Annotated in this window: 56 protein-coding genes and 1 other annotated feature (1 of these 57 running past the window's edge); of the genes, 39 read left to right on the top strand and 17 right to left on the bottom strand. The window is 37.6% G+C overall.

What is annotated here, in order from left to right; genetic code table 11:
* From EM808_RS25510 to EM808_RS25495, 4 genes are all read left to right on the top strand, one after another.
* Positions 1-372, top strand: partial view of a Cof-type HAD-IIB family hydrolase gene (locus EM808_RS25510; RefSeq protein WP_127742184.1) — the end only. It extends 402 nt beyond the left edge of the window; 372 of the gene's 774 nt are visible here — the last part of the coding sequence; the start codon falls outside the window, past its left edge; the stop codon is at positions 370-372.
* Between the two features lie 45 nt (positions 373-417).
* Positions 418-637 (top strand) — a binding site (T-box leader).
* Between the two features lie 87 nt (positions 638-724).
* Positions 725-1,816 carry a glutamate 5-kinase gene (gene proB / locus EM808_RS25505; RefSeq protein ID WP_127742182.1) on the top strand — a complete coding sequence of 364 codons (1,092 nt, stop codon included), beginning with the start codon at positions 725-727 and terminating at the stop codon, positions 1,814-1,816.
* 14 nt (positions 1,817-1,830) lie between these two features.
* Complete coding sequence (locus EM808_RS25500; protein WP_127742180.1) at positions 1,831-3,078, top strand: glutamate-5-semialdehyde dehydrogenase; 1,248 nt, start codon at positions 1,831-1,833, stop codon at positions 3,076-3,078.
* Positions 3,079-3,129: 51 nt separating this feature from the next.
* Positions 3,130-4,029 (top strand): AEC family transporter, encoded by a 900-nt coding sequence (locus EM808_RS25495; protein ID WP_127742178.1) that lies wholly within the window; start codon positions 3,130-3,132, stop codon positions 4,027-4,029.
* A 139-nt stretch (positions 4,030-4,168) separates the two neighbouring features.
* Here the strand turns inward: EM808_RS25495 and EM808_RS25490 are convergent, their stop codons facing one another.
* Positions 4,169-5,032, bottom strand: a complete 864-nt coding sequence (locus tag EM808_RS25490) for a YitT family protein (RefSeq protein ID WP_127742176.1) — start codon at positions 5,030-5,032, stop codon at positions 4,169-4,171.
* A gap of 205 nt (positions 5,033-5,237) precedes the next feature.
* On the opposite strand from EM808_RS25490, the gene EM808_RS25485 reads away from it, so the two are divergent.
* Both EM808_RS25485 and EM808_RS25480 read left to right on the top strand, forming a co-directional pair.
* A complete protein-coding gene (locus EM808_RS25485; protein WP_127742174.1) occupies positions 5,238-5,570 on the top strand; it encodes a PadR family transcriptional regulator in 333 nt (110 codons plus the stop codon).
* On the top strand, positions 5,567-6,211 hold the full coding sequence (locus EM808_RS25480) for an HAAS signaling domain-containing protein (protein WP_127742172.1): 645 nt from the start codon (positions 5,567-5,569) through the stop codon (positions 6,209-6,211). Before EM808_RS25485 ends, EM808_RS25480 begins: the two co-directional genes overlap by 4 nt.
* A gap of 97 nt (positions 6,212-6,308) precedes the next feature.
* On the opposite strand, the gene EM808_RS25475 is transcribed toward EM808_RS25480, so the two are convergent.
* Complete coding sequence (locus tag EM808_RS25475; RefSeq protein ID WP_127742170.1) at positions 6,309-6,944, bottom strand: DUF3885 domain-containing protein; 636 nt, start codon at positions 6,942-6,944, stop codon at positions 6,309-6,311.
* Positions 6,945-7,150: 206 nt separating this feature from the next.
* On the opposite strand from EM808_RS25475, the gene EM808_RS25470 reads away from it, so the two are divergent.
* From EM808_RS25470 to EM808_RS25455, 4 genes are all read left to right on the top strand, one after another.
* Positions 7,151-7,789, top strand: a complete 639-nt coding sequence (locus tag EM808_RS25470) for a sigma factor-like helix-turn-helix DNA-binding protein (RefSeq protein WP_127742168.1) — start codon at positions 7,151-7,153, stop codon at positions 7,787-7,789.
* A 19-nt stretch (positions 7,790-7,808) separates the two neighbouring features.
* Positions 7,809-8,390 (top strand): ATP-dependent Clp endopeptidase proteolytic subunit ClpP, encoded by a 582-nt coding sequence (gene clpP / locus EM808_RS25465; protein ID WP_127742166.1) that lies wholly within the window; start codon positions 7,809-7,811, stop codon positions 8,388-8,390.
* Positions 8,391-8,508: 118 nt separating this feature from the next.
* Complete coding sequence (locus tag EM808_RS25460; RefSeq protein WP_127742164.1) at positions 8,509-9,702, top strand: class I SAM-dependent rRNA methyltransferase; 1,194 nt, start codon at positions 8,509-8,511, stop codon at positions 9,700-9,702.
* A 124-nt stretch (positions 9,703-9,826) separates the two neighbouring features.
* Positions 9,827-10,612 (top strand): HAD family hydrolase, encoded by a 786-nt coding sequence (locus EM808_RS25455; protein ID WP_127742162.1) that lies wholly within the window; start codon positions 9,827-9,829, stop codon positions 10,610-10,612.
* A gap of 43 nt (positions 10,613-10,655) precedes the next feature.
* Here the strand turns inward: EM808_RS25455 and EM808_RS25450 are convergent, their stop codons facing one another.
* Positions 10,656-11,099, bottom strand: coding sequence for an Lrp/AsnC family transcriptional regulator (locus EM808_RS25450; protein WP_127742160.1), 444 nt, complete (start codon positions 11,097-11,099; stop codon positions 10,656-10,658).
* A 217-nt stretch (positions 11,100-11,316) separates the two neighbouring features.
* Here EM808_RS25450 and EM808_RS25445 point away from each other — a divergent pair, with 217 nt between their 5' ends.
* Positions 11,317-11,943, top strand: a complete 627-nt coding sequence (locus EM808_RS25445; protein WP_127742158.1) for a YitT family protein — start codon at positions 11,317-11,319, stop codon at positions 11,941-11,943.
* Between the two features lie 140 nt (positions 11,944-12,083).
* Here the strand turns inward: EM808_RS25445 and EM808_RS25440 are convergent, their stop codons facing one another.
* Complete coding sequence (locus EM808_RS25440; RefSeq protein WP_127742156.1) at positions 12,084-13,019, bottom strand: ArsR/SmtB family transcription factor; 936 nt, start codon at positions 13,017-13,019, stop codon at positions 12,084-12,086.
* A gap of 216 nt (positions 13,020-13,235) precedes the next feature.
* On the opposite strand from EM808_RS25440, the gene EM808_RS25435 reads away from it, so the two are divergent.
* From EM808_RS25435 to EM808_RS25400, 8 genes are all read left to right on the top strand, one after another.
* Complete coding sequence (locus tag EM808_RS25435; RefSeq protein WP_127742154.1) at positions 13,236-14,504, top strand: extracellular solute-binding protein; 1,269 nt, start codon at positions 13,236-13,238, stop codon at positions 14,502-14,504.
* Positions 14,505-14,616: 112 nt separating this feature from the next.
* Entirely contained in the window at positions 14,617-15,540 is a 924-nt protein-coding gene (locus EM808_RS25430; protein WP_127742152.1) for a carbohydrate ABC transporter permease, read from the top strand.
* Between the two features lie 15 nt (positions 15,541-15,555).
* Positions 15,556-16,401, top strand: coding sequence for a carbohydrate ABC transporter permease (locus EM808_RS25425; protein WP_127742150.1), 846 nt, complete (start codon positions 15,556-15,558; stop codon positions 16,399-16,401).
* Positions 16,401-16,838: a hypothetical protein gene (locus EM808_RS25420; RefSeq protein ID WP_127742148.1), complete on the top strand. Its 438-nt coding sequence runs from the start codon at positions 16,401-16,403 to the stop codon at positions 16,836-16,838. Before EM808_RS25425 ends, EM808_RS25420 begins: the two co-directional genes overlap by 1 nt.
* On the top strand, positions 16,838-18,586 hold the full coding sequence (locus EM808_RS25415) for a glycoside hydrolase family 2 protein (RefSeq protein ID WP_127742146.1): 1,749 nt from the start codon (positions 16,838-16,840) through the stop codon (positions 18,584-18,586). The genes EM808_RS25420 and EM808_RS25415 overlap by 1 nt, the downstream gene beginning before the upstream one ends.
* Positions 18,587-18,594: 8 nt before the next feature.
* The gene (locus EM808_RS25410; protein ID WP_127742144.1) at positions 18,595-20,409 is read left to right on the top strand and encodes a glycoside hydrolase family 2 protein; all 1,815 of its coding nucleotides are present in this window, start codon (positions 18,595-18,597) and stop codon (positions 20,407-20,409) included.
* Between the two features lie 244 nt (positions 20,410-20,653).
* Positions 20,654-21,034, top strand: a complete 381-nt coding sequence (locus EM808_RS25405) for a hypothetical protein (RefSeq protein ID WP_127742142.1) — start codon at positions 20,654-20,656, stop codon at positions 21,032-21,034.
* A 138-nt stretch (positions 21,035-21,172) separates the two neighbouring features.
* Positions 21,173-21,472 (top strand): iron-sulfur cluster assembly accessory protein, encoded by a 300-nt coding sequence (locus EM808_RS25400; RefSeq protein ID WP_127742140.1) that lies wholly within the window; start codon positions 21,173-21,175, stop codon positions 21,470-21,472.
* A 27-nt stretch (positions 21,473-21,499) separates the two neighbouring features.
* On the opposite strand, the gene EM808_RS25395 is transcribed toward EM808_RS25400, so the two are convergent.
* Entirely contained in the window at positions 21,500-22,069 is a 570-nt protein-coding gene (locus EM808_RS25395; protein ID WP_127742138.1) for a thioredoxin family protein, read from the bottom strand.
* A 426-nt stretch (positions 22,070-22,495) separates the two neighbouring features.
* Here EM808_RS25395 and ppc point away from each other — a divergent pair, with 426 nt between their 5' ends.
* Positions 22,496-25,255 (top strand): phosphoenolpyruvate carboxylase, encoded by a 2,760-nt coding sequence (gene ppc / locus EM808_RS25390; protein ID WP_127742136.1) that lies wholly within the window; start codon positions 22,496-22,498, stop codon positions 25,253-25,255.
* 48 nt (positions 25,256-25,303) lie between these two features.
* Here the strand turns inward: ppc and EM808_RS25385 are convergent, their stop codons facing one another.
* The gene (locus tag EM808_RS25385) at positions 25,304-25,624 is read right to left on the bottom strand and encodes a thioredoxin family protein (RefSeq protein WP_127742134.1); all 321 of its coding nucleotides are present in this window, start codon (positions 25,622-25,624) and stop codon (positions 25,304-25,306) included.
* 187 nt (positions 25,625-25,811) lie between these two features.
* Between EM808_RS25385 and EM808_RS25380 the strand changes: the two genes are divergently transcribed.
* Positions 25,812-26,594, top strand: coding sequence for a CAP domain-containing protein (locus EM808_RS25380; protein ID WP_127742132.1), 783 nt, complete (start codon positions 25,812-25,814; stop codon positions 26,592-26,594).
* 218 nt (positions 26,595-26,812) lie between these two features.
* Positions 26,813-27,244, top strand: a complete 432-nt coding sequence (locus EM808_RS25375) for a hypothetical protein (RefSeq protein ID WP_127742130.1) — start codon at positions 26,813-26,815, stop codon at positions 27,242-27,244.
* A gap of 44 nt (positions 27,245-27,288) precedes the next feature.
* Here EM808_RS25375 and EM808_RS25370 read toward each other — a convergent pair whose 3' ends face one another.
* Together EM808_RS25370 and EM808_RS25365 are read right to left on the bottom strand one after the other, a co-directional pair.
* On the bottom strand, positions 27,289-28,080 hold the full coding sequence (locus EM808_RS25370) for an HAD family hydrolase (protein ID WP_127742128.1): 792 nt from the start codon (positions 28,078-28,080) through the stop codon (positions 27,289-27,291).
* Positions 28,081-28,193: 113 nt separating this feature from the next.
* Positions 28,194-29,147, bottom strand: coding sequence for a MerR family transcriptional regulator (locus EM808_RS25365; protein WP_127742126.1), 954 nt, complete (start codon positions 29,145-29,147; stop codon positions 28,194-28,196).
* A gap of 233 nt (positions 29,148-29,380) precedes the next feature.
* Here EM808_RS25365 and EM808_RS25360 point away from each other — a divergent pair, with 233 nt between their 5' ends.
* The 3 genes from EM808_RS25360 to EM808_RS25350 all read left to right on the top strand — a co-directional run bounded on the left by EM808_RS25360 (position 29,381) and on the right by EM808_RS25350 (position 32,083).
* The gene (locus EM808_RS25360) at positions 29,381-30,511 is read left to right on the top strand and encodes a metallophosphoesterase (RefSeq protein ID WP_127742124.1); all 1,131 of its coding nucleotides are present in this window, start codon (positions 29,381-29,383) and stop codon (positions 30,509-30,511) included.
* Between the two features lie 75 nt (positions 30,512-30,586).
* Positions 30,587-31,591, top strand: a complete 1,005-nt coding sequence (locus EM808_RS25355; RefSeq protein WP_127742122.1) for an LLM class flavin-dependent oxidoreductase — start codon at positions 30,587-30,589, stop codon at positions 31,589-31,591.
* Positions 31,592-31,675: 84 nt separating this feature from the next.
* Positions 31,676-32,083 (top strand): hypothetical protein, encoded by a 408-nt coding sequence (locus tag EM808_RS25350; RefSeq protein ID WP_127742120.1) that lies wholly within the window; start codon positions 31,676-31,678, stop codon positions 32,081-32,083.
* Positions 32,084-32,120: 37 nt separating this feature from the next.
* Here EM808_RS25350 and EM808_RS25345 read toward each other — a convergent pair whose 3' ends face one another.
* Positions 32,121-33,098, bottom strand: a complete 978-nt coding sequence (locus EM808_RS25345; RefSeq protein ID WP_127742118.1) for a cation diffusion facilitator family transporter — start codon at positions 33,096-33,098, stop codon at positions 32,121-32,123.
* A gap of 238 nt (positions 33,099-33,336) precedes the next feature.
* Positions 33,337-33,504 carry a hypothetical protein gene (locus EM808_RS28835; RefSeq protein ID WP_164849796.1) on the bottom strand — a complete coding sequence of 56 codons (168 nt, stop codon included), beginning with the start codon at positions 33,502-33,504 and terminating at the stop codon, positions 33,337-33,339.
* Positions 33,505-33,765: 261 nt separating this feature from the next.
* Between EM808_RS28835 and EM808_RS25340 the strand changes: the two genes are divergently transcribed.
* Positions 33,766-35,409: a copper resistance protein CopC gene (locus EM808_RS25340; RefSeq protein ID WP_127742116.1), complete on the top strand. Its 1,644-nt coding sequence runs from the start codon at positions 33,766-33,768 to the stop codon at positions 35,407-35,409.
* A 128-nt stretch (positions 35,410-35,537) separates the two neighbouring features.
* Here EM808_RS25340 and EM808_RS25335 read toward each other — a convergent pair whose 3' ends face one another.
* Positions 35,538-36,107 (bottom strand): biotin transporter BioY, encoded by a 570-nt coding sequence (locus tag EM808_RS25335; protein WP_127742114.1) that lies wholly within the window; start codon positions 36,105-36,107, stop codon positions 35,538-35,540.
* A gap of 175 nt (positions 36,108-36,282) precedes the next feature.
* Between EM808_RS25335 and EM808_RS25330 the strand changes: the two genes are divergently transcribed.
* Positions 36,283-36,615, top strand: coding sequence for a DUF3889 domain-containing protein (locus tag EM808_RS25330; RefSeq protein WP_235856714.1), 333 nt, complete (start codon positions 36,283-36,285; stop codon positions 36,613-36,615).
* Positions 36,616-36,667: 52 nt separating this feature from the next.
* Here the strand turns inward: EM808_RS25330 and EM808_RS25325 are convergent, their stop codons facing one another.
* From EM808_RS25325 to EM808_RS25315, 3 genes are all read right to left on the bottom strand, one after another.
* Positions 36,668-38,023 carry a 6-phospho-alpha-glucosidase gene (locus tag EM808_RS25325; protein WP_127742112.1) on the bottom strand — a complete coding sequence of 452 codons (1,356 nt, stop codon included), beginning with the start codon at positions 38,021-38,023 and terminating at the stop codon, positions 36,668-36,670.
* 1 nt (position 38,024) lies between these two features.
* Positions 38,025-39,590 carry a PTS transporter subunit EIIC gene (locus EM808_RS25320; RefSeq protein ID WP_127742110.1) on the bottom strand — a complete coding sequence of 522 codons (1,566 nt, stop codon included), beginning with the start codon at positions 39,588-39,590 and terminating at the stop codon, positions 38,025-38,027.
* 135 nt (positions 39,591-39,725) lie between these two features.
* A complete protein-coding gene (locus EM808_RS25315; protein ID WP_268926536.1) occupies positions 39,726-40,544 on the bottom strand; it encodes a MurR/RpiR family transcriptional regulator in 819 nt (272 codons plus the stop codon).
* 255 nt (positions 40,545-40,799) lie between these two features.
* Between EM808_RS25315 and EM808_RS25310 the strand changes: the two genes are divergently transcribed.
* From EM808_RS25310 to EM808_RS25290, 5 genes are all read left to right on the top strand, one after another.
* Positions 40,800-41,849, top strand: a complete 1,050-nt coding sequence (locus EM808_RS25310) for an LLM class flavin-dependent oxidoreductase (RefSeq protein ID WP_127742106.1) — start codon at positions 40,800-40,802, stop codon at positions 41,847-41,849.
* A gap of 219 nt (positions 41,850-42,068) precedes the next feature.
* A complete protein-coding gene (locus EM808_RS25305; protein ID WP_127742104.1) occupies positions 42,069-42,812 on the top strand; it encodes a (Fe-S)-binding protein in 744 nt (247 codons plus the stop codon).
* Positions 42,793-44,220, top strand: a complete 1,428-nt coding sequence (locus tag EM808_RS25300) for a LutB/LldF family L-lactate oxidation iron-sulfur protein (RefSeq protein WP_127742102.1) — start codon at positions 42,793-42,795, stop codon at positions 44,218-44,220. The genes EM808_RS25305 and EM808_RS25300 overlap by 20 nt, the downstream gene beginning before the upstream one ends.
* Position 44,221: 1 nt before the next feature.
* Positions 44,222-44,938, top strand: coding sequence for a LutC/YkgG family protein (locus tag EM808_RS25295; RefSeq protein WP_127742101.1), 717 nt, complete (start codon positions 44,222-44,224; stop codon positions 44,936-44,938).
* 82 nt (positions 44,939-45,020) lie between these two features.
* The gene (locus tag EM808_RS25290) at positions 45,021-47,117 is read left to right on the top strand and encodes a bifunctional aldolase/short-chain dehydrogenase (protein ID WP_268926537.1); all 2,097 of its coding nucleotides are present in this window, start codon (positions 45,021-45,023) and stop codon (positions 47,115-47,117) included.
* Between the two features lie 117 nt (positions 47,118-47,234).
* On the opposite strand, the gene EM808_RS25285 is transcribed toward EM808_RS25290, so the two are convergent.
* Positions 47,235-47,444 carry a cyclase gene (locus tag EM808_RS25285; RefSeq protein WP_127742096.1) on the bottom strand — a complete coding sequence of 70 codons (210 nt, stop codon included), beginning with the start codon at positions 47,442-47,444 and terminating at the stop codon, positions 47,235-47,237.
* 266 nt (positions 47,445-47,710) lie between these two features.
* Here EM808_RS25285 and EM808_RS25280 point away from each other — a divergent pair, with 266 nt between their 5' ends.
* From EM808_RS25280 to EM808_RS28830, 4 genes are all read left to right on the top strand, one after another.
* The gene (locus EM808_RS25280) at positions 47,711-47,989 is read left to right on the top strand and encodes a hypothetical protein (protein ID WP_127742094.1); all 279 of its coding nucleotides are present in this window, start codon (positions 47,711-47,713) and stop codon (positions 47,987-47,989) included.
* 425 nt (positions 47,990-48,414) lie between these two features.
* Complete coding sequence (locus tag EM808_RS25275) at positions 48,415-48,855, top strand: CoxG family protein (RefSeq protein WP_127742092.1); 441 nt, start codon at positions 48,415-48,417, stop codon at positions 48,853-48,855.
* Positions 48,856-49,295: 440 nt separating this feature from the next.
* Positions 49,296-50,231, top strand: coding sequence for a DNA/RNA non-specific endonuclease (locus EM808_RS25270; RefSeq protein ID WP_127742090.1), 936 nt, complete (start codon positions 49,296-49,298; stop codon positions 50,229-50,231).
* A 392-nt stretch (positions 50,232-50,623) separates the two neighbouring features.
* Entirely contained in the window at positions 50,624-50,797 is a 174-nt protein-coding gene (locus tag EM808_RS28830) for a hypothetical protein (protein ID WP_164849795.1), read from the top strand.
* A 267-nt stretch (positions 50,798-51,064) separates the two neighbouring features.
* On the opposite strand, the gene EM808_RS25265 is transcribed toward EM808_RS28830, so the two are convergent.
* A complete protein-coding gene (locus tag EM808_RS25265; RefSeq protein ID WP_127742088.1) occupies positions 51,065-51,688 on the bottom strand; it encodes a DUF1796 family putative cysteine peptidase in 624 nt (207 codons plus the stop codon).
* Positions 51,689-52,371: 683 nt separating this feature from the next.
* Between EM808_RS25265 and EM808_RS25260 the strand changes: the two genes are divergently transcribed.
* Entirely contained in the window at positions 52,372-53,373 is a 1,002-nt protein-coding gene (locus tag EM808_RS25260; protein ID WP_127742086.1) for a quinone oxidoreductase family protein, read from the top strand.
* A gap of 280 nt (positions 53,374-53,653) precedes the next feature.
* Here EM808_RS25260 and EM808_RS25255 read toward each other — a convergent pair whose 3' ends face one another.
* Positions 53,654-54,094: a GNAT family N-acetyltransferase gene (locus EM808_RS25255; RefSeq protein WP_127742084.1), complete on the bottom strand. Its 441-nt coding sequence runs from the start codon at positions 54,092-54,094 to the stop codon at positions 53,654-53,656.
* Positions 54,095-54,202: 108 nt separating this feature from the next.
* Between EM808_RS25255 and pdxR the strand changes: the two genes are divergently transcribed.
* Both pdxR and EM808_RS25245 read left to right on the top strand, forming a co-directional pair.
* Positions 54,203-55,606, top strand: a complete 1,404-nt coding sequence (pdxR, locus tag EM808_RS25250) for a MocR-like pyridoxine biosynthesis transcription factor PdxR (RefSeq protein ID WP_127742082.1) — start codon at positions 54,203-54,205, stop codon at positions 55,604-55,606.
* Between the two features lie 501 nt (positions 55,607-56,107).
* Positions 56,108-56,530, top strand: a complete 423-nt coding sequence (locus tag EM808_RS25245; RefSeq protein ID WP_127742080.1) for a cytidine deaminase — start codon at positions 56,108-56,110, stop codon at positions 56,528-56,530.
* Positions 56,531-57,671 lie beyond the last annotated feature (1,141 nt).

The following is a 57,671-nucleotide window of genomic DNA, read 5'->3' as shown; positions in this document are numbered from 1 at the left end:
TATCAAATTGAAGATGACACAATCCGCAATAATGTTTTAAAGGAGCTTCAGGAAAGAGGCGTTTTTGAAATAAGCAATTCCTCTCTTGTTAATATTGAAGTAAATGCATTTGGTATCAATAAAGCGCGTGGCTTAAAAACCGTTTGCGAGCGACTTGGCGTAACGATGGATGAAGTGATGGCTTGCGGAGACAGCTTGAATGATATCAGCATGATTAAAGAAGCCGGTATAGGTGTTGCAATGGGCAATGCACAGGATATCGTCAAGGAAACAGCTGATGTGACGACAAAAACGAATGACGAAAATGGTGTGGCATACGCAATCCGTACTTGGGCTTTGAAAAAGGCGAAAGAGCCAGCCTTGAAAAAATAGTATTGAAACAAAAAAAATAACTGCTATAATAAATAAAAAAAGAAGAACCGAACGAAGAGAAAGAACTAGTATGCGATAACCATCCGTAAAAGAGAGTGGAGCTTATAAGCTGAAAGGCTCCATGACGACATGCCGCAGAACCTGCCTTTCGAGTCCTATAAAAATAGGCGTTTTATCTGGCGTTATCAGACAAAGTGGGATAATTGAGTCTAATAGCTCTTATCCAATTAAGGTGGTACCACGGAAAGCTCTTTTCGTCCTTTTTACAGGATGAAAGGAGCTTTTTTTTATTTGTCTTAGGTATAAGGTGATAAAGATTAGTTGGAATTGTGATAGGTTGGAGGGAATCGATGTGGACAGAAAAAGAATCGTAATAAAAATCGGCAGTAGCTCCCTGACAAATTCAAAAGGGGAAATCGATCAGGATAAATTAAAGGATCATATAGCAAGCATTGCAGCCTTAAAGGAAAAGGGGAAAGAAGTTGTGCTCGTTTCTTCTGGTGCTGTTGCAGCTGGCTTCAAGCAGCTTGGCTACCCGTCCCGTCCTGTCACATTAAAAGGCAAACAGGCAGCAGCAGCAGTTGGGCAGGGGCTCCTTATTCAAAGCTATACAGAGCGTTTTCGAGAATACGGCATAGTACCAGCTCAAATATTGCTAACAAGAAATGACTTCAGTAAAAAGGAACGCTATCGGAACGCTTATTCCACATTATCTGAGCTTTTGGAACGAGGAATTCTCCCAATTATCAATGAAAATGACACAGTGTCAGTCGAAGAGCTGACATTTGGTGACAATGATATGCTGTCTGCATTAGTTAGCGGTCTTATTCACGCAGAACAATTAATTATCCTTACAGACATTAATGGGTTATATGACAGCAATCCAAAGGAAAATCCAGATGCGAAGCGCTATGATTTTATTGAAAAAGTAACAGCTGAATTTCTTGAAGGTGCGAAAGGGAGCGGCTCGAAGGTAGGAACAGGCGGTATGAAGTCGAAGCTGATTGCTGCAGAAACCGCGTTAAGCCTTGGTGTACCAGTATTTATCGGCAACGGCAGCGGCGCAGATAAGCTCCTTTCCATTTTAGAAGGAAAAGGGGACGGTACTTATATCGGTTCAGAAGGGTTAAGTGCGATAACAAACAATAGACAGTGGATTGCGCTGCATTCAACGGTTGAAGGAAAAGTGTTTGTCGATGAAGGGGCAGAAAATGCCTTGCTGCAAAAAGGCAGCAGCCTGCTTCCAGCTGGTATTTATAAAATTGAAGGAATTTTCGAAAAAGGAAATGTTGTCGAGGTTTTTGGGACATCAGGCCTTATAGGGAAAGGCGAGGTTCAATATGGGTCCAATGACCTTAATGAACTTCTCGGAGTGAAAGGAAGAAAGCAAGCAGGTGAACAGCTGCAGGAAGTGATTCATCGCAATAGCTGGGTGAAAATATAAAGGGGGTTCTACAGGTGGGAGAGGTTCAAGCAAAAGGTAAATTGGCACAAGACGCAAGCAGACAATTATGGAAATTGACGACAAAGGATAAAAATAACGCATTAGCACTCATCGCAGACCAGCTACTTTCAGATCAAGCCGCTATTATTGAACAAAATAAACTAGACTTAGTTAATGGAGAAAAGGCGGGCTTATCAGCTTCTGTATTAGACAGAATCATGCTTAATGAAAAAAGAATCGCAGACATGGCAATGGCAATAAGACAGCTGATTGAACTTCAAGACCCAATTGGTGCCACATTAGAAGAAATCAAAAAAGACAATGGCCTGCTTATCTTAAAAAAGACCGTGCCAATCGGCGTGATGGGCATGATTTATGAGGCACGGCCAAATGTGACAATCGATGCGGCGACATTATCCATTAAGACAGGCAATGCTATTATTCTTAGAGGAAGCTCATCTGCAGCAAGCTCCAATATGGCTCTTGTGCGTTCCATTCATGAAGCATTAAAAAAATCAGCTCTCCCTGTTGATGCCGTTCAGCTGATTGAGGATACAAGCAGAGAAACGGCAAAAGAGCTGTTTCACTTAACAGAGTATTTGGATGTTCTTATTCCAAGAGGCGGCAAAAACTTGATTGATACCGTTGTGAAAGAAGCTTCTGTACCAGTAATTGAGACAGGTGCTGGCAACTGCCACCTATTTATAGATGAAAGTGCTGATAAAGAAATGGCACTTAATATAAGTCTTAATGGTAAAACACAGCGCCCATCTGTCTGCAATGCACTGGAAACAATCTTAATTCATAAAAATTGGTATGAGAAATTTGGGCAGGAGCTACTGCAGGCATTAACGGCGCAAGGAGTAGAAATATACGGAGACGAAACAGTCACAACTGATTTTGCTTCCTCTCATGCTGCAACAGAAGAGGATTGGTACACAGAATACTCCGCCTTAAAGATTAGTGTTAAAGTCGTAGAAGATATAAACGAAGCAATTACACATATAAATAAGTATGGCACAAGGCACTCAGAAGCAATTCTGACAGAGGTAACAGAAAATGCAGAAGCATTTTTATTGAGTGTCGATGCTGCCGCTGTTTACCATAATGCGAGCACCCGTTTTACTGACGGCTTTGAGTTCGGCTATGGTGCTGAAATCGGCATAAGCACCCAAAAGCTGCATGCACGAGGACCAATGGGGTTAAATGCTCTGACATCGTCCAAATACTATATTTATGGAAATGGACAAATCAGAAAGTAAGCTGCAGCGTTTTGATAAGATTGTAATTTAATAGATAGGAAGCGAAAACAAATGCAGTTTGTTACGGTACTATTACCGATATTCTTTATATTTGCTGTCGGATTTGTAGGCGAGAAAGTTCTTCATATTAATACGAAGGCGATAACGACGATGACCGTTTACTTGATGACACCATTATTGTCCTTTAGTGTTTTCTATGAAACTACTTTTGACATGGACTATTTAATGATGGCAATATATGCATTAGCCCTTGTATTCGGCATTATTGGAATTATTTATATTGTGGCTATCATTAGAGGGTATGATGTCAAGAAAACATGCGGAATGATTCTGTCATCTGCCTTTATGAATAATGGCAACTACGGCACACCACTTGTCTTGTTTGCATTCGGACAGCCCGCCCTTCATTATGCGGTCATCCTGATGGTCATCCAACAGCTGATAATGGCAACAATAGGTGTCTATTATGCAGCAAAAGGATCTGCAGACGGTGAAGCAGCAAACGAAACATGGAAGAAGGTTTTGAAGGTTCCGATCATGTATGGTGCGATGCTAGGGACGCTCTTTCACTTTTTGCATATCCCATTGTCCAACACGATGCTTGATGCTATCAAGATGGTAGGAGACGCTGCCATACCAACAGTCATGCTCGTATTAGGAATGACTTTAGCCAAAATAACCGTCAAAAAAATTCAAGTAAAACCATTATCCATTGCGTTAACCTTAAGACTTATCATCTCCCCGCTCATCGCATGGGGGATGACCTTCATACTGCCTGTCGATGATATGCTGAAACAAGTAATGATCGTACTTGCAGCAATGCCATCTGCCGCCAACACGACAATGTATGCCCTGCAATACGGAACAGAGCCAGACTTTGTTTCCACCGCCACGCTATTTAGTACATTAGCGAGTATCATTACATTGCCGATTGTGTTGTTTATTGTGTGAGATGTTGTAATGTTTAATTAGAAGCCCTAATCGCCATTAGATTCGATTAGGGTTTTTATTAGGCTAAATGTAAGGTTTTTAAGTCAGAAAAAACAGCCTAAGCCATCCACTTAAACTGTTGAATCACAAAAATCTTCTCTCAATGAATCGCATGCTTAAATTTCCCGCCATGCGCCTCTTGTGTATCCATAATCGTAATAAAAGCATTTGGATCAATTTCCAGCACAATGCTTTTGAACTTGGCAATTTCGAGCCGGGTGAACACGACATAAAGCACTTCTTTTTCCTGATCAAGATAGCCGCCTTTGCCTTTTAATTTTGTGACACCTCTGCCAAGACGGTCTGACAGTGCTTCTGCGATCTCTTCGTATTCGTTTGTGATTACCATGGCTGCTTTTGTATCATCAAAGCCTTGCATAACAGCATCAATGGCTTTGCTTGCGATATAGTAGGTGAGAATCGAGAACATGGCCTGTTCCCATTCCAGTACGAATCCTGCCCATGTGAACACAAAGACATTTAGAAACATAACGAATTCCCCGACGGAAAAGGGGATTTTTTTTGACAACAGAATGCCAAGTATTTCTGTTCCATCCAAGGCACCTGAATTGCGGATAACAAGTCCAACTCCTGCACCAAGCAGCAAACCTCCAAAAACAGTCGCAAGAAGAGGCTGCCTTGTAAATGGTTCAACATGGTGTAAGGAGGATTCAACAACAGCAAGCATGATAATCGCAAACAAGGAGGAGATGCAAAAATTCTTGCCGATGTATTTATAGCCTGCAAACAAAAAAGGGATGTTGATAATCAGCACCAAAATTCCAAAACTGAAATCAGTCATATAGTTAATAATCAAGGAAATGCCAATAATGCCTCCATCTATGATTGTATTTGGCACAAGGAATAATTCAATGGCAACAGCAGCGAGACTTGCGCCAATCATCAGCATAATATAACGGATAATAAAATGGATTTTGGCTTCCTTTTTATGCTTTTTTCCCATCTTACACACCCTTTCTAAAACGATGGAATACTTCGCTTTAAATGAACATGGTTTATGATGCCAATAAAACAGAAAAATATTCCAGCAGGATATAACTCTTTCTTAACACCACTGCTTTTTACATCTTTTTAACATGAAATGCGTTGCAACTTACCAAGGAAAGAGATAGAATATCAGTACTATATAATTCTAGGTAGGTGAAAACATGTTTAATCGGGAGCTTGTTAAGGGAAGTACTTCCTTAATTCTTTTGCAGCTATTAGCCGAAAAAGAAATGTATGGCTATGAATTGGTGAAGGAGATGGAAAGCCGCAGTGACTATTCTCTGCAGGTAAAGGAAGGCACATTATATCCAGCACTACATAAATTAGAAAAGCAAGTATATGTGGAATCATTTTGGAAGGATTCTGAAAAAGGCCCTGCACGTAAATATTATCGTATAACTTCAACAGGTCTTGAGATACTTGAGCAAAAAACAAAGGAATGGAAAAGCTTTGTCCAAACGATAGATAAGGTGATCGGGAGAAAAGGAATATGATTTCTAGTAAACAAGAGTATCTGGATATCCTCCGCACTTGTTTAAAAAATCACGATCAAGTGGAGGATATCTTGCTTGAATATGAACAGCATCTGATAGATTTGTTAGATGAGGTATGCAATTGTCCGTGCAAGACTGAAAAAGAAGCAATGCATGTAGTTATAGAAAGGCTTGGCACACCAGCGGAAATGGCGGCACTGTACGAGGAAGAGCGGACAGTGACACCTGCCAGGACAAAGTGGATTTTCTTTTTCGTTAACTTTTTCTTTTTTGCTGCAGGAATAATCTTAACCGTTTTTTATCATTCCTTATCAAGCCCTACAGTAAAGCAACTATGGTTTTTTCTAACGAGTATTCCGTTTTTTCTGATTTTTCTGTACCTGTTTTATTGGCTGTTGCTTGGGTATGAAGTTGGCAAGGAGTTTGGACTTGGCGGCAAAAAACTGCTGAAAAGAACCTTTTACATCGCACTTGCGCCAAATCTGTTCTTAATGGTAATGGTCGTTTTTCGCATCATTCCTGCGTCCGTGTTTGCGCCACTATTAACAGGCGAGTTTACAGTAATTTGCATCATAAGCACGATTCTTTTATATCCGATTTCGATATTGGGTTTCCGGTATGGCGCAACTAAATCGATTTAATTAACATGAATGACAGCTCTGCACTCCAATACGGAGAAGCAGAGTTTTTTTAGCGAAAAAACAGATAGTTAATTCGGTATGTCTCCTATTCATTTTCTCATTTTGTGTCTTCTATCCACTCATAATATTTTTCAGAAAGCGGGCGAATACGTTCAGCATCCAATGCGATTACTTCACAACCGCGGTCATCATATACAAAGAATATAATGTCCTTCGTGATGTTCACAAAAAATACATCTGGATATCCAGCGGCATACCCTCCCAATTTTGGATATAACGGAAAATCTTCATTGCTGACTGCTTTCAGTAATTCCTTCACACGTATATCTCCTCGCTTACACAATAAGGAAAACTGTTGCATTTCGTATTCATTTGCTTCCTCTATTTCAAATGGATAAGCAGAGGTCTTAACTTGAATTTTATGTAAAAGAGATTTCCTTTTTAGAAATCGCTTATATACCCTTAATTTTTTTGTTCTTTTCTCATATGCTTTATGTTTATAAACATTTGTGACAAGGAATAAGTCATCGTTTTCGTCTAATAGTTCATCAAAAATAAGAGAAATTTGTTTATACACTAGCTCAAATCTCTTGGGGTTAAGTTTATCATCATCTGTAAATTGATAAATATTATTCCCGAGACTAAAGTGGACTCCAATATCCCATTGATAATAAATACTTGGAATCAATTCGACAGCAGGAAAGCTTGCCTGTAAATAATTGATTAACTTCATAAAAATTTTTCACTTCCTGTTACAGTTTTTAGCAAAGCAGCACTATGCTTATGGTTTTTCCTTCTGTTTTAAATACTGCTGCCATTTTAGCATGAAGAGAAGTGCAGTTGTATAATAAATAGTAAGAGAAATTGTTTTGCCCCGTATCTTTTTTGCTAGCTGAAACGTTCTAAGTATGAAAACCAAAAGGAAGGGGAGGGATAAAGTTGAGCAATCAGCCGTTGGGAAATGCCAACAGTCTTCATAAGCATTACGAAAGCTTGAGTAAATACTGTCAATATCTCTCAATGACTAAATGGGAAAAGGAAGATATCATTCATGACACCTTTTTAAAGGCAATGGAATCCTATCGAGACAGTGAAATAACGGCAGCACTATTAAAGAAAATGGTTCATAACCGCTGGGTTGATACACTTCGTAAAAGCAAGCAGGAAAAAGCGCACCTGTATGCAGCAGAAGATGTGCAGGCAGATCGTTCTTGTGATTGGATGATTGTAGCAGAGCATTTGGCGGAATCGCTGACAAAAAAGCAAGCAGCTGTTTTCTTGTTGGTTGAAGGCTTTGGTTATCGTATTAAAGAAGCGGCTGACGCATTGAAAATGACGGAAACAGGAATAAAGGCAATGCTGTTTAGAGCAAGAAACCAACTGCATAAACAGCAGAACGATACAAAAGACACTTCAGGCATAAGTGATGCAAGCAGACTATACTATCAAACGCTAAAGCAGCAAAATCCAGCACTGCTGATAAACGAAATTCTGTCTGCGCAAGTCCTTTATCCAACTAATGTAAGAACAAACCATAAACGGCAAAGCACGGGACCAATTATGCAGCTAGCAGCATAATTAAAAGGGGGCAAAAAAAATGAGTGCTATTCCATATGTAATTGAACAATCGAGCGGGGGAGAACGTTCCTACGATATTTATTCAAGGCTATTAAAGGATCGGATAATTATGCTTGGTGAAGAAATTAATGATCATGTTGCCAACAATATTGTTGCACAGCTATTATTTTTAGCGGCAGATGACCCTGATAAAGATATTTCCATCTATATCAATTGTCCAGGTGGCTCTACAACTGCTGGATTTGCCATATTTGATACGATGCAGTATATAAAGCCTGATGTGCGCACGATATGCACGGGCATGGCTGCATCCTTTGGGGCATTGCTGCTGCTTGCAGGCACAAAAGGCAAAAGGTATGCATTGCCAAATAGTGAAATTATGATTCATCAACCACTTGGCGGTGCAAGAGGGCAAGCGACGGAAATTGAGATAACAGCGAAACGAATTCTCAAGCTGCGTGAACAAATCAACCATATTATGGCGGAAAGGACAGGGCAAACTGTCGAAAAAATTGCTGTTGATACAGATAGGGATTATTTTATGACTGCAGAAGAAGCAAAAGACTACGGAATTATTGATGAGATTGTTCTTCCGAAATAAAGCCTGAGCAGCTGCACTAAATTTTGTGCAGCTGTTTTTTCATGTGATTCGTTTTTTCTGAACTGATACGCTATAATAGGACAAGAAAATGATTATTTGCAGGAAGAAAAAAGGTGAAATGATGACAGGAAAGCAAGTTACTATAGATGAAGCATTTGAGAAAGGTATTCGAAATGGCAGTCCACTGCTATATAAAGATTCCCTTTCAGGAATGAAGGAATTAAATGAAGGTCAAATCATTGATGTGAAAAATAAAGCTGGAAAATTTATCGGCAGAGGATATTATGCCATTCAAAATAAAGGGATTGGCTGGCTGTTGACGACAAATGAGCAGGAAGCGATTGATTTTGCCTTTTTTGCTAAAAAAATAAAAGCAGCAAACGACAAAAGAGCAGCATTATATCATGATAATGAAACGACTGCATTTCGCCTCTTTAATGGGGAAGGAGATGGAATCGGTGGTTTTACTGTTGATAGATATGATCAATTTTTGTTAATTCAATGGTACAGTAAAGGAATTTACGAATACAAAGAGTGGATTATCAAGGCTTTTGAAAGTCATGTAGACTTCAAAGGAATTTATGAAAAGAAGCGGTTTGATACGAATGGTACATATGTCGAGGGTGACGATTTTGCGTATGGAGAAGAAGGTCAATTTCCAATAATGGTCAAGGAAAACGGCATGAAATTTGCGGTAGACCTTAATGAAGGGGCAATGACTGGAATATTTCTTGACCAGCGTGAGGTGCGAAAAACGATTCGCGACAAGTATGCAAAGGGGCTGGACGTGCTTAATACCTTCTCCTATACGGGTGCATTCTCTGTAGCAGCGGCAGCTGGTGGCAGTAAAACCACGACGAGTGTAGATTTGGCAAACAGAAGCAGGGCGAAAACTACGATGAACTTTGAATATAATGACATTGAGCTGGCAGATCAGAAAATAGTTGTCGAGGATGTTTTCCATTACTTTAAATATGCGGTGAAAAAGCAGCTACAGTTTGATATGGTCATTCTTGATCCACCAAGCTTTGCTCGCAGTAAAAAGCATACCTTCAGTGCGGCTAAGGACTATTCAAAGCTGTTAAAAGAGGCCATCAGTATCACGAAGCAATCAGGGATTATTGTTGCATCAACAAACTGCAGCACATTTGATATGAAGAAGTTCAAACAATTTATTCATGAGGCATTTAACAAACAAAAGGACAACTATGAAATTCTAGAGGAATTTGGCCTTCCGGAGGACTTCGCTAACATCCGTCATTTAAAGGAAAGCAATTATTTAAAAGTCGTTTTTATAAAAAAACGTAAATAGTTTTTTACGATAATATTCTCAACGGCAAGTTCGTGTGGAGAATAAAAACGCTGTTTACTTAAAGGCTTTTACCTAGTAATCTAATATTTAGCAATGTTACTAGTACATATGGAATGGGGATTGAATAGTGAAAGCGATATTGTTTGATTTAGATGATACACTCCTTTGGGATAAACGAAGTGTCAAAGAAGCATTTGAAAAAACATGCAAGCTTGCTGAAGACAAATACGGAATTTCTGCAGCAAGCTTTGAAGAAGCTGTCAGAAAGGAAGCACAAACCTTATATCAAGCATATGAAACATATGCTTTTACACAAATGATCGGGATTAATCCATTTGAAGGTCTGTGGGGAGAGTTCGCTGATCAGCATGAGTCGTTCCAAAAAATGAAAGCAATTGTTCCGATATACCGTAAAGATGCTTGGACAAACGGCCTTTTGGCATTGGGAATTGATGATAAGCCGTTCGGCGAATATTTAGCAGAGAAATTTCCTGCTTTCCGTAAAGAATCTCCTTTTGTGTATGAGGAGACATTCGCGCTTTTGGATGAATTAAAAGGAAAGTACAAGCTTCTTCTCCTTACAAATGGTTCACCAGGCTTGCAAAATACGAAATTGACAATAACGCCTGAAATTGCTCCATATTTTGACGAAATTGTTATCTCAGGAGATTTTGGTAAAGGTAAACCAGATCCTTCTATTTTTGAACATGCCGTTTCCTTGCTTGGTTTAAGTGTGGAAGACTGTATAATGGTCGGGGATAATCTAATGACAGATATTCTTGGAGCATCAAGAGTTGGGATGAAGTCAGTCTGGATTAACAGAGAAGGTAAAACACCTGAAAATGTGCATCCAACATATGAAATCAACGATTTGCTTGAACTGATTCCGCTATTGAAGGAAATCAGCTAATGAAAAAGAAGCTCAGAGGCTAACTTCCTCTGAGCTTCTTTTGTTATTCCTCATCCTTTGGCATTAGGTGCCTAAATGGTACAGGCGATCCAAGCACAACAGAAGTATTGATTGTTCCAAAGGGAATTAACCTGTCGACTAATTGCCGCATTCCGTCAATACCGGAAACAGCAGCCTTTATCGTATAGCTGATAGGTCCTGTTACACGGTGGCATTCCAAAATATCCTGCTCATGTTTAATGAATTCCTCAAATGCATGCGGTTCTTCCTTCAACTCACTTATTTGAATAAACAGAAGTGTTTCTCTGCCTAGCTTTGCAGGGGAAACCCGTGCGCTGAATTCAAGAATAATTCCTCTTTCTTGCAGCCGCAGCAGTCGTTCTGATACACTTGGCCGACTTAAGGAAAGCTGCTTGGAAAGGTCACTCACCGTTATTCTTCCATCCTCCTGCAGTAATTTTAACAATTGCACATCTACCTTATCCATTTTCTGCTCCTTTACAAAATGAAATAAAAATCTATAAAATACATTCAGTTTTTAGGTTATATATGTTCATTCTATTCTTTTTGATATGTAAAAATGCTTAATTTTATTCTATCATTAAATATATACCAAAACCACCAAAATTACCTGAGAAACTCGGCGATATGCCATCCTCGCTTATAACCCAACTTTAAATTTTATCATATTAGGAGTGTTTTGTTTGAAAAAAATATTAATCATGATTGTCGGCTGTTTTTTCACCTCTTTAGGCCTGTATGTGCTAAAAAGTGCATCTCTTGTTACTGGCGGGACGGCCGGTTTAAGCTTAAGCGCCTCCTATTTATTTCCGATTTCGTTCGGTGTGTTGTTTACGATAATTAATATCCCATTTTATATTTTGTCTTATAAAAAAATGGGGAAAGAGTTCACGATTTCTACAATACTGGCAGTAACAACTGTTACCGTTCTTTCATCCATTATAACGACGTATTTTCCACCACTTGCTTTTCATCCCCTCGTTGGATCCATTGTTGGTGGAATCATTATCGGAGCAGGTGTAGTGGTACTGTTTATGAATGGTTCGTCACTAGGAGGTGCCCAAATCCTGTCGATTACCCTTCAAAAACAGTTCAATTGGAATATGGGAAAAACGAATTTTATTTTTGATACGATTGTAATTCTTATCGGTATGTATAGTATTGGAGTGCTAAGAGGCTTCTATAGTATTTTGTCTGTGTTGATTGTTTCTACCATGCTTAGCCGTTTTAAAGAACAAATTGCGAAACGAAACACGAAACCAGTTAAAGTAACAAGCACTGAACCGATTTTGGAAACCAGCTCCATGTGATAATTAAATTCCGTTAGATAATAAAAATAAAAAGTACCCTATAGAGTAGACATTTATAAAATAGTCTGCTCTATAGGGTACTTTTTTTGTTATCGAGGTGTTGATTTAACATGGAGCATATGGAGAAAACTAGCCATTTACTACAGGGTTTTTAAAGTTTGCGTTTCTTTTTCTAAATAATAGATGCCAACACGAATATTTTGCTTATGGTTCCCAAAATGCTCACCGAAAAGAGTAAGTCCGCCTACTTTCTCCGAATCTTCCTCCACCGCAATCTTTAATGTTAAGAATGGGGATTGATCTAATTGGATGTCATCGATGGTTACACTTGAGAGCGGCTCCCCGTCAATTCCTGTATCTATCTTATTAATTCGAATTGTTTTCAGAAGGCCATATTGACTAAATTTATCATTCCACCAGCTTGGGGTATATCGCCCGCGCACGTCTGAAAAGTTTCCTGGGACTGTATATGTGCCAAGTTTTACACCATTTAAATAAAAGGTAATATCACTTGGCCACACGTTGTTAGATAAGGGGAACTCAGAAGCTAATTCCATGCTGATTTCTATCATTTCGGGTATTTGGTTTGGTCCTAAGAGATTAGGGATTTTATATTCTACAAAGCCTTCTGACAACCATAGGAGCTGTGTATCCACTCTTTTAGAATCCATAAAATACTTTGGATCATCCGGCTTGCCGATTAACTCAGTTTCTGAGGCGATTCCGCAGGTTGGTTTTGCTTGGAAATCTGTATAATGCCCAATTTTTAAATCGGTTAAATGAAGTAAATATTCTTTAAATATTTTTTTAGGAAAGTGAATTTCAATATTATCAATGGCGAGCTCCACTATTTTTTGCAGACCTGACTTACCAGGAGTTCTAACGGATTTAACAATGCCGGCTTCTTCTAGCTTCTGCACATGGCGAGTAACGATAGCAGGACTTATTTTTAATTGTTGGGCTAAATCAGAAATGTTTGCGGAGGCTTTAGCTAACAGTTCAATAATCTCAATGCGAGTTTCACTAGCAAGTGCTTGATAAACATAGAAGTAATCCTTAGAAACCTGAATTTGCATAATGGTTCATCTCCTTAACCAAAAGATTAAATAGTAGCTTGTACTTTGATTGTAACATTCCGCTTGTTTAACTTCAACAGAAAACACTATAATAGTTGATAAAATAACGTTGACAACGCTTTCTTTTGTTGTTAAATTAAAATTGTAAAACAAACATATCAATACATTTAACCAATTAGTTAAATGTATGAGTTAATTAAATGGGGAGGAAATTCGATGGGTACTTCAAAGAAACGGTGGAAGCTTTTGGGTGTGTTAGGGTTGGCTATTGGAATTATGGCAGGATGTAGTAGTTCAGGTGCAAGTAGTAGCGCTAAAAACGAAATCACCTTTTGGAATCCATTTACAGGACCTGATGGGAAAAACATGCAAGCAATGGTAGATCAATACAACAAGACAAATCCAGATTATAAAATTAAGAATATCTCTCTTAAAGAAACAGATATGTATACGAAAATCCCAACGATTGTAAACTCCAAAAAAAATATACCTGATTTAACGATTGTTCATGCAGAGCGTATTAAGCAGTTTAAAGATAATGATATGTTAACCTCTTATAATGATTTATTAACAGATTACCCAGATATTAAGGCAGAAAATTATGTACCAGAAGCCTGGAATATTGGGGAGATTGAATCTGAACGCTATAGTATACCGCTAGATATACATACGTTTGGACTTTATTACAATAAAGATCTAGTAAATAAGTATTTGCCTACAGCGTTAGACGATAATATCGTGACATTTGATGAAGTGAAGCAAGTAGGTGAAGTTTCGAAAAAAGATAAGATTGCATCGATTGGTGTTACTTGGTTGAAACCGAACTTTTTATCCCTTTATGCACAAAATGGCGGGGCTCTAACAGAGGATGGAATTCAGCCAACACTTGATAATCAAGCCGCTAAGGATACCTTTAACCTGTGGAAGGATTTAGTGAAAACCGGATACACAACTAAAGACGGGGAAGATCCAACGCAAATGTTCTTAACAGGAAAAGTAGTGTTTTTGCCTGAAGGAATTTGGATGCAAAACCAAGTGAAGCAAAGCAAGATAAATTGGGGATTAACGAATGCACCGCAAGTTTCTGATGACCTGTCTAAAACAGTTAACTGGTCTTCCTCCCATCAATTTGTCATGTTTAAAGATGAAAAACGGACCGATGAAAAAGCAAAAGGTGTTATGGATTTCTTGAACTGGGTGCGAGACAACTCGATGGAATGGGCTAAGTCTGGACAAAATCCAGCCACATTGTCGCTATTAGAAAACGAAGAATACAAGCAAATGCCACAAGCATTTTTCTTATCTACACCAGAGCAACAAGCAACGTTAAAAATCTTTGATTATAAGTACAATGGCTATGTTTCAGAAGCGCTTGATGCACAAGCGGGCGATGTAGTATTTGGAAAGCTGGAAGTAGATAAAGCGCTTACGCAAATGCAAAAAGAAGTTTCAGCGAAGGTGGAAAAAGATAACTCGAATAAATGATGTGGAGTAATTAGCAGGTAAAAAGCTTACCTCTTGTTAATTCAAAAGGTAAGCTTTTGAAATTTGTGATTTAAAAAGTTAATAAATAGAAAAAAGAAATGGGAGTGGAGTGATGGAAACTGTTCCTGCTACAAAACAAGTAAAGCAAGTAAAGCATAAGAGGGTAATTAAAAATTCTGTTACACCATGGATTTTCTTGGCTCCGCATTTATTGATATTTGGTGTGTTTTTTCTAATTCCTGTATTCTTTGGTATTTATATTTCTTTTACAGAATGGGATTTAATCAGCTCTCCTACATTTATTGGCCTTGATAATTATAAAGAAATATTACTGCAATCTGACTCGATTTTTTATGAACAGCTACATACAGGTTTGAAGAATACATTTTTATTCGTCCTGTTTGTTGTACCGTTTTGTATCATCGTGCCATTATGTCTTGCCGCAGCATTAAATACAAAACCTGCTTTATGGAAGTTCTTTCAATCTCTGTTCTATTTACCATCATTATTTGCGATTTCAGCGGTCGTAATTATTTGGACATTAATGTTCAACGTCACATATGGCCCAATCAATAATATTTTGAATTTAGAAACGGTTTGGACTGGAACGCAGCCTTATGCATGGATCGCATTAATTATAGTAACGGTTTGGTGGTCAATCGGCGGGAATATGATTATTTATCAAGCAGCCTTAAATGGGATTCCAAAAGACCTTTATGAAGCAGCAGATATTGACGGGGCCTCACCATTTCAGAAATTCATCAAAATTACGCTGCCAAGTATTAGAGGACAAATTCTTTATACGGTCGTTATTACCACCATTGCACACTTCAATGTATATGGACAGCCGCTTATGCTCACAGGTGGGGGACCAACGGATTCGACAAGAGTTCTTTTAATGGATATCCAACAGAATGCATTTGGCTCTGGTCAATCGATCGCAGGGATTTCATCAGCCATGGCAGTTATTCTTGGCGTGTGCATCATGATCGTTGCATCCTTACAGTTCTTTTTCTTAAGAGAAAGAAAAAATTAAATAGGAGGGATTGGAATGAGTGGAAAAAGAGTTAATCCATTTCCAAAAATCATTGCGTTTGTCTTTTTACTCGCAATGTCCGTTATTTGGGTTATTCCGTTAGTGTGGGGAATTGTAACCTCTTTTAAATCAGAAATAGAACTTCAATCTGTTGGTTTTAAATTCCTGCCAATTGAATGGGTGCTTTCCAATTACACCTCTCTTTTAGTGGATAATGCAAGTACACCGTTAGTGCGCTGGTTTACGAATTCCTTGTTTATTTCTGTCACGCATACTTTATTAGTATTACTTGTTGTAACACTTTCTGCCTTCGCTTTTAGTAGATTAAGCTTTAGAGGGAAGAATGGGTTGTTTGCCTTTTTAATGGCGACGATGATGTTTCCTGCAGTCGTCAATTTAATTCCCCTTTATAAGATTATTGATATATTAGGGTGGGTTAATTCACCTATCGCGATGATTGTTCCTGGTGCTGCAGGTGTTTTTAATATTTTCCTAGTGAGACAATTTATGAATAATATCCCAACAGAGTTTGATGAAGCAGCAAGAATGGATGGTGCCAATGATTTTCAAATATTGCGCAGGGTGATACTACCTTTAATTAAACCAGTGCTTTTAGTAGTTTCCTTGTTCTCCTTTACTGGTTCTTGGAATGATTTCTTATGGCCGTCGATCGTGTTTAATGATGTGGAAAAAATGCCGATAACACCAGGGCTGCAATTGCTGCAAGGGATGTATCAGGCTCAGCCTACATTATTAATGGCAGGAGCGCTTGTGGCAATTGTTCCGACATTCGTTCTGTATTTATTTGCACAAAAGTATTTCTTGGATTCTATGTCATTATCAGCTGGAGTGAAGGGTTGATGAATAGAAGATTGGAAAGGAACTTAGTGATCATAGCTGGGATTTGGCAAATAATTGATGGCTTATTAACGATTTTGGTGTATGGAACTTTGAAAAAAATAGAAGGTGCAAATCTGATTGAAAACACGAGCTTCGCATATATGAAAGCGATGGAGTCTGTCGTTGGAAGTATCTATATCTTTATCGGCATATTTGGATCGATACTAATCGGACTCGGCCTGTTTAATCTTGTTTGTGCTAAAAAATATATTAAGGATGATCAAGTGCATGTGAAAGTAGCGATTTGGTTATTAGTATGTGGCGTTATGAGTTACTTCATTATGGATATTATCAGTGTAGTTTTGTACATGTCAGCAGGTATGATTATGCTGGCTAAAAATAAGAGCATAAAAAAGCTAGTGATGAGAGGTAATCAACAAATTGGAGGTATAAGCTAATGAATGAATTGCATCCTAATCCGCAATTGAGACGAGAAAAATGGTATTCCTTGGATGGCAAATGGGATTTTGTGATTGATGATGAAAAAAAAGGTGAAAAAAATAAATGGTACGAAAAATTTCCAAAGGGAACGGTGATAGAAGTTCCTTTCACTTATGAAACGAAGGCAAGTGGCGTTCATCAACAAGAGCATCATGAAATCGTATGGTACGAACGAACCTTGAATATAGATGATGTAGAAAAACATCCAATTCTTCATTTTGAAGGAGTCGACTATGAGGCGTTTATATATGTTAATGGGAAGCTTGCGGCACAGCATCAAGGCGGCTATCATGCCTTTTCAGTAGATTTAAAGGATAAGGTTCATATTGGCGAAAATAAATTGACGGTGAAGGTGCATGATTCAAAAGACTGCTCCCAGCCAAGAGGAAAGCAGAGATGGCATGACGAAAACTTTGGATGCTGGTATGTACAAACAACAGGTATTTGGAAATCTGTTTGGCTAGAGTATGTTTCTCCTGTTTATGTAGAACATGCAAAAATTACGCCTTTATTTGATGAACAAGAAATTCTAATTGAATTAAATGCAAACAACATTCCAATTGGAGCAGATGGATATAGGGCAGAAGCAAAGATTCTTTTTGATGGCAAGCTCATTAATTCCTTAACAGCAACCATTATAGATGGTGCTGCTGCACTGCAAGGAAGTGTGCTTGAAAGAAAGGACCCATGGACAATGAAAACATGGAGTCCGGAGAATCCACATTTGTATGATCTTCAGCTTAATTTATATAAAGAGAACGAATTACTTGATACCGTACATTCTTATTTTGGGATGAGAAAGATTTCAATCGAAGGAAATAAGATACTGCTTAATAATAGAGAATTATATCAACGCCTAATATTAGACCAAGGCTATTGGCAGGATTCCGATTTGACGCCGCCAAGTATAGAAGCTTTAGAGGTTGATATTCAAAAAGTGCTAGAGCTTGGATATAACGGGGTTAGGAAGCATCAAAAAGTAGAGGATTCGCGCTTTTTGTATTTAGCAGATAAATACGGGCTACTTGTATGGTTAGAGGTTGGCTCAACATATGCATTTAATGATCGGGCAGTGCAGAATTTTTCACAGGAATGGATGGAAATTGTGAAGCAAAGCTACAATCATCCAAGTGTTATTACTTGGGTACCTTTCAATGAGTCCTGGGGAGTTCACGACATTCATGTAAATAGAAAGCAACAAGCATTTACGGAAAGTATTTATTATAGAACGAAAACATATGACCAAATGCGCCCTGTCATAACGAATGACGGCTGGGAGCATACCATTTCCGATATCATTACACTGCATGATTATGAAGAATTCGGCAAAGTATTTACTAAACGCTATGAAAATAAGGAATATGTTCTTTCTAATAAGATGCAATTTAATAAAGATTTCTACCCATTTGCTGAAAATTATGGCTATAAGGGACAGCCGATTATTATTTCCGAATTTGGCGGAATTGCTTTCCAAACGGAAGAAGGATGGGGCTATGGTAATCAAGTGCAGGATGAGGAAGCGTTCTTCAAAAGGTTTAAAGAAATTCATTATGCAATTCAAGATTTAGAATATGTGGTTGGCTATTGTTATACACAGCTTACAGATGTCCAGCAGGAACTTAACGGATTGCTTACGATTGATCGCAAGCCAAAGGTTTCAGTAAATAGAGTAAGAGAAGTAAATACAAGAAGAATGAAACCATAGGAGGTATTATGAGCAGAGTAGAGTATCCAAGACCTCAATTTGTACGATCTGAATGGCTGAATTTAAACGGTCCATGGCAATTTGAATTTGATGATAGAAATGAAGGCTGGAAGGAGAAATATGCCAACCAGGAGAAATTATCTTGTGAAATAAACGTTCCCTTTGTTTACCAATCAGAGTTAAGCGGCATAAATGACCGCAGTATTCATGAGTATATATGGTATAAAAAAGAAATAGAGCTAGATAATCCTGCTGATAAGTTAACATTATTACACTTTGGGGCAGTAGATTATTATTGTAAAGTGTATGTGAATGGTCACTTTGTCGGGGAGCACGAAGGGGGACATACTTCCTTTCACTTTAATATAACAGATAAGCTAGTGAAGGGAAAACAAACCATCACCGTCTTTGTACATGATCCTTTTGATGATGAAACCATTCCGCGTGGCAAGCAATTTTGGGAAAAAGAATCACGGGGGATATGGTACACCAATTCAACGGGGATATGGCAAACGGTTTGGATAGAACAGATTGAAAAGGAACATATAGAAAGTGTGAAATTCACGTCTGATTTAGATAATGGAAACGTTTGGATAGATTTGCATATTAGTGACTTTATCCATTTTAAAGAACATAGATTCCTAGACTACTCAATCAGCTTTAAAGACCTCGTAATTGCAGAGGATCGAATAAAGTTAACGGGTCGGAATGTGAAAAGAGCAATAGATCTTATGCAAAATAAAATTTTCCGATCAAATTTTCATGATGCTGGTTTTGCGTGGACGCCTGAGAATCCAAACTTATTTGATGTCAAACTAGAGCTTGTTAAGGATGATGGACACGTACTAGATACGGTAACATCTTATTTTGGATATAGGAAAGTACATACGGAAAGCGGGATGGTATTTTTAAATAATCGACCATATTATCAAAAGCTTGTATTAGACCAAGGATACTGGCCAGAGGGGTTATTGACAGCACCTTCAGCAAGTGATTTAAAAAAAGACATAGAATTAGCGAAGGAGATGGGCTTTAACGGTTGTCGTAAACATCAAAAAACAGAAGATCCCTTGTTTTTGTATTATGCAGATACGTTAGGTTTTTTAGTATGGGGGGAATGCGCATCTGCTCCTGTTTATACTGAAAAAGCAGCCGCAAGATTAATGAAGGAATGGATGGAAATTGTAGAACGAGACTATAATCACCCGTCCATTGTAACTTGGGTGCCGTTAAATGAAAGCTGGGGAGTTCCGGATATTCACGCAGACAAAAAGCAGCAGCAATTCTCCAAAACGATGTATCATATGCTGCATGCAATTGACGGCACTAGGCCTGTCATCTCGAATGACGGCTGGGAAGCGACAACAACCGATATATGTGCTATTCACAATTATAATCATGGAAATCATGAGGAAAAGGTTAAGTACGAATACTTTAAAGAAACGCTAGCTTCTGTCGAAAATCTCCTTTCACATGCACACGGTAAATGGCAGGTGTATGCAAATGGCTATTCACATCAAGGAGAACCGATTATGCTGACAGAATTTGGAGGGATAGGCTTTAAAGTGGATGATCAAAAAGGCTGGGGTTATACTTCTGTCGAGACGGAGGAGGAATATGTCCGAGATTTCCGCCGTATTATGGATGCCATCTACCAATCGAAAGGGTTATGGGGTTACTGCTATACACAGTTAACAGATGTAGAACAAGAAATTAACGGGATACTTACCTATAACCGTAAGCCTAAATGCGATCTTTCTCTTTTAAAAGAAATTAATAATCAATTTTATCCAGCTAGACTTCCTGTCGTAAAAACTGATTAATTGTTATCTATAAATTATTTAGAGCTCAAGGTTAAAACAAAGGCTTGGACATAAGTATTTAAGTCAAATAAAAAACCGAACTATTTATTGATTAATAGTTTGGTTTTTTATATTTGTAATATAGGAGCCGGCTTATCAAGGACAGGATTTTTTTTTGCAAATAAATTGACATTGATAATCATTTTCATTTACAATATGAATAACCAATAAACAGACAATAAAGAAACTAGGAAGGTGTAATTATATGCAAAATCAATTCTTGGTAGTGAAGCCGTTTCAATATATGGTGGAATGTACATGTCCTAGACCCGATCATACATTTTTTCTTGATTTACATAAAGGGGATATTATTACTGTTACAGAAGAGAAGAAATATGTTGACTCTTTAGGTTGGCTAATGCTAGTAATGATCAATGATTATAGTGTATATATGTTTGTCCAGGAGCTTGAGGATTTCATTGATGAGGAGAAAATAGTTTCTGTGCTTGATATGGAACTTAAACGCAATTATCTGCAATTTAAAGTAAATGAATCCCTGGATATTTTAGATAAAGAAGGCTTTGAGCAATATGCAAAAGAATTGGCTAAAGTGAAAGAAATGGTTGAAATCGGCGCATTATCTTAAATAGAAGAAACAGGACTGGCAGATGCCAGTCCTGTTTTTGTATGTAAAAAGCACTGCCGGTATCGATTATTTGCAAACAATCTAGTAGAGGAATACAATAGAGACGTACAAAAATCAACAAAATTTGGAGGAAGTACAATGAATGTTAAAGTAAATCGACATGCAGCTAAAGTAATGAAACAAATGCTTAGCAAAGCAAATGAAGGAGAAATGCTGCGTGTATACATAACAGAGCATCACGGAAACCATGCTCATTATGATCTAAAGCTGGATAAGCAAACGGAAAATGATGAAGTGGTTGAGTCAGATAAAGAGGTTGCTGTTCTTTTAGATAAGAATGACAGTGAATTTTTAGACGGAATTTGGATTCAATATTTCCATGTGCCAGAACCAGGCTTTGTTATTTACAACCCAAATAAAGAAAGTCATAGTCATTAAAAAAAACGGGGAGCAATCCCCGTTTTTTTATTTCTTATCAAGAGCTGTCAAACTTTCAATCAAATCATTTTTAATAATTGTCCACCAGTCTTCATTGTTGATAAATTGCTCTACCATTGATTTAATAAAGGATTTAAATGCAGCATCATATTCTGGAGAGTCTTTAGCTGGCACATCCTTTTTAAGAACGTCTACTTCCTTTTGAATAATTTCTGCTCTCGGTCCCCATTTGCCAACTACCTCATCGTTTTCGTCAAGGAAAATAATGATCGGAATGGAGCGTGCTGTTCCATTCGTCAAAAATTGGTCCATTAATTCAAGGTTTTCATCTCTGATCAGAAATCTAGTTTCGATTAATGCTTCATTAGCTAAGCGTAAAAAGATAGGGACATTGACCATTGCATCCCCACACCAATCAGCACTAAGTATCAGCGCTTTAAACCCTTTTGTTTGCAGCATCTTTAAGCTGTCGATGTCTTTTGCGGGAACAGAAAACTCATTATAAACCTTTAAAAGATTATCTTTGTTTACTTGCATGCTCGATATGTACGTATGTGATGACATTCCTTTGTCAAACCAGTTTTTTAGATTGCTCATCGATAACACTTCCTGTTCTTCATTTAATAGTATTCCTCATTTATTCTACTAAAAATCACGGATTAAGAGTAATTTTATGCCTTTTGGTGCGTAATTACGGATAAGCATCTATTATTTTCGCACAGTCATGTTATAATTAGTCAAAATTTAAATAACCTTTTCAAGAATGAAAAGTGGTATAAGACAAATTGATGTGCAAATAATGTAAGGAAAGGTATAATAAAATAAAGCTCTAATGAAAACGGTTAATTTAGAAATTATTCCCTATTTTCAGCTTACTTATACAAAAAATAGATTAATTTCATGAAACTAATCTTTTCTATCTATTAATCAACGCGATTTCTTGATGTATTTTCTGACGAATAGTGATAGGATTATAGGTATCGAATAGATAAAAAATTATTTAGATTAAGGGATGGTAATCTAATGACAACACGATTAAAAGTTAATGAAAACAGCACATCCTTGCGCAGGGATGTTAAGCGATTGGGGAAAATACTTGGCGAGGTGCTTGTTCATCATGGCGGACAAGAACTTTTAGAAAAAGTCGAAACAATCCGTAAATTGGCAAAAGAATTGCGCACTAATTACAATGAAGATACATATCAAACATTGAAAAACGAAATGGAAAACCTGGAAAGACCAATGAGAAGACAGGTAATTCGTGCCTTCTCGAAATATTTTCATCTTGTTAACGTAGCTGAGCTTAATCACCGCATAAGAAGAAGAAGAGAATATCAGCTTATGGAGAACAATCTTGTTCAGCCTGCGTCAATTGACAGTGCCATTCAGGCTTTTAAGAGCAAAAACCTTTCAGAGGATGCGATTCAAAATGTCCTTGATACATTATCGTTGGAGCTGATTATCACAGCACATCCGACTGAATCGACAAAACGCTCTATTTTGGAAATTCAAAAGCGTATTGCAGGTCTCTTAAAGCAGCATGATAATCCAATGCTGACTAGAAAAGAACGTAAGCTGATTGATCAAGAGCTGTTTGAAGAAATCACTATCATGTGGCAAACAGATGAGCTTCGTTTAACAAGGCCGACTGTAATGGATGAAGTGCGAAATGGCTTATACTATTTCGATCAAACATTATTTGACGTTTTGCCAGATATTCATCAAGAAGTCCAAGATGCTTTACATGAAAACTATCCAACCTATAATTGGAATGTTCCGAACTTCCTGACATTTGGTTCATGGATAGGAGGAGATCGCGACGGTAATCCGAACGTGACACCAGAAGTAACATGGCAAACTCTTCATAAGCAGAACAAGCTAGTGCTTAAGAAATATACGGATGCTGTTATTTCTTTAATGAGGCGTTTCAGCCATTCGACAAACAGAATTAAAGCAAGTTCAAAGCTAATCCAGTCTATCGTAGAAGAAGAGCAGCTTTATTTAACTGCAGACAGCAAATGGCAAGTTGAAACAGAAGTGTATCGCAGAAAGTTTGCTGTTATTGTAGAAAGACTTAAAGCGACTGGTAAAACAGAAAAAGGCTATACAGATTCAGAAGAGCTTCTGAAGGATCTGCAGCTAATCCAAGAAAGCTTTGCGATTCATCAACCGAAGGACCATGAACAAAAGGATTTGCAAAAACTAATCCGTCAAGTCCGCTTGTTCGGTTTCCACCTTGCCACATTGGATATTCGTAACCATAGTGGTGAGCATGAAGCGGCCATTTCAGAAATAATGAAAAAAGTTGGCATCGCAGACGATTACAGCAGCCTTGATGAAGACAATAAAATGAAAATTCTTGAATCTGTATTAAAGGATCCTAGACCAATTCTGTTATTGAATGAAGATTATTCTGCTCAAACACAGGAAATGATTAAAACATTCCAAATGATTCGCGATGCTCATAAAAAATTCGGTAAACGTGCTATTACGGTTTATCTAATCAGTATGACACAGTCTGCAAGTGATTTGCTTGAAGTGCTTGTACTTGCGAAAGAAGCTGGAATTTACCGCCTACATGCAGATGGAACGGTGGAGAGTCATTTAAATGTGGCTCCATTGCTGGAAACTATTGATGACTTAGTAGCAGGACCAGATATTATGCAAACATTATTTGAGCTACCTGTTTATAAAAACCATCTAATCCAGCATGGAAATCAGCAGGAAATCATGCTTGGCTATTCTGATGGAAGTAAAGACGGTGGAACGTTAACAGCCAACTGGAAGCTATACAGAGCTCAAAGAGAAATTCATGAAATGGCAAGCCGTTATAAAATTGGCCTAAAATTCTTCCATGGACGCGGTGGTTCACTTGGAAGAGGGGGCGGTCCGCTTAATAAGAGTATTCTTTCACAGCCAGCTGAAACACTTGGTGATGGTGTGAAAATTACAGAGCAAGGCGAAGTTTTATCTTCTCGTTACTTATTGGAGGATATCGCGTTCCGCAGTTTGGAGCAGGCAATTTCTACATTATTAAAGGCGTTTGCTCACATTTCAAATAACGAGCTTGATCAAAGTCAAAAAGACAAGTGGGAAACAGCAATGGAGGATATCTCTGCAGTATCATTGAAGAAATATCAATCATTAGTATTCTTTGACGATGACTTTATGACTTACTTTAAAGAAGCAACACCGCTTAACGAAATTGGAAACTTGAAAATTGGTTCCAGACCGATGAGCAGAAAAAGCAAGCAGACGTTTGAAGACTTGCGTGCAATTCCTTGGGTATTCGCATGGACACAAAGCCGTCAGCTGTTACCAGCATGGTATGCAGCAGGAACTGGTCTAACTGCATTTGCAGATAAGGACGGTAAAAACATTGATATCCTAAAGGAAATGTACGAAAAATGGCCGTTCTTCCGCTCCACTATCGATAATCTGCAAATGGCGTTAATGAAGGCAGATTTAACGACAGCGCGAGAATATTCTGCTTTAGTGGAAGATGAAGCAATCGGTACAAGAATTTATAACAATATTAAAGAGGAATATAACAAGACAAAAGCGATTCTTCTGGAGATATCTGGAGAAGCAGAGCTTTTAGATCATACACCAACAATTCAGGAGTCTGTCCACAGAAGAAACCCTTATGTAGATCCGTTGAACTTCTTCCAGGTTGAGCTGATTAAACAGCTGCGCGACCAGGAGACACCAGATCCGGAACTTCTGAACCAAGTATTGTTGACAATCAATGGAATTGCTGCAGGCTTGCGTAATACTGGCTGATGCACAAAAAAAGAAACAGCGTTTTAAAACGCTGTTTCTTTTTTATGTTTATTTTTTAAATGGAGCCAAAAATTCCTCGACTTGCTCAGGTGTTTTAGCATTAGCACTGTGTAAGTGTCCAATTTTCTCTCCGTCTTTAAATACAAGCAGACTCGGAATACCCATAACATCGTATTTTTCTGCTAGCTCAGGAAGCTCGTCCTTGTTCAAGCTAAACCACTTTTTGTCTGCATTTTCTTCGATAATTTCAGGGATAAACATATCCATTCTTGTACAGTCAGGACACCAAGTCGTGAAAAACTTAATGACATTAGTTTCTCCATTGTTAATAATTTCATTAAATGATTCTGTTGTGCTGATTTGATTCATATTACACCTCTTAACATTATTTGAAATAGCTCAAACTAGCTATTATCGTCATTATACACGTAAATCGTTAAAAATACCTGTAAGATGCTTCCAAGTTTTTTTAGAAAATGAGCAAATAAATACCATAAGTAATTTGGGTGCAAACAGAGAAAATAATTAAAGAATAAACAGCAAAGGAGCAATTTCGATGAAATTCAAACCCGTTAAAACAGTACTATGTATGAGCTTGGCTGCAGGCATGTTGACTGCATGTAATAATAATGACAATCCAATTGACACGGACAATGATATAATAGAAACAGGTCAAATTTCCAATTTAAAAACAGACACAAACAGTAACCGTTACCCGCATACACAAGCAATTAAAATTCAGGATGCAAAATATGAATTTAAAATTGTTAATCGTGGTGCAGTACCAAATGGAAATGCCAATGGATATACGAATGCAAATACAAACAATGGAACTGCACAACAGACTCAACGACCAACTACGAATAACATTCAGCAATCTCAGTCTGCACCGGCACAACCTGCGCCTGCAGCACAGCAATCACCTAAAAAAGCTGCTGATATTGCCAGTGAAAATAAAGGCTCCAGTGAATACGTGGATGCAGTTATCAGCTTAACTAATAAAGAAAGACAAAAAGCTGGATTAACTGCTCTTAAGGCATATCCTGAGTTAAACGAAGTTGCGAATGTGAAAGCACAGGATATGAATGAAAAAGGCTATTTTTCACATACGAGCCCAACATATGGATCACCATTCGACATGATGAGAGATTTTGGCATCACGTATAAGTCAGCTGGTGAAAATATTGCTCAAGGACAAAGAACACCTGAAGAGGTTGTGAATGCGTGGATGAATAGTGAAGGGCACCGTGCTAATATTCTTAGCAAGGATTTCTCCCATATTGGTGTTGGCTTTGAAGAAAATGGATATGAATGGGTTCAAATGTTTGTAAAAAAATAAGCGGTAGACAGATTGGACATCTTCAAAAATCAGAAGATGTCCTTTATAATCGCACTTTTTTGGTGTGTTCTACTTGAACTTAACATGTCAGCTATAATATTATATAAAAATATGACCTGACTACAAATTTTTTTGTCATAGAAAATGCCTCTCTGTTATAAACTAGAAAGTATGTGTAAATGGCATTGTGTCAGTTGATTGTAAAGAGGAGGATACAAATGGCTGCTACGAAAATTAATATTGCACCAGTAGAGAACAAATACATAAAACTAATCATGTCTGTTGAAGATATGGATAAAGAAAAGCTAGTAGATTTGGGAGATTCCTTTTTGCTAAAAATGAACAAAAAGAGTAAAAGCGGAAACGAGTTGTATTTTTCTGTGTTATTCGCCAAAAAAATGATGAATAAGCCGTCTAGAACCTCGAATCCATCTATTGCCATTACAAAAAACAAAAACTTAATTACGGTTACTCTTACGATTATGCAGGAGCTTGAATCCATCCAGGAAAGTGAAGGCTTTTATTGGATCAAAACAGAAAATGCAGCATCACCTGCGTTTGAATTTTCTTATAAAATGAATGAAAGCTATTACGACAAAAAAATAACCCAAGTGTTGGCTGAAACAGCACAAACAGAAAATACGGACTAAAAATAAGCGATGCAAAGCTTTTGCATCGCTTATTTTTTTTGCAACTATTCTTTAATTAGTCCAAGTGACTTTAATCCATTATAAATGCCAGAGTCTGTTACAGAGGTAGTTCTGTGCTTGGCATAGGCAAACAGCTTCTCATGAGCATTCCCCATAGCAAAACCAACGCCGACAACCGAGAGCATTTCTTTATCATTCATACCATCACCAAAGGCAATGGCATTTTTTGTTTCGATGTTCAGCCTATTTAATATTTCGCCGATAGCCATCCCTTTATTAACTTTATCACTAATCACATCATATGCATGACGGAAGCCTTCAATATTAACTTGCGAAAGATGAATATCAGGAAAACTCTCATAAAGGGGAATATCCGCTTCTTTTAGGTTAATGACGGTAATGCCTAATATGTTGGCATGCTGATCTTCTGTATACTGCCTATTGCTTCTTAAGTGAAATTTCTTACAAAACAGCTTCGTCATTTCATTTTCTGGATGGGAAAGAAGATTATGGCTGCTTGTATAAAGGATAAGCTCATTGCCTTTTTCATGGGCAACTTTTATGTATAAGTCCACTAAATCAGGGCTCATCGGGCTTTTCACAATGTCCTGGCCATTATAAATGGCAAGTGCGCCATTATAGCCAATAAATGAATCAATCTTTAATACCTCGCCGATATCTGCTATTTCATGAAGAGGTCGTCCTGTTGCAAGGAATACTTCTAGTCCTTGCTCCTTCATTTGTTTGACAGCCTCCTTTGTAGAGTCTTGCATCGTGTCGTCTGGCTGCAAAATCGTGCCGTCAATATCTAGAAACAGTGCTTGATAATTTGCCATTACATCCTCCAATGTCCATACTTTAAAAATCATCCTACGAACACATTCTAACATAAAGACAGGGACATAAAAAAGACCAGGGGCTGCCTGATCTTAATCGAAACATATTCAACTTATTTATGCCAGATTTTCCACCATGTTTTTTTCGGAGGCTCTGCAACCGCCGTTTGGCGAAATGACTGAACAAGCTCTTGGAAGCTTTTTTCCCTGTCCTTAATTTCTTTATTTAATTGTTCTCGTTCCATGCGCAACGCTTCCATTAAAATTCGGTCATTTTTATGAAGCTGCTCCACTGTTTTGTTTATTTCTGTATTGGATTTAGATAAATGCTCCACCATTGATTTAATTTCTTTCGTAGAGGTTGTAGAAGCTGTCCATTGCTTAGAATATGTTTTCCTTTCTGCTTTCGATAAATCGGAGAGCTTTTTTATATTATGCTTGATGGCCGTATAGTCTTCTGTCGTTTTTTGTGTGCTTGTATGTACTAATTCAGAAATCTGTTCGATGTCTTCCTTTGCTGCGTCCTGATGCTCAGAAAATGCAGTAGACAGCTTTTCTATTGTTTCCGACTTCCCAGCTTGTATTTCTGTTGTAATGCTTTCCAAAACCTCTTGCTTAATCCCGTTGCGGATTTCTTGTTTTACCTCATGGAGGAAGTCCTGCTTATATGCTTCAAGTGAAGACATAAGAGCTTGAAGCTGGGTGCCATCTTCTGCAATTCTGTCGATTTTTTTTACTAATTCTTCGGGCTCGATAACTTGGATTTCATTAGCAGCAGTCTCAAGCTCTGCGTTACCTTCTGCTTGTTCTACTTGTTTTTCTGCTTTAACTTCTTTTGGCTGTAAAATCATACTTAATGTTTTTTTAACCTCTGTTGTGTTTTTCTTTTCTTTATATAAATTTTTTACCTCAAGCAGCAAGGACAGCTCCTTGTCTGTATAAAAACGCGCGCCGTTTTTTGTTCTCGGAATAATTAATATTTCTTTGAATTTATTTTCCCATTGCTTTAATGTTTTAGGACTTGTTGTCAGCTTTTGGGATGCTTCATAAATAGAATAAATATTCATATATTACACTCCTTTTAATTGATAAATTATATTTTGAAAAAAGAATTTATAAATGACTATGCTTACAAATTACATAGAAAAGGCCTATTTTCCTGCAAGAAGACAAAAGCTATCAAAACTTCTTAATACTTGACATATTTCAGCAAGCTTAATGAAAAGAAGGGTAGGTTTTGGCATTTTGGAGAAGAATAAAGGCATTACCCCATGCTTGGGAGCTCCGAGGTGAAGAACTCGTGAAAATACGATACATACTGTTAGCTTTGTTGCTAATGTTTTTCCCATATAAAATAGCAGAAGCAGAGGAATTACAAAATCCAACAAAAGCTAAACTGAAAATATTAGAAACGACAGATATCCATGCGAATATTTTAGATTATGATTATAAAAACCAGAAACGCACCATTGATTTTGGTCTAAGCAGAACGGCATCTCTTATTCAAAAAATTAGATCACAATCGGAAAATACCCTTTTATTCGATGTTGGCGATGTAATAAAGGGAAATGCACTCGCAGAATTTATTGCCAAAAGCAATCTTCTAAATCTTACAGATATACACCCTGCATATAAGACAATGAATTTATTGGAGTATGATGCAGCGACAGTTGGAAATCACGAATTTAATTATGGAATCGATTTTCTTATGAAAAGTTTAACTGGCGCTGATTTTCCCGTTGTAAATGCAAATATTTATGTGGATGATCATAATAACATGGAGGAAGATGATCTGCATTTTTTTAATCCGTATGTCATTTTGCCTCAATCTATTCGAACAGATGAAGGAAAAGAGGAAACATTAAATGTTGGTGTGATTGGCCTGCTCACACCGATTGCAGCAGAATGGGACAAGGAATATTTTAAAGGGAATTTAATCATAAAGAATATGAGTGAAACAGCAGCTGAGCTAGTTCCGAAAATGAAAAAAGAGGGTGCTGATCTAATCATTGCCCTTGTTCATGCAGGACTGCAATCAGATGGAGCTCTTAAAGAAAAGCAGGGGAATAATGTAGTCGATGTGAGTATGGTGGAAGGGATTGATGTCTTATTATTTGGACATTCTCATGGCCTGTTTCCGAAAAATGGTGAAAAGAATACAGATGTCATTAACCATCAGGCCGGAACGATAAATGGAAAGCCAACCGTTCAAGCAGGCTTTTGGGGAAATCATCTTGGAATTATTGATTTAACGCTGGAAAAAAGAGCAGGTGAATGGAAGATAACGGCATCCAAATCACAAGCAAAACCAATTATCCGAATTATTAATGATAAGAAGGTGCCAGTTGTTTCACCATACCAGCCGATTGAGTACTTAATGAAGCCTTATCATGAGCAAACATTGGAGTATATTAAAAGCTTAAAGGAATAGCTGTAAGCAGGAAAATTGCTTCTAGGACTGTAATCATTCTATAGTAATATAGAGAACAAAAGGAGGTCAGAAAAAATGTCGAAAACATTAAAAGATGCTAAGTTTTCTGTCCTTGATTTATCGCCAATTACAGAAGGAAGTACAGCAGCTGCTGCTTTTAAAAATTCATTAGATTTAGCACAGCATGCGGAAAAATGGGGATATAATCGGTATTGGGTTGCAGAACATCACAGCATGCCAGGCATTGCGAGCAGTGCTACGTCTGTGCTGATTGGATATATAGCAGGAGGCACGAGCAAAATACGTGTCGGGTCTGGTGGTATTATGCTGCCAAACCATGCACCATTAGTTATTGCCGAACAGTTTGGGACATTAGAGTCTTTATATCCAAACAGAATTGATTTAGGGCTTGGACGTGCCCCGGGAAGTGACCAGTTAACGGCGAATGCATTGCGCAGGGGCGGAAAACGGGACGGTAGTGACTTTCCGGAAATGCTTGAGGACTTACGCCAATTTTTAAGGCCCTATGAGCAAACAGGCTTGCCTGTGCGAGCTATTCCTGGGGAAGGCTTGAACATTCCAATATGGCTGCTAGGCTCAAGTGGATTCAGTGCAAAACTGGCAGCAGAGCTTGGTTTGCCATTTGCGTTTGCAAGCCACTTTTCATCAGATTACACTATCCCAGCATTACAAATTTACCACCAGAATTTTAAACCATCAACAGTGCTTGAAAAGCCTTATGTTATGGTTGGGGCCAACGTAATCATTTCTGAGACAGAGGAAAAGGCTAAATATTTAGCGACATCCTCACAGCAGCAATTTTTAAGCTTAATAAGAGGCAGACCAACGCAAATGATGCCGCCTGTTGAAAACATGGATGAAATATGGAGTCCATATGAGCGGTCCGTAGTTCAACAGCAGCTTAAATCTTCTATTATTGGTACACAGGAAATAGTTGCAGCAAAGCTCGAGGCGTTTTTGAAGGAGACGCAAGCAGATGAAGTTATTGTAAACACAGCTTTATATAGCCATCAAGAAAGACTCGAATCCTTTAAGCTACTTAAGGAAATTGTTATGTAGTTTCCTTATTCTTAGGTTATTACTTGACTATATGCCCAAATATGATTTATCTTTCTTACATGTGCTATACATGGAGGTTTTTTTTTGAAAACGACAATGATCTTAAAAAATGCTGATATAATCAATCAATTATTACAGGATATAGTAAAAGAGTCTTATGAAGAGATTAGAGGGGAAGAGGTATTACTTTGTATGGAATGCTGTGATGTTGATTTATTCGTGACAGTTGATTCACATGAAGAGCTTACTGATGCCATTAAGGAAAACTTTGAGCTAGATGAATTTGGCGAAGTGCTTGATAAAGATGAATATATTCAATTATTGAAAGAACTGGACGAGTATTATGTCGAGCTCCATATTCAATCAGGCTTTTATGATTACTTTCCAGCAGGAACCTATACGGTTAACGGTAAGGAAGAAGAAACGGAAACAGATATATTAGCGCCGAAAGGGATTTTTTACGCACCTTTTGAAGAAGCTGTTAAAGAATAATGTGCAAAAGAGGAAAGGGGGCTGCCTTTCCTCTTTTTTATGGTGTTTTTATCTCATTAATTGGCTCTTTCCACTTTAAAATGCCATCGTCCTTGTCATATTCAATTATGACGTCAGAAACACCTTTTTCCTCCAAAATTTGATCCTCAATGCGATGCCTAATAAGATCCGCTTGTGCGACAGTTAGCTTACTGTCTAATTCAATACTTAATTCAACATGAAAGTTTTCGCCTTCTTTATAGACAGAAATGTCCTGAATATCGCGTACATCTGGATCTGCCATAGCGATAATGCCGATTCTTCCTTCCATTTCCGCATCACTTTCACCGATAGCACCAGCAGCATTATCCAAAAATACTCTTCCAACAACAAAAAACATAAATATTCCGATGATGATGGAAGCAAGACCCTCGGCTTGATGGAAGGGAGTATACTGAGCAATGATGACAGCGAGCATTGCGAGAAGACCGCCGCCTGTTGCTACAATGTCCTCCAGAAAGACTAATTTTGTGGCGGGATTTGCCTTCTTCAAATAAAGGAAGCTGTTCTTAAAAAGGCTTAAGCCACGGGACGGGACACCCTCATCTTTCACGATTTCCTTCATCGCTTTCATAAGCACAAAAAATTCCAGTACAACAGCAAGGGCAAGTACTGCGATATTTAAATAAAATCCAGTCGATTCAGTCGGATGAAATAAGTGGTCAATTCCTTCTCGTATTGTCTCATAGGACATAATACCAACAATAAGAACAGCAAATAACAAAACTAGATTAACAAGTCGGCCAAAACCGCCAGGAAATCGTTTAGTTGGTGCCTTTTTGCTTAAAGCGGAACCGATAAAGACAAAAAATTGATTAGCTGCATCACCAAGTGAATGCATTGTTTCAGCAAACATCGCTACATTTCCCGTTATCCCGAATGCTGTTCCTTTTATTGCTGCAATCAGCGTATTAATTACCGTTGCATAAAGTGCTGATTTATTCCCATTCTTTAGCAACGCAAAAAAATCTTTCATCCTTAAACCCTCTTCCTATCGTAAATCAACAGTTTTTAAATTCTCGCTCATTTTTAAAGGATATAAATTACATCATTCCCATTTATTAAAATTACATGCAAAGGACAGCTTGATTCGCACATATAACTAAAAAGAAGTCTGTCAAATTACGACAGACTAATTTAGATTATGTAAGTTAAATCTTGGAAGCTTTAACATTTCTGTTTTAGAACATTAAACAAAAACGCAAACCCGCACATTAGTTCGCTTTTTCAACGGCAGTGTTCCAGTCGGGAAAATAATGAAGAGCATGCCTCATTAAATCAGGGTGGTTTGTTTTAATTTTCTTTTTGTTTAATTGGTCTCCCTTAGAACGCAAACCTTGGATTGCAGCAATAACTTGATCTGCACTCATTGTTACTTCCATTAACTTACCTCCTTAAGTAGATTATCAACATTATTGCCAGTTTTGTTTTCTTTAAACATGGCTATTTTTATTTCCTCGGAAACCGCAAAATATGCTAGGATAGAGCATCATTTGACAAAAGGCAAATTACTTTAGTGTTTACTTATGTCTAGCAATAAAGCGGTCTTTTTGTTTGTCGCAGCGTATAGCAAACTATATAATAGAAAATAAGTGCAAAGTAGCACATAGATGTATTCGCGTTAAGGGAGTGTATGGACTAATATGAAACTTAAGTTTTTTTCTGGTGTATTTCTAGTAATGATGCTGTTATTCACCATAAATATTTCGAATGCTTCTGCACATGCCTATATCGTCAATTCAAGTCCGAGTGAGAATGAAAGCTTGGATGATTCACCAACAAAAGCGACGATTGAGTATAACGAAAAAATTCAATCGGGATTTGCTGTTTTAAATGTAACGAATTCTGCTGGTGAAAAGGTTGATGAAGGCAATGTGACAGTGGAGGATAAAACAATCTCCGTTGATTTGAAAGCCAATTTAAAGAATGATGTTTATACAATGGAATGGCGTGTTGTCTCTGCTGACGGTCATTCGATAACAGGATTAGTTCCATTTAGTATTGGCGAGCTGCCAGAGGGGGTTGTGCTTCCGCAAGAGCAATATACAGCAGACAAAAGCAGTATGATAAGTGTCTCTATTAATAAAGTCCTACTATACAGTGGTTTTTCCCTTTATATGGGTCTGGTTTTATTTTATCTTGTTTGGTTTAGGCCAAATGGATTGGAGCCTAAGATTGCAGGAAGAACGAAAAGGTACGCAGTTGTTGCATTAACCTTAATAGGATTAGGGTTATTATCCTTTATCGTTATCCAAACGCAAGTAAATGCAGGTGTATCCTTCTTCCAGGCATTAAAACCTTCCTTGCTTCTTGAAACACTGCAAAGCACAAAAGAAGGAACAATTTGGTCCATTCAGATGGTACTTTTCTTACTATTAGTGCTAGCACAAGTATTAATATTCAAAAAAGGAGCACTATTAAAGAAAAGATTGTGGATTTTGCCGCTCATCAGCTTTGTTGGCATTCTCCTTTGCAAAGCGTTCATTGGTCATCCGTCGAGTTCACCATATGAAAATGTGGCAATCATCATGAACTTTTTCCATTTGACGGCAGCTTCCATTTGGCTTGGTGGCATTATTGTGATTATTTTCCTTTTAAAAGAAGGGGTTTTTGCTAAAGAGGGAGAGCAGCATGATATTTACTGGAACACATTGCAGGCTTATTCCATGTGGGCACTGTTTACTGTTGCAGTCCTTGCGATTTCCGGTGCTGTAAATGGTTCCTTGCTGATACCTGACTTCCATTCCTTAGTTAGCACAGCTTACGGAATCACATTACTTGTGAAAGTCGGTATTTTTGCCTTAATGATTGGCTTTGGCGCATATCATCTTGTAAGCAGAACAATGCTTTCAAGGAAAAAATTCTATAAAAAAACAATTAAGATAGAAATGGTACTTGGCGTGCTTCTGCTAATAGTGACAAGCGTCTTTACACAGCTGCAAACACCGACCTTGCCGATAGATAAGCCTTTTTACAGTGAAGCAGAGATTTCTTATAATGAAAATTTAAGTCTTGCTGTTTCACCAAAGAAAACCGGTATCCAAAATCAATATGAAGTTAATTTATTTGATAATGACAGAGATCCTTTAAAGGATCCTGAACAAATCACGATTGAATTAAAGCAAGGAGACCAGCAAACCTCCATTACCCTTGAAAAGGCAGGGGAAGGAAAATACACTGCTGAAAATCTCCAGCTCAATAGCCCAGGAAAATGGGAAGCAACCGTTCATTTGTTATTTAAAGATCTCGACAGCTACGATATCCCATTTGAATTTAACGTAAGATAAATATGGGGAATTATTATTTCTTGGGAAACCGCAAGATGTGACAAGTTTTTTATAAACAAGTCGTTTTTAGAGAAAACATGTCGAAGATTAACAAAGGCCGTGCATGAATGCATGGCCTTTGTTGTGTTTTATATTCGTAAGCTGCTTTTTTTGAAATAGGAGTTGTTTAATCTGTTTGCAAGGACACCAGCGAAGGCTGTGAAAATAAGATCCTTAACTAATGGAAGCATCATCCAGCCCCAAACAATTTCATAGGAAAAGCTTTCAGGAGCTTGTGCCCATAGCTTATACGAAAAATACATCCAGTTAGTACCGATTACATAATTAATCGCTAATCCGACATAGCTGCTAAAAATAAATGCAGGCAAGGAGCTGTTTCGTTCACGGATAGCACCTACTGTATAAGCAAGTAAAATATAGCTGAGAATAAAACCGAATGTTGGGCTTATTAGGATTCTTAAACCACCGCTAAGTCCGGAGAAAATAGGGAAGCCAGCAAGGCCGATTAGCATATAGGAAATCATCGCAATCATGCCAAGCCTTTTACCTAACAACAGACCAGCCATTATGGCGAAAAAGGTTTGCAGAGTAATTGGTACACCTGCAATTATTAAGAAGTTTGTTACATTAGCGCCAATTGTCATTAACGCTACAAATAAAGCTACCATCGTAATATCAATTGCTCTCCATTTCTTCATGTCAAAAATCCATCCTTTATAAATATGTATTATAACTAAAATTTACTATATAAGGTGTTGGAATATATGTCAACCATATTTTATTTTTAGTTAACCTATTTATTTGAATTGATTTACATAAAAAAACATAGATTGCGAATAATAGAAGGAAACAGCAGTAGAAAGGAGAGTTAAGATGCGTAAGTCGATACTAAGTATAATTAGCATAACTTTACTCAGCTTTTTGTTTGCAATGAACACGTCAGCAGCACCAAGTGGTGATAAAGGACTGCCCTCCTATGTTAAATGGGGGCAAATAGCAGTGACGAAAACAAAGGAAAAATACCCAAACAGTGAGATTGTTGACTATAAGCATATTGGGAAGGAAGAGAAAAAAAACACTTCCACAGAAAAGTTCAAGCTTATTGTGAAGGAAAAGGACAAAGAAGTGGGCGTTATGGTTAATCTTACTTTTGATACGAGAACAGAAAGACTGTTGAATATTGATTGGAAAGAAGCAAACCCATGATGTTCAGCAAAAAAACTCCGCTAAAATAATAGCGGAGTTTTTTAATGTGTGCTTACACTAGCAAGCCCTCTGTATATTCTTTGTTCAATGTTGGCCAAAAATCTTTGTTTGCTGCAATTAAATCATCTAAGACGGCTTTAGCCACTTTGGCAGACGGAAGTGTTTTATTAAGCGTAAAGGCTTGAAGTGCTTTTTCATAGGATCCTTCTATGATAGCTTCGACAAGGATTTTTTCAGAAGCAAGCTGCTGCTCAATCATTGCTTTGTAGAAGTAAGGAATATCTCCGACAAATTCTGGTTTAGGTCCGTCTGCTGTAATGAAAGCAGGAACTTCAATCATAGCGTCTGCAGGAAGATTTGGAATCGTGCCGTTATTTTCTGTCATCACTACATAGCGTTTGCCAAGATTTTGAGCTATTGACACTGTAACATCGACAATAAAGGTTCCATGTACTCCTACAGCGAAGGAATCTTCCAATATACCAGTCTCTTCAAACTTCTCAACTGTTTCAAACAAAGTTTTTTCTCTGCCATCCATCACTTCATTTGCACGTGTATAATCTTTGTTGGATGTTTCTACAATATGGTCTGGGAACAGGTAATATTGTAGATATGGATTTGGCAAGTATTCAGGGAAATGATCCATAATCAGCTTAATGTTTTTAAATGTTTTAATCCAAGAAGAGTCTGCATGACGATAGTCAATTTTGGAAACATCCTCTGTCAGTAAGCCATGCTTATAAACATGCTCTCTTACTTCAGCAAGTCGATCAATCCCATCAACCTCAAGTCGTGTGAACCAGCCAAAATGGTTTAGTCCGAAATAGTCAACGACAAGTTCCTCTCTTTCGACACCGAGTATTGCGGCAATATTACGCATTGTAGCGACAGGCATGTCACAAATATTTAGTACCCTTGCCTTTGGACGCAGCTTACGGACACCTTCTGCGACTATTGATGCTGGATTAGAATAGTTGACAATCCATGCAGTTTCCTTAGCGTACTGCTCCACATAGTCAATAAGTTCAATCATCGGAGCTATTGTTCTAAGTCCATATGCCAATCCGCCAGGACCACATGTTTCTTGGCCAACAACATTGTGAGAGAGGGGGATTTTCTCATCCAGCTCGCGCAATGCATATTTTCCCACCCTCATTTGTGCAAACACGAAGTCGGCATTTTCAAACGCTGTTTGTGGATCTGTCGTATCTGTTACGAGAATAGAATCCGTATACTCTGCGATAACGGCTTTTGCTGCAACAACAACCTTGGATTGTCTTGCACCATCAATATCATAGAAGCGAATTTCAGAGAGCGGCAAATCTTCCAGTCTGTCCATTAAGCTTCGGATAATTCCTGGAGTGTAAGTGCTGCCTCCGCCTGCAACTGCCAATATATATTTTTTCATGTTATATTCCTCCTAATTGTTGGTCTACTTGGTCACGAACACTTTTAACATTTAATCCATATACGACTTGCACATTGTTGCCTGATTTAATAATTCCTTTTGAGCCTGTTTCCTTTAGTACCTGTTCATTAACAGCATTTGGATCCTTTAAAATTAACCGCAATCTTGTATAGCAATTGTCTACATTTTCAATATTGTCACTGCCTCCAAGTGCTCCAATAATGGTGGCACCTAATTCAGCAGGAGGGCCGTTCGGAATGACTTTCTTTGTTGTTGATTTTTCTTGTGAATTTGTTTCTGCAGCTGCTTCATCTTCTCGTCCTGGTGTTTTTAAGTTCAGTTTCAAGATTAAAAAGCGGAAGATGATGAAGTATAACGCTGCCATCAATAAACCGACTACAATGAACATTGGCCAGTTAGACTTCGTTGTCCCAAGTGGGAGGTTGTACAGCAGGAAGTCGATAAAGCCGTTTGCGCCAATTGCATGTACACCGAATATACTCAGCAGCATCATTCCAGTACCTGTCAGAATCGCATGTACTACAAACAGTAATGGTGCTGTGAATAAAAAGGCGAATTCAAGCGGTTCTGTTACACCTAATAAAAAGGAAGTGAAGGCAGCAGGGAAAAGAATAGCCTTTGCCATTTTCTTTTTCTTTTTGTCTGCTGTCACATACATCGCAAGTGCAGCACCCATTAAGCCGAACATTTTACTTAAGCCCCGGGCATCCCAGTTAACTGTATCGCTTAATACTTTAATAGCAGGGTCAGCCATTTCCGCAAAGTAAATGTTTCTTGCACCGTAAATGATTTCAGAGCCAATATGGGCAACACCGCCAAGCTCTGTATAAAGAAACGGTGTGTAAACAAGATGATGAAGCCCTGTCGGAATGAGGATTCTTTCTAAAAATCCATAAACTAACAGACCAAACACACCAAGATTTTTAATACCAGTTGCCAATGCAGTAATTCCATTTTGGGCGATTGGCCAAAACTCTGCTGCTAACGCCCCTAAAATCATCGCGCTTGGAATGGCGAGAATAGCGACAAAGCGATGACCAGAGTAGATGGCAAAAACGCCTTTAAACTCGATGTCACAAAATTTGTTATGCAAAATACCAACAAGTGCCCCGAGCATGATACCAGAGAAAACTCCCATTTCAAGAACTTGCACATTTAAAACCATAGCTTGTCCAGAAAGCTGCATAGCCTCAGCAGGTACAATCCGGCCGGCAAGCTCCAACACCTGATGCATCGCATTGATAAAGATAACGAAGGTGACAAGCCCTGTTAAGGCTGCATAGCCTTTATCCTTTTTGGCGAGGCCGATTGGTATTCCGACAGCAAATATTAATGCCAGGTTCTGCAGGATGGAAACGGCAGAAGCAGAAATGAATTTTCCTGTATTTTGAATGATGGGAATTTCGAGAAACGGAACGTATTGAGCTAGATTTCCGTTACCGAAAACATTACCGAAAGCGATAAAAAGTCCGATGATCGGTAATAGCAATATTGGTGCGAACAATGATTTTCCAAAGGCTTGGAGACCATTAACCACTTTTTTCATATATGATCCTCCTTTTAGTGCGAAAGCGTTATCAATTTATAGTTAAAGTATAATGGCGGCTGCCCTCCTTTGAAAGGGGATTCACGCCATCTGTACTTTGTCTTTCAAACATGTAACATGTTACAGAAGAATTAGTTAATATTCTGTGATGATTCCTTTTTTGACAGCCAAAGCTAAAAGCAGGTCGATAAGCATAAACATATTAGATTCATAAGAAGTTACTTCAAATTCATGCTGCGATTCTATCGTAGGATCAAGTACAGTGAACACAATGTCTGCAGCCTCTGCTGTCGCACTTTTACTATTTCCGGTGAACAGAATCGTCGTCAAGCCTCTGTCATTTGCTAGCTGAACCTTTTCCAAAACCTTCTGCGTATTCCCAGAGCGGGAAAAGACGATTAGCAGCCGGTATTTTTCAATATTGTTTAAAAATATCGCTCTGCTGTCACTAGTTGAAGAGTTTGATACATAATAGCCGAATAACTCGAATTTCTTCGAAAGGTAGTTTGCAAATAACGTCGAAAAACCAGCTCCATAAAAATAAATCATGTTATTTTCTTTGATTTCCTGTATAAAACGCTCGATGCTTTGTTCATTTAATGAATCAAACGTTTGTTCAAAATGCTGTTTAAATGTTTCGACAGCCTCGATCAAAGGCTGGTGGATGTCCTCTATGTATTCAGCATCGTCCTCAACAAGCTTCGATGCCTTCAAATTTAAATGATAAATAAATTCACTATAGCCGCTGAAACCGAGCTTTTTACAAAGGCGAATGATGGTTGTTGTCGATACAAACAGTTCATTTGCAGCAAGCCGGATACTTAATGTTTGGTTTTCCAATTTTTTTCTGATAAGAAACAAAAGGATTTCCTTCTCAGTGTTTGTTAAATGCCGTTCACTGGCATAGTCGAAAAAAAGGTGATCGATGCTTTTCACGAAATAATCATTCCTCATTTATGTTTTTTTACATTTATCTTATCAATTGGGGAACATATTAAATAGTCCAATTTAGGTAAAGACAAGGAAGTATTTTCATTATCGTTCGCAAAAGGATAACTTCTTATGAAAACACCCCTTTTACAGGAGAAATTTCACTATTTTTTCAGTAAAAAAATATCTTTAAGTCAAAATAGTTGAATTCATGATATACTACTGTTTATATAGGAAAGAAAATAATTTGCGAAAAAAGTGAAATTTGGAGGCAATAGGATGGAAATTGGAATTAGTACATTTGTGGAAACGACGCCTGATGTAAATACAGGCAAAACGGCTCCGCATTCTCAAAGAATAAGAGAAGTTGTCGAGGAGATTGTTTTAGCTGATAAGGTAGGTCTCGACATCTTTGGTGTTGGTGAGCATCACCGAAAGGATTATGCAGCATCTTCACCAGCTGTTATCCTTGCAGCAGCAGCTTCACAAACAGACAGAATCAGATTGACAAGTGCAGTTACCGTATTGTCGTCAGCAGATCCTGTCAGAGTTTTTCAGGATTTCTCCACGCTTGATGGGATTTCAAACGGAAGAGCGGAAATTATGGCTGGCAGAGGTTCATTTATTGAGTCCTTCCCATTGTTCGGCAATGATTTACAAGATTATGATGAGCTTTTTGATGAGAAACTGGATTTGCTTTTGAAGCTGCAGGCTTCTGAAATGGTCACATGGAGCGGAAAGCATCGTCCTTCCATCAATAACAGAGGGATTTATCCTCGCCCTGTTCAAGATCCATTACCCATCTGGATAGGAAGCGGCGGTAACGCTGAATCTGCTGTGCGTGCAGGAATTCTTGGACTTCCGCTTTGTTTAGCGATTATTGGCGGAAGCCCTGTCCAATTCGCACCGCTTGTACAGCTTTATAAACGAGCAGCAGCTCAGGCTGGTCATGATCCTGCCAAGCTTGCTGTTGCATCACATTCGCATGGGTTTGTCGCAGAAACAACAGAAACTGCAGCAGACAAATTCTTCCCATCCACACAACAGGCCATGAATGTTCTTGGCAAGGAAAGAGGCTGGGGCCATTATAGCAGAGCAAGCTTTGATGCCGCAAGAAGCTTTGAAGGGGCTCTATATGTTGGAGATCCTCGTACTGTTGCAGACAAAATTATACACCTACGCAAGCATGTAGGTGTTACAAGATTTATGCTGCATGTACCTGTCGGCAGTATGCCGCATGAAGATGTGATGAAAGCAATTGAATTGCTCGGTAAGGAAGTAGCGCCAATCGTGCGCAGCGAAGTCGCAGAATGGGAAAAAACACTATAAGAAAATGTCTAACCTGCAAACTAACTGTTTGCAGGTTTTTTTTATATCTAAATTACCGATAGTTATTCGAAACAAATAAAAATAAAGTTATCCAAAAATAAAAACAAACAAATAAACAATAAAACAAATAAAAACAGATGAAAAAACAACATAATGGTAGTATAATAGAAAAAGAATCAAGAAAAAGGCTTACAAGAAGAGGTTTTTTAGGAGGTAATTATGAAAGTCTCATTATTTATAACTTGTTTAGCAGATATGTTTTATGCCAATGTAGGCAAAAGTTCTGTAGAGCTATTGGAAAGACTAGGCTGCGAGGTTGATTTTCCAGAGCAGCAAACATGCTGTGGCCAAGTTTCCTATAACAGTGGTTATCATAAAGAAACAAAAGAGGTAGCTAAGCATATGATTAAGACATTTGAGCAGTCAGATTATGTAGTCGCTCCTTCTGGCTCCTGTGTTGCAATGCTCCATGAGTATCCCCATCTTTTTAAGGAAGAAAAGTCATGGCAGGAAAAGGCGGAGAAGCTTGCAGCCAAATCGTATGAACTGACCCAATTTATTGTTGACGTGTTAAAAGTCGAGGATGTACAGGCAAGTTTGCCTGCGTGTGCCACCTATCATCGCTCCTGCCATATGACAAGGCTGCTTGGAGTTAAGGATGCACCTTTAAAGCTGCTTTCACATGTGGATGGTTTACAGGTTAACAGCTTGCCAAACAGTGAAAATTGCTGCGGCTTCGGAGGAACATTTTCTGTTAAGATGGGACCAATTTCCGAGCAGATGGTTCAAGAAAAGGTCGACTCCGTTGAAGCTGTAAATGCAGATGTCCTAATCGGGGCCGATTGCGGCTGCTTGATGAATATTGGCGGCTATATTAATAGACAAAACAAACCAATTAAAGTGATGCATATTGCAGAAGTACTGAATAGTGAGGTGAAAAAGCATGCCGATGAAAATAGGTGATCAGCCATTTTTTATAAGAGTTAACGATGGATTAGAAGATAACTTTATGAGATCTGCTGTTACATCCGCACAAGAGAGAATGCAAGGAAAGCGCCTTGCTGCTGTTGAAGAATTAGGTGATTGGGAAGAGTGGCGTAAGCTTGGGGAGGAAATCCGCACACATACACTTGATAATCTGGACTATTATTTACAACAACTTAGTGAAAACACGGCGAAACGTGGCGGCCATGTGTTTTTCGCAAAAACGAAAGAGGAAGCAACAGAATACATTAAAAATGTTGTCGAAAAAAAGCAAGCCAAAAAAATCGTCAAATCAAAGTCAATGGTGACAGAGGAAATCAACTTGAATGAAACGCTTGAATCAGCGGGCTGTGAAGTTATTGAAACAGACTTAGGCGAATATATTCTCCAGCTTGATGATCATGATCCACCCTCCCATATTGTTGTACCTGCACTGCATAAAAATAAAGAACAAATCCGCGACACATTCAAAGAAAAGAAAGGCTATCAAAAAACAGAGGTACCAGAAGAATTAGCTCTATTTGCAAGAGAACAGCTGAGACAGGAATTCCTTTCAGCTGATTTAGGCATTACAGGCTGCAATTTTGCAGTAGCAGATGCGGGAACAGTTTGCCTTGTCACAAATGAAGGAAATGCAGGCCTAGTTACGGCGCTTCCCAAAACACAAATTACGGTTATGGGGATGGAACGAATTGTGCCTTCGTGGGAGGAGCTCGATGTTCTTGTCAGTCTGCTATGCCGAAGCTCTGTCGGGCAAAAGCTCACTAGCTATATCACTGGATTAACTGGTCCAAAGGAAGCTTTTGATGTGGATGGTCCAGAGGAATTTCACTTGGTGATTGTCGATAATGGAAGATCTAATATTCTTGGAACAGAGTTTCAAAGTGCACTTCATTGTATAAGATGTGCCGCGTGCATTAATGTTTGCCCAGTTTATCGTCATATTGGCGGTCATTCATATGGTTCGATTTATCCTGGTCCAATTGGAGCAGTGCTGACCCCATTACTAGGCGGATATGATGACTATAAAGAGCTGCCATATGCCTCTTCTCTATGTGCTGCATGTACAGATGCTTGCCCTGTCAAGATTCCGCTCCATGAATTGCTGATTAAGCACCGCCGGAAAATCGTCGAGGATGAGAAGAAAGCACCAATGGCTGAAAAGCTGGCAATGAAGGGGTATGAGTTTGCTGTTAAGCACCCAAGTGTCTATAAGGCAGGCACAAAGTCAGCACCAGCAGTCTTAAAGCCAATTACAAAGGATAACAGTATTAAAAGCGGTCCAGGACCTGTAAAGCTATGGACAGATACGCGTGATTTGCCAGCACCAAGCAAACAAAGATTCCGAGATTGGTATAAACAAAAACAACAGCAGGAGGAGCAGTAAAATGGCCGGTAATATCATGAACAGAGATTCATTTTTGGACCATGTCGCACATAAGCTGCAGCGGACGAGAAAAACCGCAACCACAAAACCTGTCTGGAAGCATAATCCACAGTGGAATGTCTTAAAGGACGCAAATCAACATGAGCTTGCTGCTGTGCTGAAAAAACAGTGTGAGGTTATTCATACGCAGTTTTTAGAAGTGCAAGCAAACGAGGTAACAGACACAATGGCAAATATCCTGAAAAGTGAACAGCTGAAAACAGTCATTACATATGATGACTCCCGCTTTTTAGAGTATGGCTTTAATGCAAATATGCGCAAAAAATGGGAAGAGGATGGAATAAGCAGTTATATTTGGGATCATACAAAAACGGCAGAGAATATAGTAGCAGCAGAACAGGCTGATGTAGGTATCACAATTAGTGATATGACGCTAGCGGAATCTGGTACTGTGCTGCTTTTTAGTAATCGCAATAAAGGCAGATCTGTTAGCTTGCTTCCGAAAACATTTATTGCGATTGTGCCACAAAGCACGATAGTGCCACGAATGACGCAGGCAGCAACCGCTATTTCTAAGCTAGTTTCAGAGGGACAAGAGATTGCAAGCTGCATTGATTTCATTACAGGACCAAGCAATAGTGCCGATATAGAGCTTAATCTCATTGTCGGTGTCCACGGACCAATTAAAGCCACATATATCCTTGTAAAAGACAAATAAATAAAACTAAATAAAAATAAAACAAAAATATATACAAAATAAACAAACATAAGTTATAATAAAATCAGATAAAACAAACATAATTAAAGATAAACGGAGGAAAACAAAAATGGTGAAAAGTTTATGGCAGGAAGAACAGGCAGCAAAATTAGCACAAGGTTTGGATGAGCTAGTATACCGTTCTAATTTAATCGGCACAGACCGTGCTGTTTGCAACTGGGGCGGCGGAAACACTTCTATGAAGACGACGGTTAAGGATTTTAGAGGACGTGATGTAGAAGTGATGTGGGTGAAGGGAAGCGGTTCAGATCTAGCAACAATGAAAGCGCATAACTTCACAGGTTTGAATCTTGACGACATCCGCCCGCTTTTGGAAAAAGCCGAAATGCCTGATGAGGAAATGGTAGAATACTTGTCACATTGCATGATTGACAGCAAGCATCCTCGTGCATCAATTGAAACATTATTACATGCATTCCTGCCATTTAAACATGTCGATCACACACATCCTGATGCGATTATCAGCCTGTGCTGTGCTGATAATGGCAAGCAAATCGCGGAAGAAATATATGGCAACCGTTTTGTGTGGGTACCGTACATTCGTCCTGGCTTTACATTATCTAAAATGATTGCAGAAGGTGTGAAAAATAATCCCAATGCAGAATTAGTGTTGATGGAGAAGCATGGTCTTGTTGTCTGGGGAGATACAGCAAAGGAAAGCTATGAAAAAACAATTGCGATTATTAATGAAGCAGAGTCCTATATTAATAGGAAGATAGAAACTAATCAAGTATTCGGCGGCGCTAAATATGAAGCCTTAAGCAATGCAGACGCAGAAGAAATTCTTGCGGCAATCATGCCAATTATTCGCGGTGCTGTCAGTGAAGAGAAAAAGATGCTTTTGACTTACGACAGAGGAGAAGATGTCCTTGAGTTTGTGAACAGTCATGATGTAAAGAGCTTATCACAGGTAGGAGCAGCATGTCCTGATCACTTAGTTCATACGAAGATGGTTCCACTGTATGTGGAATGGGATCCATCAACAAAAGATATTGGGCTGTTAAAAGAAGAAGTGAAAAAAGGGATTGCAGCATTTAAACAAGCCTATATTGCCTATTTTGACCGAAATAAAAACGAAGGCGACCAAATATTCGAAACAGCTCCCCGTGTTATCTTAATTCCAGGCATCGGAATGATTAATACAGGCAAAAATGTGGCCATGTCCAAAGTTAGCGGAGCCCTTTACCATCGAGCAATTGCAGTAATGAAAGGCGCAACAGCATTAGGAGAATTTGTTTCTTTAAATGAAAATGAATCGTTTAATGTAGAATACTGGCCATTAGAGCTGTACAAATTGTCACTTGCTCCAAAAGAGGCAGAGTTTTCAAGAAAAGTAGCCTTTGTAACGGGTGGAGCAGGCGGAATCGGCAGTGAGACTTGCAGACTGTTAGCGTCAGAAGGCGCACATGTAGTGTTGGCAGACTTGAATTTAGAGGGTGCTGAAAAAATTGCTGCAGAAATTAACGAACTGTATGGGGAAGAGCGTGCGCTTGCAGTTAAGATGGATGTTACAAGTGAACAAGCAGTTCAAGAGGCATACAAAAAAACAGCACTTACTTTCGGAGGTGTTGATATCATTGTCAACAACGCTGGATTAGCGACATCCAGTCCGTTTGATGAAACAACCTTACAAGAGTGGAACTTAAACATGAATGTACTTGGAACAGGCTATTTCCTTGTTGCAAGAGAAGCATTCAAACAGATGAAGGAACAGGCACTTGGCGGAAGCATGGTGTTCATTGGCTCGAAAAACTCCGTTTATGCAGGCAAAAACGCCGCAGCATACAGTGCAGTTAAAGCAATGGAAACACATCTAGCCCGCTGCATCGCAGCAGAAGGCGGAGAATTTGGAATCCGCGTAAACTCTGTCCTGCCAGATGCTGTGCTGCAAGGCTCTGCCATTTGGGGATCAAGATGGCGCGAAGAGAGAGCCGCAGCATATGGCATAGAACCAGACCAATTAGAAGATCATTACCGCAAACGCACAACATTGCTTGTCAACATCTATCCAAAAGACATAGCAGAAGCAATCAGTTACTTCGCTTCCTCAAAAGCAGAGAAAACGACAGGCTGCATGATTACAGTCGACGGCGGAGTACCAGCAGCATTTACTAGATAACAAGCTTAGGAGGACATAAAACATGTCCTCCTATTTAATTTGTATTATAGTCATAGCTAAGAGGTTGCTGACATCAAGCTATTTGAAAGATGAATTCCTTTTTATGGAATCTGATTCTTATTTCCGCTTGTGTTTTTCCTTAATTATTTTTTTGTTGAAAATCCGGACTTTCCCAACCATTAGCAACCTCATATCTTCTACGATATACTTCGCTAAATCACCATCAGAAATGTCGTCATCATTAATGTCAAGACGAAAACCCTGTCCCTGTAAACCTCCGCCGTTAGTGAAATCAATTTCAAAGTCAAATTGGACTCTCTTATCCATTATTTATATCCACCTTAAGTTAATTTTTGGTTGATACTATATATATTCATATGATATGAAACAATGACCATCTTGCACTAAGTCCCGATTGCGACATAAATAATGTCTCGAAAAGTTTTGCTGTTTTGACGTGATTAAAAATTTACATTTCTTAAGTAAGCAACTTTAATTCACAGTATATACAAATTTGTTACAGTCTCTTGATAGTAAAATAAAGGGAGAGGATTTTACTTCCATGTACTCACATAGAAAGGAGATGTGGAAAGTTGAGGAATAAAAGAACAGGGTTTTATAATTGGATTGGTACAATACTATTGCTTGTAGGAATATCTGCCGTTGCTACAGGCATAGGATTAGTTTTCAAACCTAATGGTAGTACGTTAGGAATGTCGGATGAGCTGTTAGCGGAGTCTCCATTTCAAAGCTTTTTGATTCCAGGGATTTTATTATTCATCATTATTGGGCTTGCCAGCTTCTTTGGTGTCATTTTATCTAATCCTTTTCTTATATTTCAAACGGACAGGTTAGTACAAAACTTTTTATGATTATTTAAGAAAAAAATCTTCAAATTGGTTAGGGATGATTAATTCTGCTGAGAATTTGTAAGATTAATAATTGGTGGAACATAGTTGAATACGTGAGAACTGTTAAATAAATTTAGTTTCAAGGATTTAGCTAATATATCAACAAATGCTAGCAGAGAAACGACGAAAGTAGTTGTCGTATTGCTACAAATGCATCAGAAACGGATATCCAGCTGCCATTAAAGTAGTTTAAAAAAATTAGCCCTGTTATTTCATTGGATGTGCGGTTCGTGGAAGTTACGAAAAATTTAATTTACAAATAATTGGGTCATTAGGAGAAAGAAAGTGTTATAAAACTAATAGTGTAAGTTTTTGCTTGTTTATGTAATAATTAATTTGTAGAAATGTAAGGTTACAATTCATACATAATGAAGGTGGGGATCATAATGGCAACGGGAACGCATAGTGTAGTAGTTCCAGTAGATGTACAAGCAGTTTGGGATTATGTCAGTGATCTTGAAAAATGGGCAACGGCAGTACCAGCCTATAAAGAACATGAAATCATAAATGACAAGCAATCGATTTGGACATTTGAAGGTAGTTTGAAGGGTATTAAAAAAACTATACAAGCACAGGTAGATATTACTGAATGGAATGAACCTTCAAATATTAAATTTAATCTAAAAGGTCTATCAGATAATTTTACAGGGAGCGGACGCTTTACTGCGGAAGATGTTAATGGTAAAACAATGATGACTTGTACGGTGGAAATCCATGCAGGCGGATTATCAGGTGCAGTATTAACACCAATTATTAAATTGGCTGTTCCAAAGGTAGCATCTCGTTTAACAGAATCTATCGCACGCAAAATCGCCGTATTCTCATAGTTTTTAATGACTGAAAGCCAATTTATTTTGGTGATACCTTCTTTAATAATGTCGAGCTCTACTAGAAATTTATAATTGGCGGAAAAGGGGGCTGTCCAAAAAAAGGATGGCCTCTTTTTTTTCAGAATCACTGTTCTTATGCTACTAAATTGGCAAGAAGTGTAATAAGCTATTATGCTAATTTAAAGGTATAATTGATTTAAGTTAAAATTTATAGTAGGTGCATGGTGCTTTCAGATATGAAATTATAGAAATGTTATAAGGCGGTTAATTGGATCAAAATTGTGAAGAATATCCCTTTTATAATTATCCTATTAGCAAGGTGAATATGCCAGTTCAATACCTATTTGAAAAGTGAATTAGGTGTTTTCGGTATGTTCTAATATGGATCAAAAATTTTTAGAGCGACAAATTTGAATTGATAATAGGAGAGTCCTGAATTGAAAAAGAAACTGAACTATTTAATCTTACTTTTAACGGCCATCTTTATTGTTGGTTGTAGCAACTTAGAAGATGCATCCATCAAAGAAACAGATTTACAAGAAGTAGCCACAGACAATGCAAATAAAAATAGTGAAAAAGAAGAAACGGTCACAACGGCGGCTGATGATACAGTAGAAAAAGAAACACCAACCCAACCTATTAAGGAACTTTTCTCAGGTTACAAACTTATTGAAGTTGATGGTGGTGATTTGTCTGGAATTCGTGAACCTAATGTCGTGGTTGACATTGGTTATGGGACCCGTGAATATTGGGCATTTACAAATAAATACGGACAACTAGTTCGTGTCATTGCTGATGAAATTATTTTACAAGATGACAATAACGAACCAGTATTATCTTCTGGCAGATACTACCCTGATGAGGCAAAGGTTCCTGGTGTCGAAAGTGATGTTTTAGATGAAGGACATATCATTGCTGACTCCCTTGGAGGGGTATCAAATGCGTACAATATTACTCCACAAAATAGTACTCTTAACCGACATGGTGATCAGGCTTATATGGAAGACGCGATTCGTAAGGCAGGTGGAGCCACTAATTTTGAGGCAATAATCACATATCCGGATACGAAAACGCAGATTCCATCAAGTTATCAGTATACCTATACTTTACTGGGAAAAGAGATTGTTGATACATTTGATAATGTGAACCCTGATGAAGTAAACGCATCACTCGGTCTCACAGGCAGCGAGTCACGTGATTCAACTAGTTCAAACACAAACGACGGTGATATTTCTAGTGTTGATACAAACGGAAATGGACAGGTGACAATTAAAGAAGCCAAAGAAGCAGGTTACAGTATGCCAATAACGAGGGATCATTGGTTATACCCCTATATGCACGATGCTGATAATGATGGTTTGGTAGGTGAGTAATAGCCTAGAAACTTTGTGACCTCATTTCGTGTATTAAAAGAACAACAAAAATGTTTATATCATCTAGATTTTTTATATAATTATTTTTCACAACCGGGAGCATTAATCCAGAAAGACAGGATTAATGCTCTTTTTTTGCTTTTGGTCTAGCTGAGTAGTTTCGTTGAGGAAGGAATTGTACCCTAAATAGCTTAGTTGAGTAATGGTGTCCTTTTTAAAGAAAAAATACGTTTTCGTTTAAATAAATAAACTAATGCTACATCCTCATTAGATTAAAGGGTCTGGTAAGCCTTCCTATCATTAATAGATTCAACAGATGAAAAAATAAAAATTAAAACCTAGACTTATTATCGTAAAATAAACAGGATTAAATATATATACTGAGGTCTTCTATGAACAACAAATTGCTACATACTTTTTCAATCCTTTTGATTGCTGTGATTGCATTTTTTACAAGGGAAATTGCTACTGTTATGATGCTGTATTTAATATTATTAGCATTATACGGTATACATGGTACATTGCAAAACTTCTATAAAGTAAAAATAATTATCCATACTAATTAACGAGTAATATACACCTCCTACTTGCCAACAAGTTGGGAGGTGTTGTTATATCCAAAGACCACGTACCATTTATTTTAAAAGCATAATCTATTATTAATAATTATTTCTTTTATATGAATGTTTTCTACCCTTCTATGTAGAGGGGCTGTTTACTGTCCTAGATTACTTAATAAATTAAAGTAAAAAGGTCTACCTTTAGTTTGGGTATTATGGAAGATACAATGAAAAACTTCCTATTATTTTCAGCAGCGTATTTTGGAAAGGTTTTTAAGCTAAGGTTATCCCTTGAAAAATACTTTCCCACCAACCGTCATTTCCTTCCCAAATTTCTTCATTTGGCAACTCGATAGAACATACATTATTTATATTCCAATCTACTTCTAGTAATTTATTGACAGATGTATGGTTAACCACAAGGATAGAATATTGATTTTTAACCTTTTGAGACAATATTCTTTCTAACTCCAATATGTCTGCTATTGTTGCATTCGTTCTAATAAATAGTAAACGCTGAGAGGTGGTAAGCGTATCGATAAACCGATTGATACGGATGGAATACTTTTCTTGTACTTGTGGTAAGCTGGGAAGATTAGTTAATGTATTAACATCTGTTTTAAAATCGTGATTAAAGGATATGTGATTTACGGAATCAACAACAAGGACATCTTCTTCAGATGCGTACTGTGGAACTATTAAATTACTTAGGTTTAAAAAATCAGCAAAGTCGGTACTTATTAAAACGCTTACATTTTTAAGTTTTGGTGTTCCTACCCAATCAAAAGGACCCGCTATTTGCCTTAAGTTAAACTTTCTTAATTTTAAAGCAGGAATACAATTCTCACCCAGACTAAAGATAGCGTCATATTGTCCCTTAATTTCATCTAATTTCATCTGTTCTTCCCCTTACTAAGAAATGTAAATTTTTTTGATAAAAAATGGTACAACCTTCTATATTAGATGTTAATAATAAAAAAGGGGGGTGGACGTATGTATAATTTTAAAAAAAAGGGCAATCATTATCCCTCCGTTGATTGTTAAATTAACAGGCTTTCTTTAGTTAACAGCAAAGTCCTTTTTTTTATGTAAAAGTTTTACAAGGAATATTTGTTTTTGTTGTGGAACGGAAAGTTCTTAATTTTATTAATTTAACTTCTTCTAATTGATTAAAAAACCGCCTCTTTTTGCTTTCGGATTATTTCATAACGTTCCTCGATTGGTGTATCTCCTTTCAAACTTAGCTCTAAATATCTTTTGAATTTCTTTCACTGACATACCACATTTTAATAAATTAATTTATTGACTTCGTGTTACTCGAAGATGATATGTTCAATAGTACGTTGAATACCTAATTTGTAAAACCTCTCATGAGTAAATGAAAAAACTATTAAAAATTATTGACTTCGTGTTACCCGAAGGTTGTATGTTAATAAATGAACGAAGTCTACACACAAAAAGAAGAAAACTTCCATTTCTTTGACATCGAATTAAGTCAAGGTGATATAACCGCAATGGAAAAAGATAGACACGAAAATTTTATAACTTGAGCTAAAGACGAAAGGAATGGGTCAATTCATATGAAAGCAATGATATTAAGAGAAGCAAACAAGCTGAAGCTGGAAGAGAAAGAAACACCTAATCCCGGTTCGAAAGAAGTCGTGGTCCAATTACGAGCTGCAGCTCTTAATCGACGAGATTTGATGGTCGTACAAGGGCGGTATCCTGGTATGCAGTTGCCTGCTATTCCAGGCTCCGATGGTGCAGGGGTAGTTATTGCAGTTGGTGATGAAGTTAATAATGTCAGAAACGGGGAGGAAGTGATTATCAATCCCGGTCTGCATTGGGGCAATGATAGGAACAAAAAACGAGCTGATTTCTCCATTCTTGGAAATCCTACTGACGGAACATATGCTCAATATGTGAAGGTGCCAGCAGAAAATATTTATTCAAAACCGTCCCATTTATCATGGGAAGAAGCGGCAGCGCTCCCGCTTGCTGGTTTGACCGCCTACCGTGCACTCGTAACAAAGGGTAGAGTAAAAAAAGGTGAAACCGTGCTGATCCCTGGAGTTGGCGGCGGAGTAGCCACCTATCTCGTTCAGTTTGCATCCGCACTCGGTGCAGATGTTTATGTAACATCAAGCAAAGAAGAAAAAATTGAAGAAGCAAAACTCTTTGGTGCAACCGGAGGTGTCAACTACACATCAGATGATTGGTCAGAGGAATTGCAGAAATTAACTGGCGGCATTGATCTATCCATCGACAGTATTGGCGGGGAAGTATTTAAAACACTGGTGTCACTTGGTAAGATTGGAAGCCGAATCGTTAGCTTCGGAGCGACAAGAGGACCAGTACCAAATCTCCTTTTGCCAAGTATGACTGTAAAAGAAATTTCAGTGATAGGCTCAACGATGGGGAGTTCACAAGATTTTGCTGATATGGTCAAGTTTGTGGAAAAACACAAAATTCGTCCTATTTTGGACAAAACCTTTTCACTGGAGGAAGCAACCGAGGCACTATGGAGATTGGAAAAGGGAGAAAACTTAGGGAAAATCATTTTGTCCATTCCACAAGATTAATGAATCCTTCATTTAAAAATAGTTTTTTAGTGATAATGAATGAAAATAGGCAAATTACGTTGCTAATTTATCAACGTAATTTGCCTATTTAATTTAAGATTAATTGAAGAATTTCATTTTTATGGAATACATATTGTGGAAAATTCTTATTATCATTCTATAAATCTGCTAAATACTTGTTCACATGCATTAAATGAGCAAATACTGCGAATTTGGGAGTTGTAGAAGGGCGTTTTTAATGTTTGAAAAAGACTTCAATGACGAAGACTTATTTATTTTTTTATACTCTTTTCAAATATACATAACTAGTTTTATTGTATCCCATTTTTTGCTCATAGAAGCGGTGAGCATCTTTGCGTTGTAATCCGGAAGAGAGAGAGACGATATCAAAACCATTTTCCTTTGACCAATTCTGAACATACTCAATAAGTGCTTCTCCGTATCCTTTTGAACGATAGGAATTATCAGTGACTAAATCACAAACCCACGTAAACCTGCCATTATACAGAGTTATCATAGGCATAAAGCCTGTTACAGCAATCATCTTACTATTAATAAATAAAGCAGCCATTTTGTAATTTTCCTTTTGCGTTGCCTCCTTAACTAATTCTAGGTAACTATCCTCATCTAGTTGGGTTCTTAATTGTTTAATTATGGAGAAGGCTTGAATCCATTCTTGTTCGTTTTCTAATTCTCTAATTTCATACGATTGATGTGTCATGTTCCTAGCCCCTTTATGATTTTTATTAATATTAAATCATAACCTGATATAATCAAAAGTATCAGATTAAGCAAAGTTAGAGGAACCAGTTAGTGTGGAGGGAAAAAAATGATTGAAATTACACCTTTATTAGAAAGTGAACATAAATCTCCACTCTATATACAATTATCCAACTACATAAAACAAGAAATCTATTCAAAAAGGATAAAACCAGGAGAAAAATTACCATCTAAAAGAAAATTAGCTGATCATTTAGGGCTTAGTATAAATACAATCCAGAATGCATATGAGCAATTGATATCAGAAGGACTTGTGGATAGTAAACTTCGAAAAGGTTTGTATATAAAAGTTTTAGAGGACGAACTACCTCATGAATTCATTGACAATGACAAAAGCCAGTTATCTAGTTGTGAAAAAAGTATAAATATTGAGTTTGATTTTAATTCAGGTAAAGTGGATTTAGAACATTTCCCTTATTCCTTTTGGAAAAACTTATCTATTCAATCTTTATATGAGGATCAAGGTGAGCTATTGAATATAGGGAACCCTCAAGGTGAGTTATTATTAAGGGAAGAAATAGCAAACTATTTATTTATGTCTAGAGGTGTTAAATGTTCTCCGGAACAGATTGTAATTGGAGCTGGTACGCAGGTTTTAATAACATTACTTTCCCTTTTAATCGATAAGGAAATATTATATGGATTAGAGAATCCTGGATTTCATCGTACCAAAAAGCTCCTGCAAGATTTGGGAAAAGCTACTATAGCAATTCCCTTAGATAACGAAGGTATTAATATAGAGCAACTAATATATAGTGGAGCGTCTGTAGTTTATGTCACACCATCGCATCAGTTTCCAATTGGAATGATTATGCCTCTAAACCGCAGGCTTGAATTGTTAAAATGGGCCCAGTCTAATGACGGCTATATTATTGAAGATGACTATGATGGTGAATATCGTTATGAGGGTAAGCCAATTCCTTCTTTACAAGGACTAGATAAATTAGGACATGTAGTCTATATGGGTACATTCTCTAAAGCATTAATACCTTCTATTCGAATTAGTTATATGGTGCTTCCGCCAAGATTACTGAAAAAATATCAAGAAAATCTATTGCTGTATAAACAAACAGTTTCTCGCCTTCATCAAGATACGTTATATCGTTTTATGAAAGAGGGTTATTGGCAAAGTCATTTAAATAAAATGAGAACGCTCTATCGTAAAAAGCATTTTTTCCTAATGGATTCCATTAATAAGCATCTGAACAATAAAGTGAAAGTAATAGGAGAAAAATCAGGTCTTCACCTTATACTTCAGGTAGATAAAAGCTGGCAAGAAAAGGAGCTTGTAGATAGAGCATTAAAAGAAGGAGTAAAAGTATATCCTTTATCTGTTTATTATGAAAATGGTATCAATGTTAATTCGAGTGTGTTATTGGGATTCGGAGGTTTATCGGAAACACAGATAGATATAGGAATTCAGTTGTTAAAAAAAGCTTGGCAGATAGACTAACGATTTTAACAAATAAGGCATGTTCCTAAAATAGAACTGGAAAAAAGAGACAACATACAATTTAGGAAGTTTTTATTTAGGGAATTATGCTCCTGTTTTTCTATGTCTCTTCAGACCTGTTTTGGCATGTTTGGTGTAGAGTTTTGTTCCATAATAAGGGGGGGTTCCGAAATAATATTCGATTTTGGAACAGAAGAAGTAGAGAAAAACTTGGATTTTTAAAAGTTATTGAACATCTTTCTTTTGGGGCGTAAGCTGAAGCACAGTACTATCTTTTGCCCAAACATATCAGCTTAGTAGGAAAAAGGTAATTTCCTATTTTCATTTGCAATTGGTTTAAGTTATGCAGTTATTGCCGCTAACGGATGGGCTGCTTTAATCATGTTATATATTTTCCCTATTATCTTTATTATAGGGCTTGGAATGTTATTAGTGGGTATCTTCAAGAAAGAAGAATCGGCAAAGCTATGATGAGGATTTTTTTTAGAAAGAGGAGCTTATATGAAGACTTTTAATGTAACTAAACAAGATATTGAATTAGTAGAAATAGCAACAAGGAAAATAACAATGCTTTACGAAGACGATAAACATCATGTGGGAGCTGCCATTCGTACGAAATCTGGAGAGATTACTTCTGCCGTACATATTGAAGCATATATTGGGCGAGTGACGGTATGTGCAGAAGCAATTGCTATCGGCAGTGCAATTTCAAATGGACAGAAAAATTTTGACACGATTGTTGCTGTCAGACATCCTTACTCTGATGAAGTAGATAGAAGGATAAAGGTGGAAAGTCCGTGTGGTATATGTCGTGAGTTAATTTCAGATTACGCACCTGATTGTTTTGTATTGCTTGAATTAAATGGCGAGTTAGTAAAAATTATGATTAGTGAACTCATTCCCCTTAAATATTCACGTAATTAAAGGGTTGTTGAAGTGTTTTCGAATTCCGAATTAAACAAAATGATTATTACTTAGTTAAGTCTTTAGAGGTTGAAGGTTTATTCATTTTCAATACTCGGTTTCCTAGTGTTGAAGAATTGCTACAACCAAGTACAGAGGAGTATTGGAGATCATATACGGACAATGAAACATTAAATACTGTTGATCATCTGTTTACGATTAGTGAATATGACTCTCTAAAACAAATTCAACACTATACAACTATTAGAAAATACAAAGATAATGCGGGGGACATTATTAAAGAAAAAAGGACAAATATTAGCCTGAGATATGTATTTCCACAAGAGATGGAAAGACTTTTATTCGCTTTTGGGTTTGAAATTCTACACCTATATAGTGATTGGAATGAGACACCTATTACAAATGACAGTTACGAGATGATTTATGTTTGTAGGAAAATAAGATGAAAGTTAAATAATTAAATACTTAGTATTTACAATGTTAATTCATCAGATTAATAACTGGAAGCATAGCTTCGACTAATATGACAGGCTTTATATGTTAAACAGGTTAGTGGAGGAGACTATAACTAATTAAGATAATATATCACCTTGTTCGATTATAAAGTCAACAAAATATAACCTGGTACCTGTTCTTGGAAACAATTCTACAAAAGTACCAGGTTTATTAAGTGAACACTCCTCAATAAACTTACTAAAAATGTCTTAGTAGCAATCATTCCTACTTATTATTATTTAGCTCTTGTTTTTTATTACTCTTTTGTTTCTTTAATTCGGATTCTTAATAAACTAAAAAAAGATGTTACAACAAGTAATAAACCAAGGAAATTAGCCCTTAAAAACTCATGGAAATTACTTGGCTTATCAGAAAAAAACAAAATTATGGCTCCTATAATAAACATAAATATATAGGAAGTATTTAAACTATTTTTTTTCCAAAGGTGCTTTGATAATAGATTTATGACTAAAAAGACAAGCAGAAACACCAATATCTGAATAATAGCCAAAGGAACATTGGAGCGTCTACACTTATCTGGACAGAAAAATTAAGGTCACGTACACTTGATCTAAAACAGATGAGGAGAACCCACTATGACAAAACGAGAACGCCGTACTTTCACGCCCGAGTTTAAAAAGCAAAT

The organism is Niallia taxi, assembly GCF_004005475.1.
GTDB classification, from domain to species: Bacteria; Bacillota; Bacilli; order Bacillales; family Cytobacillaceae; genus Niallia; species Niallia taxi.
Note: the sequence above shows the minus strand (reverse complement) of the source record. Positions and strands in the feature narration are given on the sequence as shown.

Bases quoted from the DNA above. Each gene is read 5' to 3' on its own strand.
- EM808_RS25495 (WP_127742178.1), top strand. From the start codon at position 3,130: ATGCAGTTTGTTACGGTACTATTACCGATATTCTTTATATTTGCTGTC.
- EM808_RS25490 (WP_127742176.1), bottom strand. From the start codon at position 5,032: ATGGGAAAAAAGCATAAAAAGGAAGCCAAAATCCATTTTATTATCCGT.
- EM808_RS25485 (WP_127742174.1), top strand. From the start codon at position 5,238: ATGTTTAATCGGGAGCTTGTTAAGGGAAGTACTTCCTTAATTCTTTTG.
- EM808_RS25480 (WP_127742172.1), top strand. From the start codon at position 5,567: ATGATTTCTAGTAAACAAGAGTATCTGGATATCCTCCGCACTTGTTTA.
- EM808_RS25475 (WP_127742170.1), bottom strand. From the start codon at position 6,944: ATGAAGTTAATCAATTATTTACAGGCAAGCTTTCCTGCTGTCGAATTG.
- clpP (WP_127742166.1), top strand. From the start codon at position 7,809: ATGAGTGCTATTCCATATGTAATTGAACAATCGAGCGGGGGAGAACGT.
- EM808_RS25460 (WP_127742164.1), top strand. From the start codon at position 8,509: ATGATGACAGGAAAGCAAGTTACTATAGATGAAGCATTTGAGAAAGGT.
- EM808_RS25450 (WP_127742160.1), bottom strand. From the start codon at position 11,099: ATGGATAAGGTAGATGTGCAATTGTTAAAATTACTGCAGGAGGATGGA.
- EM808_RS25440 (WP_127742156.1), bottom strand. From the start codon at position 13,019: ATGCAAATTCAGGTTTCTAAGGATTACTTCTATGTTTATCAAGCACTT.
- EM808_RS25435 (WP_127742154.1), top strand. From the start codon at position 13,236: ATGGGTACTTCAAAGAAACGGTGGAAGCTTTTGGGTGTGTTAGGGTTG.
- EM808_RS25430 (WP_127742152.1), top strand. From the start codon at position 14,617: ATGGAAACTGTTCCTGCTACAAAACAAGTAAAGCAAGTAAAGCATAAG.
- EM808_RS25425 (WP_127742150.1), top strand. From the start codon at position 15,556: ATGAGTGGAAAAAGAGTTAATCCATTTCCAAAAATCATTGCGTTTGTC.
- EM808_RS25420 (WP_127742148.1), top strand. From the start codon at position 16,401: ATGAATAGAAGATTGGAAAGGAACTTAGTGATCATAGCTGGGATTTGG.
- EM808_RS25415 (WP_127742146.1), top strand. From the start codon at position 16,838: ATGAATGAATTGCATCCTAATCCGCAATTGAGACGAGAAAAATGGTAT.
- EM808_RS25410 (WP_127742144.1), top strand. From the start codon at position 18,595: ATGAGCAGAGTAGAGTATCCAAGACCTCAATTTGTACGATCTGAATGG.
- EM808_RS25405 (WP_127742142.1), top strand. From the start codon at position 20,654: ATGCAAAATCAATTCTTGGTAGTGAAGCCGTTTCAATATATGGTGGAA.
- EM808_RS25400 (WP_127742140.1), top strand. From the start codon at position 21,173: ATGAATGTTAAAGTAAATCGACATGCAGCTAAAGTAATGAAACAAATG.
- EM808_RS25395 (WP_127742138.1), bottom strand. From the start codon at position 22,069: ATGAGCAATCTAAAAAACTGGTTTGACAAAGGAATGTCATCACATACG.
- ppc (WP_127742136.1), top strand. From the start codon at position 22,496: ATGACAACACGATTAAAAGTTAATGAAAACAGCACATCCTTGCGCAGG.
- EM808_RS25385 (WP_127742134.1), bottom strand. From the start codon at position 25,624: ATGAATCAAATCAGCACAACAGAATCATTTAATGAAATTATTAACAAT.
- EM808_RS25380 (WP_127742132.1), top strand. From the start codon at position 25,812: ATGAAATTCAAACCCGTTAAAACAGTACTATGTATGAGCTTGGCTGCA.
- EM808_RS25375 (WP_127742130.1), top strand. From the start codon at position 26,813: ATGGCTGCTACGAAAATTAATATTGCACCAGTAGAGAACAAATACATA.
- EM808_RS25370 (WP_127742128.1), bottom strand. From the start codon at position 28,080: ATGGCAAATTATCAAGCACTGTTTCTAGATATTGACGGCACGATTTTG.
- EM808_RS25365 (WP_127742126.1), bottom strand. From the start codon at position 29,147: ATGAATATTTATTCTATTTATGAAGCATCCCAAAAGCTGACAACAAGT.
- EM808_RS25355 (WP_127742122.1), top strand. From the start codon at position 30,587: ATGTCGAAAACATTAAAAGATGCTAAGTTTTCTGTCCTTGATTTATCG.
- EM808_RS25345 (WP_127742118.1), bottom strand. From the start codon at position 33,098: ATGAAAGATTTTTTTGCGTTGCTAAAGAATGGGAATAAATCAGCACTT.
- EM808_RS28835 (WP_164849796.1), bottom strand. From the start codon at position 33,504: ATGGAAGTAACAATGAGTGCAGATCAAGTTATTGCTGCAATCCAAGGT.
- EM808_RS25340 (WP_127742116.1), top strand. From the start codon at position 33,766: ATGAAACTTAAGTTTTTTTCTGGTGTATTTCTAGTAATGATGCTGTTA.
- EM808_RS25335 (WP_127742114.1), bottom strand. From the start codon at position 36,107: ATGAAGAAATGGAGAGCAATTGATATTACGATGGTAGCTTTATTTGTA.
- EM808_RS25330 (WP_235856714.1), top strand. From the start codon at position 36,283: ATGCGTAAGTCGATACTAAGTATAATTAGCATAACTTTACTCAGCTTT.
- EM808_RS25325 (WP_127742112.1), bottom strand. From the start codon at position 38,023: ATGAAAAAATATATATTGGCAGTTGCAGGCGGAGGCAGCACTTACACT.
- EM808_RS25320 (WP_127742110.1), bottom strand. From the start codon at position 39,590: ATGAAAAAAGTGGTTAATGGTCTCCAAGCCTTTGGAAAATCATTGTTC.
- EM808_RS25315 (WP_268926536.1), bottom strand. From the start codon at position 40,544: ATGAGGAATGATTATTTCGTGAAAAGCATCGATCACCTTTTTTTCGAC.
- EM808_RS25310 (WP_127742106.1), top strand. From the start codon at position 40,800: ATGGAAATTGGAATTAGTACATTTGTGGAAACGACGCCTGATGTAAAT.
- EM808_RS25305 (WP_127742104.1), top strand. From the start codon at position 42,069: ATGAAAGTCTCATTATTTATAACTTGTTTAGCAGATATGTTTTATGCC.
- EM808_RS25300 (WP_127742102.1), top strand. From the start codon at position 42,793: ATGCCGATGAAAATAGGTGATCAGCCATTTTTTATAAGAGTTAACGAT.
- EM808_RS25295 (WP_127742101.1), top strand. From the start codon at position 44,222: ATGGCCGGTAATATCATGAACAGAGATTCATTTTTGGACCATGTCGCA.
- EM808_RS25285 (WP_127742096.1), bottom strand. From the start codon at position 47,444: ATGGATAAGAGAGTCCAATTTGACTTTGAAATTGATTTCACTAACGGC.
- EM808_RS25275 (WP_127742092.1), top strand. From the start codon at position 48,415: ATGGCAACGGGAACGCATAGTGTAGTAGTTCCAGTAGATGTACAAGCA.
- EM808_RS28830 (WP_164849795.1), top strand. From the start codon at position 50,624: ATGAACAACAAATTGCTACATACTTTTTCAATCCTTTTGATTGCTGTG.
- EM808_RS25265 (WP_127742088.1), bottom strand. From the start codon at position 51,688: ATGAAATTAGATGAAATTAAGGGACAATATGACGCTATCTTTAGTCTG.
- EM808_RS25260 (WP_127742086.1), top strand. From the start codon at position 52,372: ATGAAAGCAATGATATTAAGAGAAGCAAACAAGCTGAAGCTGGAAGAG.
- EM808_RS25255 (WP_127742084.1), bottom strand. From the start codon at position 54,094: ATGACACATCAATCGTATGAAATTAGAGAATTAGAAAACGAACAAGAA.
- pdxR (WP_127742082.1), top strand. From the start codon at position 54,203: ATGATTGAAATTACACCTTTATTAGAAAGTGAACATAAATCTCCACTC.
- EM808_RS25245 (WP_127742080.1), top strand. From the start codon at position 56,108: ATGAAGACTTTTAATGTAACTAAACAAGATATTGAATTAGTAGAAATA.